Origin of the sequence: Limnothrix sp. FACHB-406, assembly GCF_014698235.1 — a bacterium.
Taxonomy (GTDB): Bacteria; Cyanobacteriota; Cyanobacteriia; order CACIAM-69d; family CACIAM-69d; genus CACIAM-69d.
Map to the genome: position 1 here is coordinate 1 of NZ_JACJSP010000020.1, position 57,671 is coordinate 57,671.

Below are 57,671 nucleotides of genomic sequence, written 5' to 3' on the forward strand. Positions count from 1 at the left end.
GCTACTAGATAAATTGCGATATTTGCAAGTTGTACTCGGTCGCTATGGCTCAATCAGTCATTGGAGCTATGATTTACTGCCAGAAACTCTTGTTGCCTAGAATATGAAGTTTTGTGTTTAGATTCAACACTTCTGGATCAAGACAGCAAGATAAAGATAGAATAAGTATAAGCTTCTGACGATTCATTGTAACCACTTCATCAGTGGCTTTTCTTTGCTTTTTTGCCCTTCAAGAATGCGCCTCAAAAGGTGGCATTGCCTTTTGCGTGGCTTTTTTCATGATTTTTTCAGGGCTGTTTGGATGGCTGCTGGGATGCCCTTGATGGGTGAGTCCTGAATTCCTGGTGTTGAGTAGTTTGGCAAACGTTGCTCAACACGATCGCCCACAAGCCACGACCAATACCCTGTTCAAAATCACTGCCCGATCGTTGCTCTGGTGACCCAATGGGGAATGGCGATCCGGCTCGAAATCAAGCTTCTTTCGCTCAATCTTCTCTCTAAAGTTAGGTTCATGACCAATTCCCAGGCAATTGCAGCCAATTCAGAACCCATTCGACGATTAGCGACGGGCAAGGCAGAATCGCCAGCCCGGCCGTTTGATCCCGGATCGTTTCTAGTTTTGGTGGTTGATGATGTCAGCCAAAATGTGCGCCTGTCGATCGAAATGCTAGATCAGGCGGGCTATGAAACCACATTTGCCATGACGGGAGCCGAAGCGTTGATGAGGGTGCGATCGGCCCAACCGGATTTGATTTTGCTGGATTTGATGATGCCGGGAATGAGCGGTTTGCAACTGTGCGATCGCCTGAAAGAAGATCCGATTCTGCGGGATATTCCCGTGTTGTTTGTCACGGCCAGCAACGAAGAAACCCACATGCTCGAAGCCTTCCAGCTTGGCGCTGTGGACTACATCACCAAGCCCTTTCGATCGGCGGAACTCCTGGCCCGGGTGCGGGTGCATTTGGAACTCAAGCAAGCACGAGATCGCCTCAGTCAGGCCCTGAATGCCCTGCAACGAACCCACGCCCAACTGCAAAGCGCCTACACCGAATTGGGCCGCTTGGCCACCACCGACCCCCTGACCGGTTTAGCCAATCGTCGGCATTGGATGACCCTGGCCAAAAAGGAATTTCAGCGCAGTTGTCGCTACCAACATCCCCTTTCGGTGTTGATGTTGGATTTGGATCACTTCAAGGCCGTGAACGATACCTATGGCCATGCCGTGGGCGATTTGGCCTTGGCCACGGCCACCCAAGCCGCCAGCAGCATTCTGCGAACTCAGGATTGTCTGGGGCGCTATGGGGGTGAGGAATTTGTGATGTTGTTGCCGGAGACCGATGCGGCGGCCGCGGCGATCGTGGCGGAACGGATTCGCAAGGCGATCGCCGATCCGACTATCACCAGTTTGCCCAGCGCCCCGGGCTTAACCCTCACGGTCAGCATTGGCGGCACAAGTTGCCAGTCCACTGACACCTCGATCGAGGCGGCCTTGAACCGGGCCGATCGGGCCCTCTACCAAGCCAAAAACCGGGGCCGCAATCGAGTGATGATGGTGTTGTAGCGGCCCGATTGTTTACGGTTGATTAACCTTCGGCAAGGGCCCACTGCTGGCCGAGGTGCGATAAACTGTTACGAAATGTAAAACTCAAAACGTAACAATTCAGGAACAAACCATGACTCAACCACAACCGACCACCACCCCCAACCTCGAAGAACCCAAATTTGGCTTCAATGACTATGCTGAGCGCCTGAATGGCCGCGCCGCCATGGTGGGTTTCCTGCTGGCTTTGGCGATCGAGGCGGTGACGGGTCAAGGGCTGTTGGCTTGGTTGGGCCTGCTGTAGGGGCCTGCTGTTGTCCGTTGCTTGGCAACCTGCTGCAACTGGTTGAGCTTGTTGAGCGGGATTTGCCAAGCCTCATCCTTTGCGAAATGCTTTGTGAAATTAAGGGCGCAGCCCCTGCCCGATCGCTCGGTTCAAGAGGCGGGTGGGTGTGGCTGTGTCCCTTCCGTGGGCTGCGCATGAGTCGATTCCACAACCGCAGACTCCACAGCCGCAAATGTGGAAGGTTGTTGAAGGTCTTTTTTGAAGGTCTATTGATAGCAGCAGAAAAAATTTCTAGCAGCAGAAAGGTTTATACAATCAGAATTAGGGGCGACATGGCTAGGAATTAGCCATCGTTTGGGGATCACCCTTGGGATCAAAAGCGCTGAGGACTAAACCGATGGGTAAGCGTTGGCCGCGGCTGTTGCAGCAACGATATCGACGAGAGCCGATCGCCGCCTTCGTGCTAACCATGGGCCTGGTGCAGGTGACGATCGGGGGAGCGGATAGCGATGCGGGTTTGGCCGCTTTGGGGCTAATCTTTTTGGGCACGGCCGCCGCTCTCTATTGGCTGAAATATTCCGCGCGTGTGATTGACGCGGCCCGATCGCCCCGCATGACCTACCGCAGTTCCTCCGCCAGTCGCTTGCCCGTTTTGCCCGCCGCTCCCCGGCTAACCTCGGTTTACGGAGACCCGGTTTACACAGATCGATCGCGATCACCCCTGCCGCCCTTGCGCCTCCGCGATCGCCCCAATTCTGCCGACTAGCCCTTGTCGCCAGCCTCCGCGATCCCCCAGCCCTCTTGCAAGGGCGAATCCAGAACTCTGAGCGAATCATCGTCCCGATCGAGCCGCATTGCATGAGCGATCTTTGCACCATCAGCCGTCGTGTCCAGTTTTCCGCAAGCTACCGTTACTGGTTGCCGGAACTGACGGAGGCGGAAAATCATCGGCGGTTCGGGATCGCCGCTCGATCGCCCGGCAGCACCTTCACGCTTTGGGTGCAAGTCCAGGGGCCGATCGATCCCTTTGGCATGGTGGCCAACCTATCCACCACCATCAAACGCGCCCTGCAACGGGAAGTGCTGGAACCCTTGCACGGAGCCAACCTCAACCAAATTTGGCCAGAATTTGCCAACACCCTGCCCACCAGCGAGTGGGTGGCCCAGGTGCTGTGGCAGCGTTTGAGCCAATGTTGGCAGCGGCAGGGCTTGCAACTGCGGCAAGTGCAACTGTCGCCCGATCCCGGTTTAGTTGTGGAATATCGAGGGCAAGCTATGGAAGCTCATCTAACGGTTCATACCCACTTCAGCGCCGCCCATCGTTTGGCTCTGCCAACCCTGACTTTGGCTCAAAATAGCGAAATTTATGGCAAATGTTCCCGCCCCAGTGGCCATGGCCACAACTATCAATTGTGGGTGACGGTGCGCGGTCAAATTGACCCTAGAACAGGGATGGTTGTTGAACTCAACCGGCTCCACGATCTCATTGAAATGCAAGTGGTGGAGCAGCTTGATCACACCTTTTTGAATCAGGATATTGCCTACTTTCAAGACATTGTGCCCACGGCGGAAAATATTGCCGTTTATATTCGCGATCAACTGCTAGAGCCATTGCGAGAATTGGGAGTGCAGTTGGTCAAAATTCGGCTGGATGAAACCGAAAATAATTCCTGTGAAGTGTATGTGCAAACGGAGGCTCCGTGGGTCGATCGCCCCGTTACCAGCGCGATCGACCAAGGAAAAACGGCGGGCGTGGGTGCAAACTAGGGCAGTCCGTGCCAGCTATTCAAACCGCATTATTCAAACCGCACCGCCGTGCCACTGACCGCCACCATCAACATGCCACCGCCGTTGGACAGGCTAATGGTTTCATAATCAATATCAATGCCAATGATGCCGTTCGCTCCCAATTCCGCAGCGGCGGCTTTCATTTCATTCATCGCGATGTCTTTGGCCTTGCGCAGTTCTTTTTCGTAGGAACCCGATCGCCCGCCAATCACGTCTCGGATGCCAGCGAAAAAGTCCTTGAAAATGTTCGCCCCCAAGATCGCTTCTCCACTGACCACGCCGTAATAGGAGATGATGCGCTTGCCTTCGAGGCTGGAGGTTGTGGTTAGCAACATAGTGTGATTAGGAATTCCGGTGATCGGTTCTTTTGTTGGGTTTTGCTTGATCTCATCCCTGTTGTAGCAAGATTGGTGGGTGATCGACCGAGGGGTTGTGGGGGACTGGTCACGGGTTTTGGTGACTTTCACAGAAAAAACCAAGCCGCTCGATCGGGTCAATGGCCACTTAATTGCCACGAATGGCGGAACATTTTGCTTGAATGGCCCGCAGATGTTGCACGGGGTCTCAACCATGCTGGTACGAAAGTTGGGCGATTGCGAAGAATTTGTGGCGGGCGACAATTCGATTTTGCGGGAGTTGTTGTACCCCGATAAGCAGCCGATCGACCTGCGCTATAGCTTGGCCCATGCGATTTTGCCCGTGGGCGAAACCTCGCTGCCCCACTCCCTGACTACCTCAGAGGTCTACTACATCATGGCGGGGCGGGGAGAAATGCACATCGATGGCGAGGTGCAAATCATTGAGCCAGGGGATGCGGTTTATATTCCGCCCAACGCTAAACAATTCGTGCGCAGCTTGGGGCCCGAGCCGCTGACCTTCATCTGTTTGGTGGATCCGGCCTGGCGCAAGGAAGATGAAACGGTTTACGGGAGCGAATCCTAGGGCTTGTTATCAAGTCGCCCACAACCCTGGCTCCACCGCTGACCGACCGAGAGGGACAAGGGGCTTAAGCCCCTTGTTACGCCGCTTGGGGCATGGAAAATCAACTGTTTTCGTTGAATCCCAGGAAATGAAGACAGACCCTGACGACCTGTGCCAGTTACAGGAGCGATCGGGAACAGGCGGGTTGCTATTTTTGGTAAAAATTACTATAAATAAATTGACCGGCCACCCGTCAACGGCCAGAGCGGTGTGACTGCCTCAAGATCCCTCCTGGCGATCGCCCGATCGATCGCTTCCCCAGTTATGTTGACCCTCACCACGCCCGACTTGGGGCCCGCAACCCTGGACGCTCAAGTGGGCAACAGCGCCCTGCTGACGGATTTGTATCAGTTAACAATGATCGCTTGCTATTGCGATCGGGCGGTGGAGCAACAAACCGCCAGTTTTGAGCTGTTTACGCGCCGGTTGCCCGATGGGTTTGGCTACTTGGTGGCCATGGGACTGGAACAGGCCCTGCAATACCTGGAGCAGTTTCAGGTCAGCGCGTCCCAACAGGCACAACTGCGGGCCACGGGGCTGTTTGACCATGCGCCCGATCGATTTTGGGACTTGTTGGCGACGGCTCGGTTTACGGGAGACTTGTGGGCCGTGCCCGAAGGAACCGTGGTGTTTGCCCATGAACCGCTGCTGCGAATTGAGGCTCCCCTCTGGCAAGCCCAGTGGGTGGAAACCTATTTGCTGAATGTGCTGAACTATCAAACCCTGGTGGCCACGCGATCGGCTCGGTTGCGGGATGTGGCGGGCGATCGGGCGCAAATTTTGGAATTTGGCACAAGGCGGGCCTTCAGTCCCCAGGCGGCCCTGTGGGCGGCGCGGGCGGCCTTGGCGGCCGGCTTGGATGCCACTTCTAATGTGGAGGCGGCGTTGCAATTGGGGCGACAACCGGCGGGCACGATGGCCCATGCCCTGGTGATGGCCCTGGGTGCTTCCATGGGGTCGGAGCTGGCGGCGTTTGAGGCTTTTCAGGGACTGTTTCCCCATGGGGCGCTGCTGGTGGATACTTTTGACCCGGTGCGGGCGATCGAACAGTTGGCGGAGCGAGTGCGGGCCGGCGGGGCCCCCGTGCCGGCCATCCGGTTGGATTCGGGAGACTTGGTGAGCCTGTCACAGCTAGCGCGCGATCGATTGCCGGGAACGCAAATTTTGGTCAGCGGTGATCTGGATGAAGCGGAAATCGATCGCCTACGGGCGGCCGGTGCTGAGATTGATGGCTATGGGGTAGGCACAAAGTTGGTGACTGGCCAGCCGGTGAATGGGGTTTATAAATTAGTGGAGTTGGCGGGGCAACCGGTGGCCAAAGGCTCCAGTGGCAAGGCCACCTATCCGGGCCGAAAACAGGTGCTGCGCGATCGGGACGAGGCGGGCCGTTGGTTGGGCGATCGGCTGGTGTTGGCCGATGAAGTGTCCCGATCAGAGCTGGGATTGTTGCGGCCCGTGATGCGTGCGGGACAACGGCTGACGGATCCAGAATCCCTGCTGACCATTGCCCAACGCACCCGATCGCAGGTTCAAAGCCTTCCGGAGGCGGTGCGATCGATCCATGACCCAACCCCAGTGCGGCCGGAACTGTCGCCTGCGCTACAATCGCTCACGACTCGGGTGCATCAGTCGCTCCAAGCTGCTTCCTAAGCTGCTTCTTAAGCTGCTTCCCAAACTGTTTCAAGGCCAGCACCCCAGTGGTTGCCAATTCCGCTCCATCAACCCGTCATTTTCTACAAACCTGTATTCCTGCCGTTGTTTTGGCGGCCAGAATCCCATGATGTCGATCGCGTTGTTTGGAACCAGTGCAGATCCCCCAACCTATGGCCATCAGGCGATTGTTGCTTGGTTGGCCCAACGGTTCGATCGGGTTGCGGTTTGGGCTGCGGACAATCCCTTCAAAAGTCATCGCGCTCCCCTCGACTGTCGCACGGCCATGTTGCGGGTGCTGATCGAGTCGATCGAACCACGGCCCGCCCATGTGCAGGTTTGTCCAGACCTGAGCCACCCGCGCACGGTGGTGGTGTTGGAACGGGCCCGGGAACGCTGGCCCCACGCCCAGTTCAGCCTAGTCATTGGGTCAGATTTGGTGGCCCAACTGCCCCGGTGGTATCGCTCGGCGGACATTCTGCAATTTGCCCAATTGCTGGTGATTCCTCGGCCGGGCTATCCCTTGGAAACGGCCGCGATCGAACATTTAGCCGACCTGGGAGCCAGGGTGCAGGTGGCTGACCTCAGCAGCCCCGCCAGTTCTTCCACCGCCTATCGGGAAGCGGGCGATCGCAACAGTATCCCCCCCGAAATTGAAGCCTATATTCGGGGTGAGCAGCTTTACCTATGGCAGAACGTCGGCTAGGTTCCCATCGCCTCAATGCAAAACTCAGTGCCAAGCTTAGTGCCCAACAGAGCACCAAACAGAGCGCCAAACAGAGTGCCAAACAATCGCCTGCTCCCCTGGCGGGCGATTCCCTTGCCGATTTCAAAGTAGGAGTTGATAACGTCATTTTTTCCGTGGACAGCGACAAGCGCCGACTATTGGTGTTGCTGGTGATGCGGCAACACGAACCCTTTGCCGGTTGTTGGAGCTTGCCCGGAACCTTGGTGCGCCAAGGCGAGGCCCTGGAAGCGGCGGCCTATCGCGTCTTGGCGGAAAAAATTCGCGTCCGGCATCTGTACCTAGAGCAGCTTTATACCTTTGGTGGGCCCGGCCGCGATCCCCGGGAAGCCGCCGACAGTTTTGGGGTGCGGTACTTGTCCGTCAGCTACTTTGCCCTGGTGCGCTATGCGGAGGTGGAGGCGATCGCGGATTTTGCCACCGATGGGGCGATCGGGATTGCTTGGTATCCGTTCGATCGCCTGCCGGAACTGGCTTTTGATCACGATCGAATTGTGCAATACGGCTATCAACGCTTGCGCAACAAATTGGAATACAGCCCGATCGCCTTTGATGTGTTGCCGGAATCCTTCACCCTCAGCGATCTTTATCAGCTTTACACCATTGTTTTAGGCGAAAACTTTTCAGACTATTCCAACTTCCGCAGCCGCTTGCTGAAGCTGGGAATTTTGTTGGACACGGGCGTGAAGGTGTCGCGCGGTGCTGGTCGTCCGGCTAGTCTTTATCAATTTGATGCGATCGCCTTTCAACAATTGGAAAATAAGCCCCTCGTTTTTGTCTAAATCTTGGGCGAAATCCTGGTCTAATAGTCAAAATCGCCTGCAAAGACCCTGCCAAAAACGCCGATGACTGCGCCCAGTAACTCCCCCGATCTTGACCAGTTGCCGGCCGATCAAGCCAAGCAACCGGCCCAGCCTTGGTTTTGGCTCCTGTGGGCCGGCTTCACGCTCTATGCTTTCCTGCTGGCCCCGCCCGATCGCCCGGACACCTTGGATTTGATCATTCGCCTTTCGACGGGTCAAGTATCCGGCGAAAATCCGCTCATTGTGGCTCTTTTTAACCTGATGGGCATTTGGCCGCTGGTTTACTGTTGCTTGCTGTTTGCCGATGGGCGGGGGCAACCGGTGCGTGCTTGGCCCTTTGCGATCGGGTCAATGGCATTGGGAGCCTTTGCCCTGTTGCCTTACCTGGCCCTGCGGCGATCGAACCCACAGTTCACGGGCGAGCGATCAGGTCTGATTCGAGTCTGGGATTCCCGTTGGCTGGCTTTGGGTCTCGCGGTTGGGGCGATCGGGCTGCTGGGTTGGGGCCTGTCCCAAGGCAACTGGTCAGATTTTGGACAACAGTGGCAAACCAGCCGATTTATCCATGTGATGAGCCTCGATTTTCTGATGCTTTCCCTGCTGTTTCCTGCCCTGGTGGGCGATGATTTGGCTCGGAGAGGTTGGTATCAGCAAACCATTTGGCAATGGCTAACATTTTTGCCTTTGGTGGGGCCTTTGGCTTACCTTAGCCTTCGCCCACCGATTCAGGTGACGAATGAGTAACTAGCAATTATGGTGGGGGTGAACCTGGTTGGCTTTCAGCAAATTTCTGAAGTCTCTTCAGGGCTTTTTCAGAATTTTTCAGAATTTTTTTGAATTTTATAAACTTTGCAAATTCCGTTGAAAGCTTCAATCCCTTTCGGGCTGTTTCAGCATCTTTTGGAAGAGTGTTTTAACCCATGAAACGTCGCCATTTAATGCAGTCGATCGGGCTAGGCTCCATGACGGCCACTGCTGCCGCCTGTGCCCCCAAACCCAGTGGTGGCCCGCCCGTTGCCGCCGACCTACCTAGAATTCAGTGGCGGGCGATCGCCAGTTGGCCCAAAGCCCTCGACACCATTTTTGGTGGCTTAGTCAGCATCTGCGATCGGGTCAAAGAACTCAGCGACGGCCGATTCATCATCACGCCCCACACCGCCGGAGAAATTGTGGGCGCACTGGAAGTGATGGACGCAGTACAGCTCGGGGCGGCTGAATGTGGTCACAGTTCCAGCTATTACTATTTGGGCAAGCATCGAGGACTCGCGTTTGGCACTTCAGTGCCCTTTGGCCTCACGGCTCAACAACAAAATGCTTGGCTCTATGCTGGCGGCGGCTTAACAGCTTTGCAAGCCATTTATCGCAGCTTCAATATTATTAACTTTCCCGCTGGCAACACGGGAACCCAAATGGGGGGCTGGTTTAAACGCGAAATTCAAACCCTCAGTGATTTACAAGGTTTGAAAATGCGAATTCCTGGTCTTGGTGGCGAGGTGATGTCGCGATTGGGGGTGAATGTGCAGGTGTTGCCCGGTAGCGAAGTGTTCTTGGCACTCGATCGGGGAACCATTGATGCGGCCGAGTGGGTTGGCCCCTATGACGATGCGAAATTGGGACTGAACCGCGCCGCCCGTTTCTATTACTATCCCGGTTGGTGGGAACCCGGCAGCACACTCGATTTCTTTGTCAACTTAGAAGCCTGGAACCGATTACCAAAAGCCTATCAACAGATGATTCAACTGGCAGCCCAAGAAGCCAACTATGCCATGTTGTCAAACTATGAAGCCCTCAACGCGGCAGGCCTCAAAACTCTCATTGCCAGTGGCACACAACTGCGGCCCTATTCCGCCGAAATTTTAAAACAAGCCAAAACGGAAACAGAAGCACTGTTTGCAGACTTAGCCCAGCGAGATGCAAACTTCAAGGCCATTTATGAACCTTGGAAAACCTTTCAACAATCGGTGATTGCTTGGAACAACACCAATGAATGGGTTTTTGCGGAAGCGGTTAAACCTTGAACGATCCAATCTTGCCTTTAAATCTTTCAAATCCTTTAAATTTTCCCCGTTTAAACCTATGCAAACTATGCAGAATTGGCAACGGTGGCTTCAACAGCAACTCCCTCCCTGGTTACGGCTGGCTCGCCAAATCGATCGCTGGAATTTTCGCTTGGGCCAAGCCATGGGCTGGTTGGTGGTGGCCATGCTGGCGATCGGGTCTTGGAATGTGATTGGTCGCTATTTGGGCCGGGCGATCGGGCAAAATCTCACCTCCAACACCAGCATTGAGTTGCAGTGGTATCTCTTTAGCGGTGTGTTTTTGCTCGGTGCTGCCTACACAATGCAGCGGAATGGCCATGTGCGGGTAGATGTGTTCTATAAAAATTGGTCGCCCCGCACCCAGGCGATCGCCAATTTAGTTGGAACCGTTCTGTTTCTAATGCCCTTTTCGGCTTTGGTTTTGATGGCTTCTTGGCAATGGACAGCCAATGCTTGGATGGTTCAGGAACTCTCGCCCGATCCCGGTGGTTTGCCGCGCTATCCCATCAAAGGATTGATTTTAATTAGTTTTGTGGTTTTGATGATTCAGGGCGTTTCAGAAATCATTAAAAACTTGGCAATCATTGCCGGTTTAGGCACAGATCTCTCGTCGCAGCCGATCGCCCACTCGATCGCCCCCCATCAACCTAGCCAACCATCGGCCAGCCAAGCATCGGAGAACCCCTCGGAAAACTCATCGGAGGGCGATCGCTAATGGAAACCCTTGGATTTGACTGGCTGGGGCCCCTCATGTTTTTGGGGGCGCTGCTCTTTTTATCCCTCGGCTATCCCGTCGCCTTTTCCTTAGGTGGGGTTGCCATCGTTTTCGCCCTGATTGGAATCAATGTCGATGCGTTTGAGCCAAGCTTTTTAGCTGCCTTGCCCAGCCGCATTTTTGACATTATGAAAAACTACACGTTGCTGGCCATTCCTTATTTTATTTTCCTAGGATCCGTTCTGGAAAAGTCAGGAATTGCCGAGCAACTTTTAGAAACCGTCGGTATTTTGTTCGGCCGCTTGCGGGGTGGCTTGGCCCTGGCGGTGGTGGTGGTGGGGGCGATGCTGGCGGCCACAACGGGAGTCGTGGCGGCAACGGTCGTGGCCATGGGTCTCATTTCCCTGCCCATCATGCTGCGCTATGGCTACAATCGCGAGCTGGCCACGGGGGTGATTGCCGCTTCTGGAACCTTGGGGCAAATCATTCCGCCCAGTGTGGTGCTGGTGGTGCTGGGCGACCAACTGGGGGTTTCGGTGGGCAATCTGTTCCTGGGGGCAGTGATTCCCGGCCTGATGATGGCGGGGGCCTTTGCCTTGCATGTGTTGCTGGTGGCCTTTTTGAAGCCGGAAGCCGCGCCGGCCCTGCCGCCGGAGGTTTGCCAAATGCCGCGCCGAGAATTGCGGCAACGGGTGGTGCAGTCCATGTTGCCCCCGTTGGTGCTGATTTTGTTGGTGTTGGGGAGCATTTTCTTTGGCATTGCCACCCCCACGGAGGCGGGCGCGGTGGGTTCCTTGGGGGCGATCGCCCTGGCCTTGTTGAATCGCCAATTCAGTTGGGTTGCCCTGCGGGACTCCTGCGAAGCCACCCTGCGCATTTCCAGCATGGCCCTATTTATTTTGATTGGCTCCACGGCCTTCAGTTTGGTTTTTCGGGGTCTCCACGGCGATCGGTTCATGTTCGAGGTTCTGTCGAACCTGCCGGGCGAGGGAGTGGGTTTCTTAGCCCTCAATATGTTGGTGGTTTTCCTGTTGGGGTTCTTTATCGACTTCTTTGAAATCGCCTTTATTGTGGTTCCGATTTTTGCCCCCGTTGCCAAAGCCCTTGGGTTTAATATGATTTGGTATGGGGTGATTTTAGGGGCGAACTTGCAAACTTCTTTCCTCACGCCACCCTTTGGATTTGCCCTGTTTTATCTACGGGGCGTTGCGCCTGCCATTGTCAAAACGGAGGAGCTATATCGGGGGGTAATTCCTTTTATTTGTCTGCAACTGCTGGTGTTGCTGATTATTATTCTGTTCCCGGATTTGGTGATGTGGTTACCATCTCTCAGCTTCGATTGATTAGACAGTAGGCCTCTTTCGCAAATCAGTAAAAAGCCTTCATCCTCTTCTCAAAATAGGCTGATCGACGCTCATTTCTTAGTATCGCGACTGCCTTAATTCTCTGGGTCAAAGCCGCAGAGCCAGTCGTCATATCATAACAAGGGGCTTAAGCCCCTTGCTGCCTAACGAGCTGGTAACCTTGCTGCCTAACGAGCTGGTAACCTTGCTGCCTAACGAGCTGGTAACCTTGCTGCCTAACGAGCTGGTAACGTTAATAGTCATTCGACGGGAAAACCAGGCAAAGAAATTTAGGAATTCAGGGCTGGGCGATCGCGCTGTTGATCCTGCCGAGAATACACTTGACCATCATCCCAAAGGCCAACCAAAGCCGTGATTAAAGCTTTAGCAAAACCCATGCAGTAGCAGCCAAACCGTACCAATACTTTTAGGGGTGAACCGCTCTTGTAGCAGGGGGGATGACCCAAAACATGGCAGTCAAACAGTTTGGCAAAAAAGCGAATCTGTTGCCCAAGGCTGAGGTGTTTAAATCCGAGCCAAAAATGGTTGTGATAAAAGGTGGTTTGGTAGCCGATCGAACGGGTGCTGATGTCATGGCAACCGCCGGTTTCTTCGCCTAAATGCACCAAATGGGCGGCGGGGTCATACCAAATTTTGAAGCCGGTTTTACGCAGGCTTAAGCAAAAGTCGGACTCTTCGCGAACAGCGCTGCCCCGATAGCGCTCATCAAACCGCAGGCCGTGCTGCACAAACAGGTTGCGGCGAAAGGACATGTTACAACCTCGGGCAGTGATCACCGGTTGGGGCTGGGTGGCCCGCACGAGGTCAATGTGATACCAGGCGATCGCGGGGTCAGAGGCTTCCGGCACTTGGTAATCAAATTCGCCCACATGTTTGGTGCATTCTTGCTCCAATTTCATGCGATCGAACACGCGCCCGGCCACCGCTCCAATCTGGGGATCGCCATAGTTCGCCACATGAGCCGCAATGAAACCTGGCTCCAGGCGCACATCGTCATCAATAAAAATCAGAATTTCACCGCTCGATCGCCGGGCCGCAAAGTTTCGGGCCCCTGGCAAGCTCGCCCACCGCAGGCGATGCCATTGGATTTTGCCCCCATCGGCCCATTGGGCCAGTTTCGCTTCGGTTTCGGGCAGGTGCTGCGGGGTTTGGTCAACGACGATCACTTCAAAATCAGGATAGTCCTGGGCTAGAACATCCTCGATCGAGGTGCAAAGCACTTGTTCGCGCCCGTAGGTGGGCACAATGACTGAAACCTTTGGCAACTGGGAAACCTGACTCATATCCGCAACCGTGGGGGGATGGCTAGGATGGCTGGAGCGATTCGATCGAACCGTAAATCTTAATCCAAGAGCATCCGAGCGTTGTCCGGTGAAGGGCCGCTAGGGGCGGGGGCGGTCAACATACCGCGCCGCGAGCGCCCCGCCGATGAACCCAAAAAGATGCATTTGCCAGGACACGCCCGAGCGCAACGGTAGCACCCCAAAAATCAAACTGCCATAGAGGCTGAAAATAAAAATCGAAAGCAAAATGCCGCTGGCGCTGCGTTCAAACCAACCCCGAAACAGCACATAGCTGAGATAGCCAAACACCAAACCACTTGCGCCGATGTGGATGGAGTTGCTGGGGCCAATCAGCCAGGTTCCCAGACCGCTAATTAGGGCGATCGCGCCGGTCACTTTCCAAAAGGTTTCGCGCCCACGCACCAACACCAACCAACCCAGCACCCCCAGGGGCACGGTGTTGGCCATCAAATGGGCCAGGTCGCCATGGAGCAAGGGGGCAAAGACAATCCCCCGCAGGCCGATGACATTGCGGGGAACAATGCCCAACACATCGAGATAGCCCCGGAAAACGAACTGATCAACAATTTCCAGCAGCCACAGGAGGCCAATCAGCGATGCCAAAAATCGCCCTTGGGATTTGAGTTCTTCGGTCACATGCTCAAGGAGTGATTACTGAAGTTGACGACTGGAAAGGATTCCCAGAGGAACGCCATTGGAAAGGAGCACGGTGCGCGTTTTCCACTATAGCCAGGATAGCGAACGGAACCGTCGGTAGGGGGCGCGATCGGGCGATTGTTGCGGTGTGCTGAATTCGAGGTGATGGCGATTGGGCGATCGACCGTTTTGGAAATCTGTCCCGCACAATCGCTAGTGAGATGGAAATGTTGGCTAGGCTGAAGACAGCCAGGCTTTTGATTCTCTGCATTCCAACGCCTTGGCCGTCCACTGCTGCTTTTCAACGACCAATCGCCCATGGGTTCCCGGACTCAGTTCAAAATTCCAGAACCTGGGTTCAGGGTCTGCGTTGAGTTTGCCAGTTCGGGCAAGTTTCCCCTGCGCTTACCTCCTGGCCAGTCGGCCTCCGTGACCAGGGAGGATGGCAAGCGATCGCTGAAGACTTATTCGGGCCCCGTCGCCATGTTTCCTAATTGTTCTCCTCGTTTGGCTGCCCAGTTGCCCCTTGCTGTTCGATCGGGCCCTGCTGCTGCGCGTCGGTGGCGGGGACTTTGGGGCGGGGCGATCGCCCTGTGGTTGGGTTGGCCCGGCGTTGCGTTGGCTTATCTCCAGTCGATCGACCCGGTTCCCAGCCCCAGTCCCAGCCGCCCTGTGACACCCACACCCACACCAACGCGCCCGCCGACTCCGACTCCCACCCTGACTCCCAGCCCAACTCCCACCCGTCCCCCAACTCCGACTCCGACCCCAACGCGCCCACCGACTCCAACTCCCACCCCAACGCGCCCGCCGACTCCGACCCCAACTCCCACCCGTCCCCCAACTCCGACTCCCACCCCAACACGCCCGCCCGATCGCGCGGCTCCCTGCCTGAACGAGGGCGATCGCTACCGGGCCCGCATGTGTGAGTTGCGAGCTTCAGACGAGCGCTGGATTGAAATTCACCTCAGCAATCAGCGATTGATCGCCTGGGAAGGGAATAAGCCCGTTTATGCGGTGATTGTGTCCACGGGCAAACCGGGCACGCCAACTTGGCCGGGAATTTTCCGAATTCAGCGCAAGCTCCCGATCGATCGAATGCGCGGGGCCGATTACGACGTGCCCAATGTTCCCCATGTGATGTACTACCACCGGGGCTATGCGATTCACGGGGCTTACTGGCATCAGCGCTTTGGCACGCCGGTCAGCCACGGTTGCACCAATGTGGCCCCAGATCATGCCCGCTGGCTGTTCAACTGGGCCGACGTGGGCACCCCGATCGTGATCCGCCCCTAGGGATTGTCATCAAATTCCCTGAAACCCCTACTCCACCCTGAATTGATCGCTAGGGACAAGGGGCTGAAGCCCCTTGTTGTGATGATTTGGGTATGGCAGATCAACTACCTTCACTGGATGCCAGGAAATCGCGACAGGCCCTAATTCTCCCGATCAGGATTGGCTAATCAGCCTACGGACGAGAATCCTTGGTTAAATGGTCTCGAACTGTTTGGCAGCGAGAACCAAGTCATGATCTTTGTCGGGTTGATTTTGGGTGTCGTGATCGGCGGTGCGATCGCCTGGTATTTGATGCAACAGCAGGTGGCCGACCTGGAACGCCAGCAAAAGCAATATCTCGATCGGCAACGGCAAACCCTGGAGCAAGATTTTGAGGTGCAAAAGCAGACGGCTCGCAAAAACTTCGATCGGGAATTGCAAGCCCTGCAAACGGAAATTGCCCAACTGAAAGCACAAACCGCCCCCACCGCCGCACCGCCCACTCCCGATCCTGCACGCTCTGCTCCGCGCCCGGCGGCAACCGGTCAACCGGCGGCCCAGCTCCCGGATCCTTGGGGTGGAGCCGGTGCGCCCGCGCCAACGCCTGCCCCGGAACCCGCACCAGAGCCAGTTGCAGAACCAGAGCCAACGGCGGCCCCAGGGGAACCCGTTGCAGAACCCACACCGGAACCCGTGGCCGAGCCGATCGCCGAGCCAGAACCCGCCTCGGAACCCACACCGGAACCCGCGGCCGAACCGATCGCGGAGCAAGCTGCGGAACCAGTCACTGAATCGGTCACTGAACCGGTCACTGAGCCAGTCACGACTCCTGAGCCGATCGCCCCAATCGCGCCCAGCAATCAACCCAGCCCGATCGAGCAAGTGACCCAACTCGCCACCAAGGTTCGGGCGATCGGCCAGCGAGCCGAGGGCCAAAAACTGATCAACGAGCTGTTGACCTTCACCAGCAGCCCCGATGCCACCGTACGCGCCGCCGCGATCGAGGCCCTCAGCGCCGTCCACAGCCCTGAAGTGGCGAGCTGCCTCGAAAAAGCCCTCCATGATGCGGCCCCGATCGTGGTGCGAGCGGCTGCCAAAGGGTTGGAGCGCTTCAAAAGCCAAGCCCCGATCGCCCAACCGATTGAAGAATCACCGCTGCCTCCCAACGGCGGCCCCAAACAGCCCTAGGTCTGGCGATCCGGAAGCCAGCGCATGATTTCCCTTCAGTGCGATTGCTCCTCATGGGTCAAACCCCTCAATAACTGAGGACTGAAAAATAGGGAAATCAATTGTAAAGAATTTCCCGAAAATCCGGATTCATTCCAGAACTAACTGAACTCACAGGGCGGAAAGTTTTTCCTTCTGCCCTGTGTTTTATTTCATACATCATTTTGAAATGAATGTTTGATTTCGCACTTCATCGCTTGAAAGCCTTAAAATTGCGTTCATTCGTGTCGCATTTTGCACATCTTTATCCATTGCTTCACCCATTATTAAAAAAGTTGTTGTAACTTAAATTTAATCTTGTCAATTTTATGCAGAATCCTTTAAACTAATTGTAAGGATTTCAAAAAGTCCTCTACAAAAAGTCTTAACGTCTTTTGGGGCTGCTCTAGTTAGACCGCTTCCATTGGCTCATTCAAACAATTTGATTAGCCTTAATTGAGCGCATAAGTTTCTTCACAGCACTGAAGAACAGCCCACAACGATCGACCCAAATTCAAAATTCATCAGATTCGTCAGAGCTAACTCGTCACAACCAAGACAGATTTACAAGATCTGCATGATCCAATCGCTCGGATCTATCGATTCAGATCTATTGATTCGGGTCTATCAATCTAGATCTATCCATCCAGATCCATCGATCCAAATCTATCCGTTTAACCGACTCAACAGGATCAACCCTGTCCTCCGCTGCACAGCGTTGCAGGACAATGCACTGAGGGAATGCTGAGGGAAGAACCACCACAGGCGTGACTCCTTTCAACGCCCCAACCAGTTTTACGTCTGCCGGGATCGCTCCAATCAATTGAGACTTGATTGCCACTCATCATTGAGCCTCCATTGATCGCCAGGTTGTCTTCGTTGGGAACGAAGAATAGCCTTCGCATCACTTTGCATTTTGTGCCCGATCACGCGGTTAAGTCTTGCGTGCTCATGGTGCATTCAAATTCTTGAATTCCAGTTGCATTTCGCAACGACGATTAAGGTCATTCACAAATCGTTGACCTCTCAAGTCTGGTGCTGAAAACCGTCGTAGCCGTCATGCAGGGTGGCTGCCTTTCTTTGACCTATCAGCGTTGGACAGAACTCCTATGGCTCTTCAGATGTCCCCGGCCGGGATCGACCAAAACAGCGCGATCGCTCCGGAAGTTTCCACTCTCCGTTGGCGCACTGCTGCCAACACCAAAGCCATTCCCCTCAGCGGCAACAACAACATTGATGCTTTGCTGACGGTGCATATTAATAATCCGACAATCACCCAAGCGTGGAATGTGCCCCCTGGCGGGGTGATTACCTACAGTTTTCCCAATGCCAACACAGTCAATAATTTGACATCGGTTGCCCAGGGAGCCATCACCAACCCGGCAGAAATTCCCGAACCGGTGAAACAGGCCGTGCGGCAAGTGTTGCAAAACTATTCCCAAGTGATTCCGGTTCAGTTTCAAGAAGTGCCGGACGAAGTGGGCGGAACACTGCGCGTTACCTTGGGCAAGAGTCCGCAATTGCCCGATGCCTTGGCCTGTGCCTATACCCCAGGAAGCACCTATGGGGGACAGGTGTTTTTGTCGGCCAATGGAATGTTTGACCCCAACTTTTTTACGAAGGGGCCCGGCAGCGCTGGCTATGGCACTTTAATTCATGAATTGGGCCATGCCATGGGGCTGAAACATCCTCGGGAATATGGCAGTGAAGCGGGGGATGTGCCCGGTAAAGCGCCTTCCAATGTGGCGGTTTTGGCTCCAGAATTGGATCATCGCCACAACACGGTGATGTCCTACAACGGGCGGGATTTTAGCAGTTTCCAGAATTCCCGCACCCTGATGAACTACGACATTCAGTCCCTGCAATATCTCTACGGGGCTAATACCAGTTGGCGATCGGGTAATGATTTGTACACCTGGAATGCCACTTCGTTTTTAGGGGTGGAAGCCATTTGGGATGGGGGCGGAACTGACACCTTGGAAATGGGATCGTTGCCAGCCTCCGATCGCTACTATTTCGATTTGAAACCCGGCGGTTTGTTAACCACCCAAACGGGGCGCAAGGGTCGCTTTTTTGATATCTATCCCAGCTACCAACCCCTCTATCCCATGTTCGATCGGGGCAAGTCGATCGCCTTTGGGGTCACCCTGGAAAATCTCAATGGCACTGATGGAGCCGACGAGGTACTTGGCAACGATGCCGACAACGTGATTTTGGGGCGCGGGGGTAACGACAGCCTCAGCGGCGGCCTCGGTCAAGACACCCTCTGGGGCGGGTTGGACGATGATTGGCTGAGCGGCGAGGCGGGCAACGACCAACTCCAGGGCAACGCGGGCCTCGATACCCTCATTGGCGGTTTGGGCAACGACCAGCTCAACGGCGGCCGCGATGCCGACTGGCTCCAAGGGGACGCGGGCGATGATGTGCTGTTTGGTGAATTTGGGGATGACCTGTTGCTTGGGGGCGACGGAGCCGATCGATTCGTGTTGGGCACGGGCATGGGCCAAGACACGATTCAGGACTTTCAGTCGGGCATTGATGGCATTTATCTGGTCAATGGGTTGACCCCCAGCGCGATCGCCCTGCGACCCCAGGGAACGAACACGTTGGTGCAAGTGGCCAGCAGCAATGAGACTTTGGCGATCGTCACCGGCGCACTCTCGATCGCTGACTTTCACCTAGCCTGAGCACTCTAGGGGAATGTCTGAGCAGTCGCTTGCGGCACTGGCCAAGCACCATCCGATCCCGACCCGGGGCCCATGCCACAGTTCCTCTGGCTGCCCGTGGTAAAATGGGAGGCTGAAATCTCGATTTCACGGCAATTTCGCCCAACCGAGGCCGTTCTAAATGAGGCTTGCCGTCGATCTGTCCTTTGGGGCTTTTGCGCCACCACGATGCGAACGATTTGCTAGCCCTTGATGTGTACTAGCCCTTGATGTGTATTTGATCCCGAACGAAAGCCGGGCCGATCGCCCGTTTGGCCTTTCGTTTGGGGTCGTGCCGTTTTTAGGCACTTGTTTTTAGGCCATAAATTTTCAGGCACTTTCTGCACCAGAGACCTATGAGTACTGCCGAAGACCGGATTGTCGCGACCGACCTACGCCAGGAAATGTCGCGATCGTACCTGGAATACGCCATGAGCGTGATCGTGGGGCGGGCGCTGCCGGATGCCCGCGACGGTCTGAAGCCGGTACACCGCCGGATTCTGTATGCCATGCATGAGTTGGGTTTGGCGGCCGATCGCCCCTTCCGGAAATGCGCCCGGGTGGTGGGGGAAGTGCTGGGGAAATATCACCCCCACGGCGACACGGCGGTCTATGACGCGCTGGTGCGGATGGCCCAAGATTTTTCGATGCGCCACCCGTTGATTAACGGTCACGGGAACTTCGGTTCGATCGACAACGACCCGCCCGCCGCCATGCGGTACACGGAATGTCGGCTGCAAGCCCTGACCAGCGAGTCGCTGCTGCAAGACATTGAGTCGGAAACCGTTGATTTCATCGACAACTTCGACGGCTCCCAGCAAGAACCGACGGTGATGCCCGCGCGGCTGCCACAACTGTTGCTGAATGGTTCTTCCGGGATCGCGGTCGGTATGGCCACCAACATTCCGCCCCACAACTTGGGTGAGCTGGTGGATGGTCTTTGTGCCCTGATCCAGAATCCCGAAATTACCAATCAGGAACTGATCCGTTGGATTCCGGGGCCGGACTTCCCCACGGGGGCACAGATTTTTGGTACGTCGGGGATTCGGGAAGCCTACCTCACCGGGCGTGGCTCGATCACCATGCGCGGTGTGGCCAGTGTGGAGACGATCGAACGGCGCGGCGCACCCGATCGCGAGGCGATCATCATCACGGAGCTGCCCTACCAAACCAACAAGGCAGCGCTGATTGAGCGGATTGCCGAGTTGGTGAACGACAAGAAATTAGAAGGCATTTCCGACATTCGCGACGAGAGCGATCGCGACGGGATGCGGATCGTAATTGAGCTGAAGCGCGATGCCCGGGCGCAGGTGGTGCTGAACAACCTCTACAAGCACACGCCGATTCAAGCGAACTTTGGCGCGAATATGTTGGCGCTGGTGAACGGCGAGCCGCGCACCCTGACCCTGAAGGACTTTTTGCAGGTCTTTTTGGATTTCCGGGTGGAGGCGATCGAACGGCGCACCCGCTACGAACTGCGGAAAGCCGAAGAGCGCGATCACATCCTGCAAGGCTACCTGATCGCCCTCAGCAACATGGACACGATCATCGCCCTGATTCGCCACGCGGCGGACACCCCCACCGCCAAACAGGGGCTAATGAGCGATTACAGCCTCTCGGAAGCCCAAGCCGACGCGATTTTGCAGATGCAACTGCGCCGTCTGACGGCCTTGGAAGCGGACAAGATCGAGCAAGAACACCAGGAATTGCAAGCCAAAATTACCGATTTGCAAGACATCCTGGCCCGGCGCGATCGGGTGCTGACGATCATTGAAGAGGAAGTGAGCCACCTGAAGGCTCGGTTTGCCACGCCGCGCCGCACCACCATTTCCCGCGACAGCGCCCAACTGGAAGAAATTGACCTGATCGCCAACGATCGCGCCACGATCGTGATTACGGAGCAGGGCTACATCAAGCGGATGCCCGTCAGTACCTTCGAGACCCAAAACCGCGCCACCCGGGGCAAAACCGGCGCGAAGATGAAAGACGACGACGAGGTGCAGCATTTCCTGACTTGCTGCGATCGCGATCGAGTCTTGTTCTTCAGCGATCGGGGCGTGGTCTACGCCCTCAGCGCCTACCAAATTCCCGCCAGCTCCCGCGCGGCCCGAGGCACGGCGATCGTTCAACTGCTGCCAATTCCCCACGACGAAAAAATCACCTCGGTGATCGCCGTTTCGGAATTCTCGGAAGATCTTTACCTGGTGATGTTGACCCAACAGGGCTACATCAAAAAAACCGTGCTCTCGGCCTTTGGCAACATCCGCGCCAACGGTCTAATCGCCATCTCCCTGGAGGAAGGCGACCAACTGCGCTGGGTGCGCCTGACCCGCGAGGAAGACAGTATTTTGATCGGCTCCCGATCGGGTATGGCGATTCACTTCCGAGCCGATCGCGATCAACTGCGGCCCCTGGGGCGGACGGCGCGGGGCGTGCGAGCCATGAGCCTTCGCAGCGGTGATGAGCTGGTGGCGCTTGATATTTTGCCCGCCGCGATCGCCTCGCGGGTCGGTCAGGCCGGCGATGATGCGGCCGACGACAACGAGCCGATCGAGGAAACCAGCGACGACAGCACCGAAACCAGCAGCCCCGGCCCCTGGGTGTTGGTGATCACCGCTCGGGGTTACGGCAAGCGCGTGCCCGTGGAGCAATTCAAGCTCTATAACCGGGCCACCAAGGGCAAAATTGCCACCAAGTTCAAATCCGCCAAGGGCATTGACGATTCTTTGGCGGGGCTGTTGGTGGTGAATGACTCCGACGAAATCACGATCGCCACGAAGCGTGCCACGATCGTCCGGCAGTCCGTGAACGCAATTCCGGTGCAATCGCGCGGGGCAACGGGCGTGATGGTGCAGCGGATTGTGGATGACACGATCGCCGCCGTGGCCCTCGTGCCGCCGGAAGACACCAGCGGCGACAGCCTCGATAGCAACACCGACTCTGAGGATCAAGTTGCTCAACCGGACGAAAATTCCTAGGCAATTGCTGATGGGCAAATGCGCCTAGGGCAACCTAGTCCAAAATTGATCCCCAGTCGATCCCATAAATCCCATCAACAAATCCCATCAACAAAATGGGGGGTATGGCCGAAAACCACACCCCCATTTCTCTTTGCCAAACCTTGGCTTAACGGCTAAACGCTGACCGTACAGGTTTGAGCTGGCGCTCCGGTTAATTAATTTGATCAACAAATTGATCAAAGCTGACACCAACCGGCGCATTAGGCTGGGCGATCGCCCGGAACCAAACCTAGTCGAGATAGCCCATCAGATTGGAATCTTCGCCCAAATCATTGGAAGCCATTGGCCGGTTGCTGGGCAGCCAATCACTGGTCGTAATGTCCAGCGTGTTAGCCGTCACTGGGCGATGGCCCGACAGAGTGATGGTTTCCACCACTTCCAAGTTGCTGGCCGACACCGGGCGCGCACCGTAGGCGGCCACCGTGCCCACTACCTTCAGCTCGCTCGTTTCCACGGGGCGATGCTTCGGTAGATTGCTTTGAACCAAAGACAGGTGGCTGACTTCAACGGGGCGATTGTTGGGCAGGTCGCTTTCGATGAACTTAACAGTATCTTCGCCGACGGGACGGTTGCCATAGGTGGGGGCGAGGGGGCGCTTGCGGACAACCGCAGGCAGGGCCCGTTGCTCGCGATCGTCGCGATCGTCGAGGCGCACTTCATCGCGATCGTCGCGGGCGCGGTTGTTGGTGTCGGTGACGTTGCGGTTGCTCATGAAAACGTACCTCAGATGCCGATACTAGTGCCGTTGGAAGGGGCTGATAGGAGCCGAAGCCCAGTTTGATAACCAGTTTTATAAATTGAACTGTCAAACCCAGGTCATCCTATCAAATGCGCGTGGATCGCGGTGGCTTCGATCGACAGGGGCGATCGAGCAAGGGAGACAGGGCTGGCGAACGGACGGCGCGAACTGGCCCAATGCGGAAATGCCGCGCTGCCAATTCGAGCGCGTTCGGGCGGGTAGATTGCGTTGTCTCTACAGTTATATTTTAGCGGAGCTATAAAAAGATTATTAAAAAAATCATTGCTCTTATAAGTAGCTTTAAAGCAAAGCACCACCCTCTCCCTGCAAAACCATGGCCATTCATGGGATTCAGCAGCTACCGTACGATTCAGCATCCTCTCAAATCTCCCCACCGACTCCAGACACTAGCGCCGGATCCCCTGTTGGCGAAGGACAAACCATGACCACCTTTGAACTGCAAGCACCGTTTGAACCCACGGGTGACCAACCGAAGGCGATCGCCCGTTTGGTGGAAGCCGCGCGATCGGGTCAGCGATACCAAACCCTGTTGGGAGCCACCGGCACCGGCAAAACCTTCACCATCGCCAGCACCATTGCCCAGCTCGATCGCCCGGCCCTGGTTTTGGCCCACAACAAAACCCTCGCAGCCCAGTTGTGTAACGAATTGCGGGAATTTTTCCCAAATAATGCCGTTGAATATTTCATTTCCTACTACGACTATTACCAACCGGAAGCCTATATTCCCGTCACCGATACTTACATTCAAAAAACGGCTTCCATTAACGAAGAAATTGATATGTTGCGGCACTCGGCCACTCGATCGCTCTTTGAACGACGGGACGTGATTGTGGTTGCCTCCATTAGCTGCATTTACGGGTTGGGAATCCCCACGGAATATTTAAATGCGGCGATTCCCTTTCGGGTGGGTCATGAATTAAATTTGCGGCAAACATTGCGAGATCTGGCCTCTGTGCAGTACGAGCGCAATGATGTGGAAATTGGCCGAGGAAAATTCCGCGTCAAGGGCGATGTGCTGGAAATTGGCCCCGCCTATGAAGATCGAATTATTCGGATTGAGTTCTTTGGCGATGAAGTGGAAGCGATTCGCTATGTGGATCCCTTGACCGGGGAAATTTTGCAGAGCCTAGAGGCGGTGAATCTTTACCCCGCTCGCCACTTTGTGACCCCGGAAGATCGCCTGGAGGAGGCAATTCAAGCCATCGCTCGGGAATTGGCTGCACAGAAAATCGCCTTAGAAGCGGAAGGAAAACTCCTGGAAGCCCAACGCATTGACCAACGCACTCGATACGATTTGGAAATGCTGGCCCAGGTGGGCTACTGCAACGGCGTAGAAAACTATTCGCGTCATTTGGCCGGACGACAAGCGGGCGAACCTCCGGAATGTCTAATTGATTATTTTCCGGAAGATTGGTTGCTGATTGTTGATGAGTCCCATGTGACTGTTCCCCAATTAAGGGGGATGTATAACGGTGACCAAGCTCGCAAAAAGGTGCTGATTGATCATGGATTCCGCTTGCCCAGTGCGGCCGACAATCGCCCGCTCAAGGCCGAAGAATTTTGGAACAAGGTGAATCAATGCATCTTTGTTTCGGCCACGCCGGGAGATTGGGAGTTGGAAATTTCCCAAGGGCAAATTGTGGAGCAAGTCATTCGGCCCACGGGCGTGATTGATCCGGAGATTTTTGTGCGTCCCACGGAAGGGCAGGTGGATGATTTGTTGGCGGAAATTGTCCAGCGGGTCGATCGCCAAGAACGCACCCTGATCACCACCTTAACAAAGCGGATGGCGGAGGATTTGGCGGATTATTTCCAAGAGCGCAAGGTGCGGGTGCAATATCTCCATTCGGAAATTCAGTCGATCGAACGCATTGAAATTTTGCAAGCTTTGCGAGCGGGCAAGTTTGATGTGTTGATCGGGGTGAATTTGTTGCGGGAAGGGTTGGACTTGCCGGAAGTTTCCCTAGTGGCCATTTTGGATGCGGACAAGGAAGGGTTTTTGCGGGCCGAGCGATCGCTGATTCAAACCATTGGCCGGGCGGCGCGTCATGTGCGAGGTCAAGCGATTCTTTATGCCGATCGGCTGACCGACAGCATGGACAAGGCGATTTCCGAAACGGAGCGGCGACGCAAAATCCAAATTGCCTACAACCAAAAACACGGCATTACGCCCCAACCGATCATCAAGAAATCCGGTAATTCAATTCTGGAATTCTTGGATTTGTCTCGGCGGCTCAGTGCCAAAGATTTGGAGCAAGCCTACGAACATGCGGCGGACTTATCCTTGGATGATGTGCCGATGTTGATTGAGAAGTTGGAGGCCCAAATGAAGGAGGCGGCCAAAAATTTGGAGTTTGAAGAGGCCGCCAAATATCGCGATCGAATCAAGCATTTGCGCGATCGACTGTTGGGACAACGGCATTAAGCGGGCTGCTTAATGGTCTGATCCATACCAAATTGATTCCAGGCGATCGATCGCCCGTTGCAGTTCCGCCAAGCTATCCGCCAACACGGTCACATGGCCAAGCTTGCGGCCCGGGGTGGCGCTGGTTTTGCCATACCAATGCACTCGGCTGCGGGGAACCGCGGCCAAGCGATCGCGCTGCTCCTGATAGTCACTGGTGGCCACCTCAAAGCCCAACAAATTCACCATCGCCGCACAGGCACAGTGCAAATCCACCGGACCAAGGGGCAACCCCGCCACGGCCCGCAAATGCTGCTCGAATTGGGAGGTATGGCAGGCATCGATCGAGAAGTGGCCGGAATTGTGCGTGCGGGGAGCCACTTCATTCACCGACACCTGACCCTCGGCGGTCACAAACAGCTCAATCCCAAAAATCCCGATCGCCCCAATTTGCGACAACAGGCGATGGGCGATTTCCTGGCAGTGGGTGGCCACGGTTGGCGGAATGGGGGCCGGCGCAATTACCCGCCGACAAACCTGGTTCACCTGCTGGGTTTCCACGATCGGGTAAATGGCCACCTCACCCGTCGCCGATCGGGCCGCCACCGCCGCCAATTCTCGCTCAAAGGGCACAAAGGCTTCCAAAATCAGCGGCTGCCATTGCCACTGATCCCCAACCGCCAGCAATGTCGCCCGATCAGCCACCACCCTTGTACCTTGGCCGTCATAGCCATGGCGACGGGTTTTCAGCACGGCCGGAAAGGTTAGGGGCTGACCGTTTTCCCACCGATCGATCTGCATCGCCTGCGCCCGATCGGTAATGGCCGCAAAGGCCGGAACCGGCAAGCCAATTTGCTGCAAAAAACAGCGCTGATCATACTTATCCAGCAGGGGTTCCAAGCTTTTGAGGCTGGGGCGAAAACAGGCTCCCGATCGGGCCAATTCCCCCAACGCCGCCAAATCCACAAACTCATTTTCAAAGGTGACCAAATCCACCCGATCGAGCAATTGGCGCGTCACGGCAGCATCCCCAACCGCCCCTTGCACCACCGCCGCCGATCCCACCCGCGCCACCGCCGGGTCATCCAATTTCGGAGTTTGCACCACCAACGACAAGCCCAATTTCGGGGCTGCTTCCGCCATCATCCAAGCCAATTGGCCACCGCCAATCACACCAATTGTCCGCACCGGCCGCTGGATGGGTTCCGCCGCCGCTGCAACCTCTACGAGGGTCATTTTTCTTACTCCCAAAGGAACATATCTCAATCAGCGCTTCAGCAATCCGTTGATGAACCTTCAAGGACAGCCGAGCGATTCTTTGGTGTCGATGCCCGTGCGAGGATTCGTCCCCCGGGCGATCGCGCAGAGCTGTTTGACCTGTGCCCCATCCAGAATGGCCAGCTCAAAATCAGCCCCTTGAATGTTCACATCCTGAAAACTGGATCCCAACAAAATAGCCTCAACCAAAATGGCATCGCTCAGATCGGTGCCAATGAACTTCACGGAATCCATGAATGCATTGGTTAAATCGGCTCCATGCAAATTCGTGTCTTTGAGGAAGGATCCACTAAAAGATGCACCGGGCATTTCCGTATTTTCAAAGGTCACATCCGTTAGGTTGGCGTTGGAAAATTCCGCCGATTGCAACCGTTGATTGGAAAAATCTTGCCCAGACAATTCCGCATTGCTGTAGGACACTGGCGGCGCATATTCCTTGAATTGGGCCCAGGCCGCTGACGGGGCGATCGCTAAACCTATCACCCACGTCCCAATCAACAACAACACCGCCCACAGGCCCAGACCCCGCTCGCCCAATTGCCTCCGACCGTCCGGTTGGATCGTCGCTGGGGAACCTGAGGCAGTGCCGATTTTGGCACGCAGCCCAACGGGAACCAACCGGGCGATCGACTGGCCGATCGAAAATTTCTTCTGAACAATCATGGCTTCCAGGCCCTGCCTATGGCGGGATTCTCCCTATCAGATTAGCGGTCTTTGCGACCAATCCCAACGCTCGCCAACTCCAGCCAAGCCACTAGGATGGAAGCACAAACGGCCGGCCCCGATCGCCCCGCCAGTGCTGCCATGGCCTCGCTCAGGGTCGCCCCGGAGACCGCAGAGGAGTTAGAACTCACATCATGCAACGCTTCATCATCACTTGGATCATTTCGGCCCTGGCCCTGGCCCTGACGGCGCAACTCGTCCCCGGCATTCATTTGGCAGGCTGGACCACCGCCGCGATCGCCGCTCTGATTTTTGGGCTAATCAACGCCACCGTGCGCCCCATTTTGTTCTTGTTCACCTTGCCGCTGAACATTCTGTCCTTGGGCCTCTTTTCCTTGGTGATTAATGCCTTTTGCCTAATGCTGGTGGCCTATTTCAGCCCCACTGGTTTTGCGATCGAGGGCTTCATTCCCGCCCTGATTGGTTCGATCGTCCTCGCGATCGCCTCCAGCGGCTTGCACAGCCTCTTTGGCATCTTGGGTCTGGAACCTGAATCCTAAAGCGGACATCAATTAGGTTGGGTCCTTCAGATTGCGCTTTCCAGACATACCCTGAAGGCCCAACAGCCAAAGAGCCGGTTATCTTAGAACTTCAGCGGATCGATTTTTGTCGATTCCTGATCAATCCCACCATTAATCCCGATGGATCAAGCCGTTGGGTGACTCATCGGGATTAATTGCTACTTTGAAGATCCGCCGGGCGATCACCCTTTCTCGGTTCATAGGCGCATCGCTTCAGCCCAGCATTTTTGGCATCTTCTCGGGAAATTCTCGGCGTTTACTCGAGATTTTCTTGGAGCTGGCTCAGGGTTTTCTCGGGGTTTTTTCGGCGTTTCATTCGTTTCTCGAGATTTTGCTTGAACTCAGGGGGCGGCTTGGCCCTGCTGAGTTTTCCCCGTATCTTGCGGCAATTTTCCGATCCTGCCTTCCTCAACCCACCGTTGTAATGAGCCAATGTCGTTTTGTTCTGGGCTATCGGCGGCAATTTGGATTGTTGATGAACATCCGGAGCCACTCCGGGAACTGTGCCAAACCCTGACCCACCGAGGATATCAGGTGCGGTTTCAGACTGGGCACTTGGCATTGTCCAGCGTCTTACACAACGGTTCGCAACATCCCCAGTTCCAACCCTTGGATCTGTTGGTGATTGGGCCCGGCCTTTGGCCCAACCTAACCACGGGAATTTGGGGCCCCGCGCTCCAACGATTGGGAAATCTGGGCTGTCCTTGGGTGGCGATCGGGCAAGTCAGCCAACCAGAGCAGCGAATTGCGCTCTTTCGGCTGGGCGGTGCGGACTATTTGGAATGTCCCCTCCACTTGCATGAGGCGATCGTTCGGCTAGAGCGGCAATTAATCCTTCAGCGGCAACGGGCAGAACTGCAAACGCAAATCCAACAGCTTCAGCGGGATATGCGAGACTACCATCGCGTTGAGATGGAGATGCAGCTTTTGCTGGCCCTGACCCAGGCCATTACGGAAGCCACGGAGATTGAAGGGGCGTTTCATGCGGTCTTGGACTGTGTTTATCACACGATCGGGTGGGACTATGGCGAAATTTGGATGCCCGACCCCAACCGCAACCACCTGGCGATGACGCGATCGCACTACGCCATCTCAGACCTAGCCCTCAGTGAATTTGATGACGCGAGCCAATCTTTCGTCTTTGAGCGCGATTGCGGCGTGGTGGGTCGTGTGTGGCAAACGGGCCGCCCCCTCTGGATTGAGGATGCCACCAAAATTCAAGATGCCTTTTTTGTGCGACAAGAACTCGTGCTGCGGGCGGGGCTGCGCACCAACTTGAGCGTGCCGATCATTGCCAATGGGCAAATTTTGGCGGTGCTCTGTTTGTTTCACCGCGTGGCCATGCCCTGCGATGGTCGCCTAATTAAGCTCATGGGAGCCGTGGCGGCCCAAATGGGGGTTTTGCTTCAGCGCAAAAAAGCGGAATTGGAATTACGACGGGCCAACCTGCAACTGGAAGTGTTGGCCAAACTGGATGGGCTGACGCAAATCCCCAACCGCCGCTGCTTTGATCACTACCTGTTGCGCGAGTGGCAACGCCTAGCCCAAAATCGCTGCCTGATTGGCGTAGGGCTGTGCGACGTGGATCACTTCAAGCAATATAACGATGCCTATGGCCACCAAGCGGGGGATGAATGTTTGGTGCAGGTGGCCCGAGCCTTGAGCCACGCGGTCTCCGAATCAGCCAACCTGGTGGCCCGCTATGGGGGCGAGGAGTTTGCGATCGTTTTTTCGGACACCAACTTGGAGCAGGTCAAGGCGATCGCCCACACAATCCAGCAGGCGATCGCCCAGTTAGCGCTGGCCCATGCCCAATCCTCCGTCAGCGAGCACATCACCCTGAGCATGGGTTTTGCGATCGCCTCGCCCCATTTGCCCGACAGCTCCCCAGATGAGCTATTGCGCTGGGCCGATCAAGCTCTCTATCAAGCAAAATATGCCGGTCGCAATCAGTTTCGGGTTGCGGCCCTGTCCCGGGCCGTCTGCGAAGGTTGCGAGGAAGTAGGCAGCGAAATCGATCCAGGCATCGGCCAACAATCAATAATTTATAGTTAGTTGAAATTGAGGTGAAGGTGCATAGGCAGGATTGGGATGATCAATATTACTGACATGGATATCCCTCCACCCTAGTCCAGCAAACGACAGGAGCCGAAAAAAGTTATCCTTCGTCATCCAATCTCCCTTGATATCATTACCAAACGGGCCGGCAGAATGGAACGGAAAGGAATATATTTCTGAGCCATGATCGGTTTCAATAGGGTGATCTTTATACTTAGTAGATACTGTAACGCCATCTACGAGTTTGAAGGCTTTGTACCCTCCCAAAGCCACGAATGTGCAAAAAACATCAATGCTATGAGATTCAGCAGAGATGTAAGGAGGATAGATTCTGTGCAAAAAAAGCTCTCTCAAGATGATGTTATCGTAATGTTCAATATCAATCTTGATATAGTAAGGGGTTCCGTAACACTCAAGGATATCAATAACATTCTTCGCTGGCAAATAGACTTCCTCAAAGTGATCAATGATGGAGGGAGCTGGTTGAGGAAATTGACTTAAAACATGATTAGACTTGTGAATATAGAAAGGGAGAGGCTTTGTAGAATGACCAACATTTAAAATACAGTTTTCTACAACGAGTCTTTCTTCAGAAATTTCTTTTTGAAAACGATCTTTAATTTGATCGCAGAGTAGAGGATTCGCTTCAATAGCCACCACAAGATCAGCTTTTAGGAGATAGTAAGGTAGGTCATCTCCGTTGTTTGATCCAAAGTCGTAGAGCACTTTTTTCATGAAGCCAACATCCTGAAAATCAGCCACGATTATTCAACAAATGCCATAGATCCACAAGATCCCTATGCCATCCGTTGCATAAATATATTAGAAATGGGCAAAGCTGAACTGGCTCAGAAATGAAGCCACTGGGCAGCACCGCACCCATCAATTAGACCACGATCACTCCAGAAGTTGATCGCGCCCACAGGCAACCGCTTGAAGTCAGTAGCAAAAAGCCGAAGCGTAGTAGCATAGCTGCCTTAATTCACTGGGTTAAATGACATGGCTGTTACTGTCACCTGATCGTTAAGCAGCAAGGGGCTTAAGCCCCTTGTTACCACGACTGGCTCCGCAACTTTGACCCAATATTTTAAGGATGTCGCGCTAGTAGTCCCACAGAAGAATCAGACCTTGGCCATAACCATTGCTTTAGCCTTAGGCCGAACACCCAACTAATCGCGCAGCACACGGGCCAACATTAGCCCGTGCAGTTGGGCCCGATCGCACAATTGCGCCACCTGGGCCGGGGCGATCGGGTTGGGTTGTTCATAGGCCGTTAGCCAAGCAGCGGCGATCGCTTCGGGATTCGTCGGCAAGGATGCAAGGGGCGCTGGCGGTGTTGCGCCAACTTGCTTGTTCACTTCAACGCCATCGATCGATTCGTCGCAGAGAGTCCACCCCGGCGCACCCACCGACTCCAGCAACACCCGCACCTTGGGGTCATAGCTGAGACCCCAACAGCGCGACCCCTCCGCCGCCGCCATGATCAGGGCATGGAGCCGCATCCCGATCGTCAGGTTCATTTGCCGAAATAGGCCCTTCAGTTGTCGGGGATCGCTGTAGCTAACAATGCGCGATCGATTGGGCCCGAGATGTTGGGCCAGGCGTTGGGCAATTGCGCCATCGGCGATCGGCTGGAAGGGCACAAACACAATCAGAGCACCGGTTTGGCTTTGGAAGCGATCAAGCGCCACGGCTAATTTTTCCAGGCGATCGGGCGTGAGGCTGGGGTGCGATCGCAAGGCCACCGCCACCTTGGGGCCCGGCGCAACCTCCGGAACCGGCATGCTGGCCAAGGCCCAAACAGGATCCGGGGCCAACTCAAACCCCTTGACTTGCCAGGTTTTGAGCAACTGGGCCGACTCCCGATCGCGCACCGTCACCCCATCGCAAGCCCGAAAGGTCGATCGCGCAATGCCCTTCACCCACCCGCGCCGCAACGGGCCAATTCCCTGGGCCCAAGCCACCCGCCGCAGTCCCCACTGACGCGCCGCCCCCATCAACCCTGCGTAGTAGAGCGGACTAGCCCAACTGGTGGCATCTTGCATCAGGCTGCCCCCGCCCCAAACCAAGGCCTGACTCGATCGCAACGCCCCCCACAGGGCCGATCGATCCATCCGATCCACCGCCATCACCCCATAGCGATCATGGGTTTCCACCGGGTTCCCCGACAGCACCAGCGGCTCCACCCCGATCGGCAGCAATTGCAACAGCGTCGCCAACAAGGCCTCATCGCCCCCATTCCCTTGACCGTAATAGCCACACAACACAACTCGCTGCACAGACCCCATCCCTTCGATCGCATCGAGCTTAAAATACCGAGATTTCAGTCCCCAGCGTCAAGACAAAACCACGGTTTTTCTATCTCCAGGCTCCACATCCGGCAAAAGCTATTTAAATTTAATGAAATCTAGTCGATTTTCCCTCTCGTCAACTTGCCAGAATAATGCAATAAGAATTCCGAGTCATTTCAAGAATAATTTCCCTTAAAAGCTTAAAATTACTCTAGGAAGATCTTTGCAATTTAGAGCAGTGATCTTAGCCAGAGCAATGATTTGAATCATTGATTGATTTTCATAATTCATCACAATAGTTTTATCCACTCCATATCAGCAATTTATTTCAATAAGCCCCTTTAAAGTCTATCCATCACCATTAAGCGAATTACTCTAGGATCATCCCAACCCTCGCTTTTCCAGAAGAGGTTACATTTTTTACACTGCTTCTTCAAATCTTTAACTATTTAGTGTAACACTGCCAAATTCCTTGCTTTTCAAGGGTTTGTAAGTTTTTACCTCAGCTTCATCAAGGACAGCCGCAATTCATTTAATCTTCAACGTCAAAGCAAGAGATTACCTCTTTAATAAAACTAGATTGATGAAAAAGTTACCCAGCCAGTAACCAGGGTGCAACCCCAATAAATCGACACCGTTTCATCAACTGCTTCTTAGGAGTGAGACCCCATGAAACCCCAACAACTTTTAGCCAGCCTCGCAACCGCCACCCTCTGCACCCTGGGTGTTGGTTTGCAAGCAGCCAACGCAGGCACGGTTTACAACGGCTGGAATTACGGCATTGATTCCTTCAAAGACGGCGTGAGCGGCTCTTTGGGTGGAATGTTTGAAATGTATGGTTTCGGAATTAAGCAAGACGGCGAAACCATCTACGTTGGTATCGATGCCCGATTGCCCATTACCGGCCAGCTTGATAACGGCGCACTCAACAAGTCCATCACCTGGGGCGACATGTTCTTTAACTTCAGTGGCAACCCGCTGCTGAATGCCCAAGGAAATCTGTTCGGCGTTCGCTTTGCCAGCACCAACGATTCAGTCGTGAAGCCCTTGGGCCTCTACAGCCAAGTGAGCGGCAAGAACGTTGCCAGCCAAAACCGTGGGTTTGCATCCTATGCGGATCAGTCGAAATACGTGACCGGTGCCAAGGGCATTGCTGGCATGGGCGAACTGACCGACGCAGAAGCCAAGGTTTATTTCAAAGATGCATCGCTGAACGTGATCAGCAAAGGACAGCAGGTAGTGGAATCGGTGTTTGAATCCCTCGACAGCGCCACCCTGTCGGCCTTGGGCTTCAACCTAAATGGCGCGTTGAACGGTGCTAAGCCCCCAGAAAGCAATGCCAATGGCGCAAAACGGCAAACCTTTGGCTTCAAGTTCACCCGGGGCGAAGGGATGGTGGGTGACTTTGTGGCCCACGTCTTCGCAGAATGCTTGAACGATGGGATGGCTGTGCGGGGCAACTTGGCTCCGAAGCCAGAACCCACGCCGGAACCTGTTTCCCTGTTAGGTCTGGCGGCTGTGGGCGCTGCGGTGGCCACTCGTCGCTACCGTGCGGCCAAAGTTGGTTAATTTAACTGACTGGTCGAAAGGGCCAATCTAATAGGCTGATATTGGCAACCTTGGCTTAGTTTGAGCCTGAGCCATGCCCGACAAAATCCAGCAATCCATCAACTCGGGGCGATCGAGCGGCAGTTTCCCAAGAGCCAGCTCATCGCCCCAGTTGTTTTGATCTCAGGACTTTGCATTCTTGAAAAATCATTAAAATTCCGATCCCATGGGAGATTGGAAAAATATCAGATAACTAAATTAATTTTTCATCGAAGCTTCATTAAGTAAAAGTCGAATTCACAGAATCTTTAAAATTCTTTCCGGAAGTTATGACTTTAATAAGCTTAACGAACACATCCGATGTTAAACATCCGGCAAGCGAAAAGCGGCCTCAACACTCAGTTGAGCAGGATGATTAGCCGTACTTCATTCCACTACAACGTCTTTTGGGAGCGTTAGAGACCATGAAAATTCAGCAGATTTTTGCCGGCGTTGCCACTGCAACCCTCTGCACCTTCGGAGTGGGACTACAAGCAGCCCATGCCGGCACGGTCTATAACGGCTGGAATTATGGGATTGACTCCTTCAAAGATGGCGTGAGCAACGGCAACGTCGGCGGCCTGTTTGAAATGTATGGTCTGGGGATCAAGCAAGATGGCGAGACCATCTATGTGGGAATTGATGCCCGCCTGCCGCTGACGGGTATGGCAACCGGGGGAGTCACCAACGGTTCGATCGCCTGGGGAGACCTGTTCTTTAACTTCACCGGCAGCCCGCTGCTGAATGCTCAAGGCAGCCTGTTCGGTGTGCGCTTTGCCAGCAACAATGATGCATCGGTGAAGCCCTTGGGTCTGTACAGTGGCGTTTCGGGCAAAAACGTTGGTACGAGCAACCAAGGGTTCAGTTCCTACGCCGAGCAGTCGAAGCATGTGAGCGATCGCGGTGGTTTGCCCGGTGCGGGTGAGCTGACCGATGCGGAAGCCAAGACCTACTTCAAAGATGCTTCTTTGGGTGTGATTACCCAAGGGCAACAGGTGGTGGGGTCAGTATTTGAGGCTCTTGATGGCGCGGCTTTGTCGGCTTTGGGCTTCAACCTGAATGGCGCGCTGGGTGGTGCAACGCCGCCCCAAAGCGATGCGGGTGGCGCAACTCGCCAGACATTCGGCTTTAAGTTCACCCGGGGCGAAGGGATGGTGGGTGACTTTGTGGCCCACGTTTTCGCAGAATGCCTGAATGACGGGATGGCTGTGCGCGGCAACTTGGCTCCGAAGAAGGAAGCATCCACGCCGGAACCGATTTCCCTGTTGGGCTTGGCGGCTGTGGGCGCTGCGGTGGCCAGCCGTCGGCAACGGGCTACGGTGAAAGTTGGCTAAAGGTTGTCTGTTGACTAAAGAACGGTTCAACGGTTCATCGGTTTGTTGATGGCGAATCCATAGCCAATCCATCGCTAAATCTTGCCTGCTGATTTGCCTGCTGACGGGGCTGAGTCGCGCGTTGGAGCTTTAGATTCAGGAGCTTTGGATTAGTTGATTCGGTGAGCTTAACCAACTCAGAACGGAGGGTTTCCCTGGAGGAATCCTCCGTTTTTGATTGGGCCAAGAGGGTTCGATCGGGGCGGATTCTGGGGCGATCGAGGCAGAGAGTCGCAGAAACTGGAGAATGGCGAGCCAAAAAATTGCCGAAAAGTATCGGTAAAGTCTTTCAAAATAGAGCGATTCCACAAAAATCGACAGGTATCAACTGGATGAACTCGGCGGCTTCAGTGATCGCAACGGTGAATTCTGGCTTGGCGAAATTAACGGCCCGGCCGTTGGCTCCCTGGCACTGGCGATCGCTCCCGCTGGCCGATCGCTCGGGGGCGGCGGTGTTTGCGGCCCTGTTTGCGGAAGAGCTGGCTCAGGGGGAAATTGCCGTTTTGTTGGAAAGTCCCCCTGCGCCGGAGCAGTGGTGTGCGGCGGCCCAGGAGTTGGCTCGCTATTCGATTTGTGCGGGTCGTCCCCGATCGGGACGGGTTTGGACTCCGGCAGTGGGGGACATTTTGCCCATGTTGGGAGATCGACTGGCGGAAGGCGGGGCGGCGGAGCGGTTGAATGCTGCTCAGGATGAACCGGGGCCAGCATTGCCGTTTCGAGGAGGTTGGCTGGGGTGGCTGGGCTATGACCTGGCTTGGGAGGTGGAGCAGTTACCCCAATTGCGATCGGATGAGTTGCCGTTTCCCGTGGCCTTTTGGTATGAGCCAGATTGCTTTGCGGTGTTGGATCACGGGGGCGATCGGCTGTGGCTGGCGGCAACGGTGGCGGCGGATCTCGATCGGCTCGTGGCCCAGCTAGACAAAGCTACCGCAGCGCCCCCGCTGGCGGAATCGTCGGGGGCGATCGAACCAACCAGCACCCTCATTCCTCAATTCACCAGCGACCAAGCCGCCTATACCGCCGCCGTTCGCCAAGCCCAAGAGCACATCCGCGCGGGGGATATTTTCCAGGCTAATTTGTCCCTGCGGTTTTCGGTTCCTTGCCCCGCCAGCGGTTGGACGCTTTATCAGGCCCTGCGCCAAATTAATCCCTCTCCCTTCGCCAGCTATTGGCAAACCCCTTGGGGCGAGGTGGTGAGCTGTTCGCCGGAACGGTTGGTGCAATTGCGCGATCGCCAGGCCAGCACTCGCCCGATCGCGGGAACCCGCCCCCGAGGGATTGATCGCCCCGCCGATTTGGCCAACGAGGTGGAATTGCTGAATCACCCCAAGGAACGGGCTGAACATGCCATGTTGGTAGACTTGGAGCGCAATGATCTGGGGCGGGTTTGCGATTGGGGCAGTGTGCAGGTGGATGAGTTCTTGACCGTGGAGCGCTACAGCCACGTGATGCACTTGGTGAGCAACGTGGTGGGACAACTTGCGCTCGATCGCACGGCGATCGACCTGATTCGGGCCACCTTCCCCGGCGGCACGATCACCGGTTGCCCGAAGGTGCGCTGCATGGAGATCATTGAAGCCCTGGAGCCGGTGCGCCGCAGTCTGTTCTATGGCTCCTGTGGTTACCTGGACGCAGGCGGTAATTTGGATTTGAATATTCTGATTCGGACGCTGTTGATTCCCCGCACGGCGCGATCGGGGGATTCGCAATTGGGCGATCGGCTGGTTTGGGGCCAGGTGGGCGCGGGGATTGTGGCCGACTCCGACCCCGATCGGGAGTGGTGGGAATCGCTCTCGAAGGCCCATGCCCAATTGGCAGCGCTGCGACGGGTGTTGGGGTTGGATGGGGCTGGCCGGGCCGAGCCGTTCCCGTTCCCTGATCCCAATCAGCCCAATTACTCAAATTAATGCAGGCTAAATCATGCAGGCTCACTGGGTTTAGTTCCAAATCCCGTTCAGCCAATCCCGTTCAGCCAATCCCGTTGGGCGAATTTAGCAGGCCCCAACAGGGCGGAGTTTTAGACCCAAATTCTTCCGTGATAGACTGAGGCAAGCGCTGCCTAGCTATTCCCCAAGTCCCCGGCTTTGAGCCTTGGCTTTCCGCTTCGGGCTTTGGGCAACAGTGCGGCAACCGCAAACGCTTGGGCCCCAGTCCCCACCACAGCAGCATCTCAACCTCCATTGCGTTCGGTTGCGGCTGCTGTGCGGGTGTCTAGACCCATCGCCTCCAGCCTTTGCCCACCAGCCTTTCCCGGCCAGCGGCAAGGAAAGGTCAATTGGCGCGTTGCAAGTCGGTACAGTGAACCGGCTTTTTTTATGGCCCAATGGGGATCAGCTCCCTCCGTGGGTCGTGATCAGCACTGCTTTGCACTTTGATTGCTTTTCGCTCTGTCTGACCACGCCCCATGCCCTCACTCAAGGGCAATTTCTCCAACGGTGATCTTGCCGGATTCATCTCAGAGCGTCGTTACTTAGGCACGATTCTTAGGCACGATTCTGGGGACAGATCCGCAAGCGCGATCGGCCCTGTTTCCCTTCGGGCCGGATCACTGATCACGCGGTTGGGGGCCATTGCCCGCTCTATCGTTTGGTTTCATGGCTCATCCCGCAATTCCCCGCATTTTGGAACTTGCCACCCCGATCGCCACCGATTTGGGACTGGAGATCGTGGGGGCAACCTTCCACACCAATGAAAGCCCCCCTGTTTTGCGCCTCGAACTCCGCAACCCGATCGCCGATACCAGTCTGGATGACTGCGAACGGTTGAGCCGGGCCTTGGAGCCGGTGCTCGATGAGGCGGATGCCATCCCCGGAGCCTACGTGCTGGAAGTGTCTAGCCCTGGCCTGTCGGAGTTTTTGGAGACCGATCGGGAGTTCACCTCCTTCAAGGGGTTTGAAGTCACCGTCACCACCCGCGAGCCACACAAGGGCAAATCCCTTTGGCAGGGCAGCTTGCTCGATCGCGACGCGGAAACCCTGCGCATCAACCAAAAAGGCCGAGTGATCAGCATTCCGCGCGATTTGGTGGAACGGGTGCGCCTAGCCGACGGAGCCGAGTAGCTCAGCGGCCGGCTATCCTGCGCGATCGCCCCATTGCCCATCCCCACACCCGCGATCGCGCCGAATGCTTCACCACTCCCCATTCACCTTTACGAATCTTTAGGAACCCCACACCCATGTCCATGGTTCGCCTAACCGGCCTGCAAGAAATGATCGACGGCATCAGCCGCGAACGCAACTTGCCGAAAACCGCCGTTGAAGCCGCCCTGCGTGAGGCCCTGCTCAAGGGCTATGAGCGTTATCGCCGCACCCAAAGCTTGGATGTGCGCAATATCTTTGACGAAACTTACTTCGACAACTTCGACGTGGAATTGGACACGGAAGAAGAAGGCTTCCGGGTTTTGGCCACCAAGAGCATTGTGGAAGAAGTGGCCGACCCAGACCACGAAATTGCCCTCAGCGATGTGCAAGAAGTGGCCGCCGAAGCCCAACTGGGCGACACGGTAATTTTGGATGTCACCCCCGATCGGGACGACTTTGGGCGCATGGCCGCCATCCAAACCAAGCAAGTGCTGGCCCAAAAGCTGCGCGACCAGCAGCGCAAGCTGATCCAAGAGGAATTCCAAGAGCTAGAAAGCACGGTGCTCCAAGGGCGCATCCTGCGGTTCGAGCGCCAATCGGTCATTGTGGCCGTCACCAGCGGCTACAGCCAACCGGAAGTGGAAGCGGAACTGCCCAAACGGGAACAGTTACCCAACGACACTTACCGCGCCAACGGAACCATCAAGGTCTACCTCAAGAAAGTTTGCGAAGGATCCCAGCGGGGGCCGCAACTCTTGGTTTCCCGGGCCGATGCGGGGTTGGTGGTTTACCTGTTCGCCAACGAAGTGCCGGAAATTGAAGATGACATTGTGCGAATTGTGGCCGTGGCTCGGGAAGCCAACCCGCCCTCGCGCCATGTGGGCCCGCGCACCAAGATTGCCGTTGACACGGTGGAGCGCGATGTGGATCCTGTGGGGGCTTGCATCGGGGCCCGGGGGTCGCGAATTCAAGTGGTTGTGAACGAACTGCGGGGCGAAAAAATCGATGTGATTCGCTGGTCTCCGGATCCGGCCACCTACATCGCCAACGCCCTCAGCCCGGCCCGGGTGGTGGAAGTGCGTCTGATGAATCCCGAGGAGCGCCAAGCCCATGTGCTGGTGGGTGATGATCAGCTCAGTTTGGCGATCGGGAAAGAGGGGCAAAATGTGCGCCTGGCTGCTCGACTCACGGGCTGGAAAATCGATATTCGCGATGTGGCTAAGTACGATCGCGACGAAGAAGATGCCAAGATGGCCAGCTATCTGGCGGAACGGGAGGCAGCCCTTGCCCTGGCAGCGGCCGAAGCGGCCGATGACTTTGCAGACGAGGAACCGGAAACCGACGATTTTGCCGACGAGGACGCTGAGTTCAGCCCTGGGGAGATTGACCCATCGGCAGCCGCAGACGATGAAACAGATGATGAGTTTGATGGCGATGATCTTGGCGATGATCTTGAGGACGACCAAGAGCAGGCTCCCCTGGACTCGGCGGCGGATGCTGACGACGATGATCAAGAGGAAGATGATCAAGACAGCGATGATTCAGACCCTGATGATCTAGCCGAGAACGACTCCGCAGACGAGGACTTCGACGGCGACGATCCGGATAGCGAGGCGCTGGATCAGGAGGCCAATTGATCCCTTGCCGCCCAACTATCGCCGTTGTTTGATTTGTCGTCGGGTGGCCCATCGATCGGAGTTTTGGCGCATCGTGCGGGTGGCCCACTCCGGTTCGGTGCAACTCGACCAAGGCATGGGGCGATCGGCCTATCTTTGCCCCTGTGCAGACTGCCTACGAGCAGCCCAGCGCAAGGATCGAATCGGGCGATCGCTCAAGGCCCCCGTCCCCGACCCTCTCTATGACCTGCTTTGGCAACGGCTGACCGCCCGGGTTCCCAACCCGGACTCTCTGGGAAATCCAACCCCACCAGAGTGAACCGCCCCCATCGCACGTCATAATAGGAAGGGACTAGACGGCTCGATCGAAATGTTTCAAATGACGGTGGGCTATGATGTCGTGACGCAATAGGATTCGAGGAAACTGGATGAGCACAGGCCGCGTGAGAATTTACGATTTAGCGAGAGAACTACATCTGGAAAATCGCGAGATCTTGGTGATCTGCGAGCAACTAAACATTCCCTTCAAAAGCCACAGCAGCACCATCACCGAATCTGAAGCCGCTCAAATCCGCGCAGCCGCTCGTCAACAGTTTGCGAATCGTCCTGCGCCCTCCAGTCCTGGCCAATCCTCTGCACCCTCGGTGAATCCAGCCTCCTCCAACCCTCCTGATTTGTCCCCCTCCGATACGCCCACAGAAGGGCGCGATTCAGCACCGGCTATGCAAAAAAAGCAGCAAATTCTCGAGATTCGCAAACCAAAGCTACGCCCCAACACCGAAGGAGCAGCCCCCGAAGCCACGCCCCCCGTCAGCCGTCCTGCACCCCCGAAACTCGTTTCGCCCAAGCGGGCCGAACCCGCTCGCCCCGAAGCGGCTAAGTCTGAGACGGCTAAGTCTGAGGCAGCTAAGTCTGAGGCGGTCAAGCCCGAAATCGTTGCTCCTGTGAATGTCCCCGCCCAGCCGTCCGATTCGCCCGCAGCGCCCCCCGCGGCCTCGGTTGACCTGGCCCCGGCTGAACCCAGCGCCCCCCGCCGCCCCGCCGCCTCGGGCGATCGCCCCGCCGCCTCGGCAACACCGGAACCCATTGCCGAAAAGAAAGCCGAACTGAAAACCCCGCCCCGTCCCGGCACAGCGCCGCGCCCGGTCAAAAAGCCCGAGCTGGTGGGGCCGCCATCGCGGCCGGCCAAGCCCGCCGAAAGCAAGCCTGCTGAACCCCGCGCGGGTGCGCCCAGTCGCCCATCCCGCCCCACCCGGCCCGGCGAGGCCAAAGGCCCCGCAGCCGGTGGCCCTGGCAAAGGGGCCCCGCCAACCATCGTGGAGTTGCGCCGGCCGAAACCCGTGCGCCCCACCGAAGCCACAGCCGACGGTAGCGCTGACGGCACGGCCGCAGCCCCCGCGGCCAAACTGCTGGAAAAACCCACACGTCCGGCCAGCAGCGGCGAAGATTATGAAAACAAGCTAAATCGACCGACCCTGAATCGCCCCACCAAGAAGGGCAAAGATTGGGAAGCGGAAGAGGAAGAGCGGGCCAGAATTGCCAAGGACAAGGCTGGCAAGAACAAGCGCCGTAACCAGGTGGAATTCGAAGACGAAGACGACTTCGAGGAAGATGATGAACTGATGATGGAAGGGGTGGACGGTCAGCCGGCTCCCTTCCAGGTCAGCCTATCGATCGCCCGGCCGCCGAAGCCCAAGGGTGTTACCCCGCCGAAGCCAGCTCCGCAGCCCAAACCGGTTACCAAGAAAGGGGCCTCGCGCCCGCCTCAACGGGAACGTCGGGAACAACAGGTCAAGAAGGAACGACCGGAGCTGATCACCCTCACGGAGGGTCTGACGGTGGCCGAGTTGGCCGAAAAGCTGGCCGTTCCAGAAACGGAAGTGGTGAAGCGCCTGTTCTTGAAAGGGATGGCCGTCAGCATTACCCAAACCCTCGATGTTCCGACAGCCACCATGGTGGCCGAGGAGTTGGGGGTGATGGTGGAAACCGCCGAGAAGGAATCGGAAGCCCGCAAGGTGACCGAAATGCTCGATGTGGCCGACCTGGAGAGCCTCCAGCGCCGCCCGCCGGTTGTCACGATCATGGGTCACGTAGACCACGGGAAAACCACCCTGCTCGACTCGATCCGCAAAACCAAGGTGGCCCAAGGGGAAGCCGGTGGCATTACCCAGCACATTGGGGCTTACCACGTGCAGGTGGATCAAGAGGGCGGCAGCAAGAAGGTGGTCTTCTTGGATACACCGGGTCACGAAGCCTTCACGGCCATGCGTGCTCGGGGGGCACGGGTCACGGACATTGCCATTTTGGTGGTGGCGGCCGATGACGGGGTGCAGCCCCAAACGATCGAGGCTCTCAGCCATGCCCGCGCGGCGGAAGTGCCGATCGTGGTGGCCATTAACAAGATTGACAAGGAAGGCGCAAATCCCGATCGGGTGAAACAGGAACTGGCCGAGCGCGGCCTTGTGCCGGAAGAGTGGGGCGGGGACACGATTATGGTTCCCGTGAGTGCCCTCAAGGGTCTCTATTTGGATGACCTGCTGGAGAACCTGCTGTTGGTGGCAGAAGTGGAAGACTTGATGGCTAATCCCGATCGCCTGGCGCGCGGGACGGTCATTGAAGCCCACCTTGATCGGGCCCGTGGTCCGGTGGCCACCCTGCTGGTGCAAAACGGAACCCTGCGAGTTGGCGACATCCTCCTCGCCGGCCCGGCTCTGGGCAAGGTGCGGGCGATGATTGACGATCGTGGTCATCGCGTTGATGCCGCCACTCCTTCCTTCGCTGTTGAGGTGTTGGGTCTGAGCGAAGTTCCGGCCGCTGGGGAAGAATTTGAAGTCTTCGCCAACGAAAAAGATGCCCGGGCGATCGCCTCTCAGCGCAGCGACCAACAGCGCCAAAGCCGTCTGCAACAGGCCATGGCTTCCCGTCGCGTCAGCCTCACCAGCATTTCTGGTCAGGCACAAGAGGGCGAGCTGAAGGAACTGAACCTCGTGCTCAAGGCCGATGTGCAAGGCTCCCTGGAAGCCATTCTGGGATCTTTGCAACAACTGCCCCAAAACGAAGTGCAAGTGCGCGTGTTGTTGGCTGCACCGGGCGAAATCTCCGAAACGGATATTGACTTGGCTGCCGCCAGTAGCGCCGTGGTTGTGGGCTTCAACACCACCCTCGCGCCTGGTGCTCGTCGCTCCGCCGATGAAGCGGGCATTGATGTCCGCGAATACAGCGTGATCTACAAACTGCTGGACGACATCCAAGCCGCCATGGAAGGGATGCTCGATCCGGAAGAGGTGGAAGAACCGCTGGGTCAAGCGGAAGTTCGGGGTGTGTTCCCGGTGGGTCGCGGCACGGTGGCCGGTTGCTATGTGCAGTCGGGCAAGCTGATTCGCGATTGTCTGCTGCGGGTGCGCCGAGGCAAGGAACTGGTGTTCCAAGGCCGCATGGATTCGCTGAAGCGGTTCAAGGAAGACACCAAGGAAGTGAACAGCGGCTACGAGTGCGGTGTGAACTCCTCGGGCTTCAACGACTGGCAAATGGGCGACATCATCGAGGCTTACCGCCTGGTGGCCAAGCGTCGCACCCTGTCCCTCTAGGACATTTTCGGAAGGTTAATCAGCGAATCAGCCCACTGCTTCGCTGAGGGCGATCGAGTTCATAGTCCGATCGATTCCGGTTCGATCGCCCCATCACCCTTGATCTGGGTTTTCATCAGCCCCGACTAGTCACTAACCACGTGCTAATCGGGGCTGATTCTTTTGTCTGGCATCACAGCCCGATCGCATCGGGTCTGTTAAAACTGACGGAATAGTCCAGCGGGGAAACCGAAACCCAAGGTGGCTCTGGATCGTCATTGAGCCATTCTGAGCCTGCTGATTATTTTTGCTGTTTTTGATTGCTTTGAATGATTACGCTCTACACTGCTCCGTCCCGTTGGGGGCTGGCTAGCGTCAGTCCGGCTTGCATGGAATTGGAAACTTGGTTGCGCATTGCCGAGTTACCCTACCAAACAGCCTTAGCCACCGCTCAGGATCTGGCTCAGGCCCCCTATGGCAAAATTCCTTTTATTGAAGAAGCAGGGCAAAAATGGGGCGACACCGCGTTAATTATTGAGCGCTTTCGCCAAACCCAAGGTGTTGATTTGGAAGCTGGTTTGAGCCAGGCTGATCGCGCGATCGCCCTGGCTTTCCGTCGCCTGATTAAGGAACATCTCTACTGGGGTGGAATTGCGATTCGCTACCGCGATGAAGAAAACTGGCAAGACTATCAAAACTTAGTCTTGACTCTGGTTCCCAGTCACTGGAGCAAGGCCCAGAGCGTGGCCTTTGCGGAGAAATTTCGCCAAAGCATTCTGCAACAGATGACGCAACAGGGCCTGGGCCGACTGAGTGACGCTGATTTATATCAACTCATTACGGCGGATTTGCAGGCCCTTTCGGATTTTCTGGCCGATAAGCCCTTTTTTATGGGCGATCGCCCAACCACGCTGGATGCCACAGCCTACGGTCACATCGGGAATTTCATTGAGCCACCCTATTCCAGCCCGATCGTGGACTTTGCCCGCCAAAAAACCAACCTCTGCGACCACTACCAGCGCATGTCAGCACGCTTTTTTGCCGACAGGGAGACCGAGCAGAAAGCGTCTATGCTGGTTACAAAGCTTGCCCAGCCGTTGGATAGCGCCTTCGCTGAAGAAGCAGGGCCGATCGGGTTGTCCATGAATGAACTTTGATCAATGAATTTTGATCAAACCAGCCGTCATTCAACTGGCCGTAGTCCAATCAGTTTGGTCTGGACTAGCCTTGATGAAACCGGTCTTGATTAAAACAGCCTTGATTCAACTGGCTTTCATTCAACCGGCTTTCATTCAACCGGCTGAGCAACTAACACACAGAACGAACCAAACAGAGAGGGAAGGAGGTCGATCGTGCAGGGGCCAAAACGCGATCCGTATCTTTGGGTGCATTTGGCGGGGTTGGCAGCGCTGCCCCTCTGTGCGGAGTTGTGTTTACTGGGGCTGGCGGCGGGGGATCCTCTGCTGCCGGGTGGCTGGGACTGGCTGTTGGTGGGGCTGTTGGGAACTGCTCCAATCGTGGCCATGCAGTGGTTACGCCCGTTTTATCCCTTTTCGGTTTTGCTGGTGAGCCTGCGGGCCGATCGCCTCAACGAAACGCAGCAACGAATTTTGCAACGCTGGGCCGGCTGGGAAACCAAGGCGATCGCGCTGGTTGCGTCCCTTTTGGTGCTTTGGGCTTTGCAACGGCTGGATCAACTCTCCCCCTTGGCGGCGGAAATTGCCCCCCTGGATCAACGGGCGATCGGGCTGTTGGTGGTGTGGTTGGGAGCGCTTTTGGGCAGCCTGCTGCTCACCGTTGCCCTCGTGTCTTTGTGGGTGTTGCTCACTCCGCAGACCGCCTTCAGCGCGATCGAGCCTTTTCCCGTTGGCAACGTTCCCGGCAGCTTCCTGCGCCTCAGTGTCCGGCTCACCAAAGTCTTACCGGATTTGGAAAATGCCCCAGTGGCCGCGCCCGCCAAGGTTCCTGAACCAGAGTCAGCAACGCCCCCAGCCCCTCCAGAAACCACCAATGCGCCCCAGGAAGAGGCCGCCGCGATCGCCCCGGAGAATCTCCCGAGTCCTGGTGATCCCGAGCCACTGGATGCCACTGAGCCAGCGAGCACGACTGAGCCACTGGATCCCCCTGAATTAGTGACGGATTCGGCGGCTGTTGAGGAGAGCGAGTCTCCTGAGGAGAGCGAGTCTACGGAATCTGGGCCGATCGCAAGCACTCCTAATGAGCCTGAGTCGATCGAGTCTACGGAACCTGAGCCGATCGAGTCTACGGAACCAGACTCCACCGAACCGGAACCCACCGAAGCGACCAGCAATCCCGAAACAGCAAACCAAGCCGCCGATGATGATGATTGGGGCGATATGGTCAGCGATAGTGACAACCACAGCGATGGCGGTAATGATGGCGATGGCCACTAGGTTCAGAGCATCGGCTTAAACAGTTTGGTTGAACAAAAAGTTGAACAAAAGCAAAACCCGACCTAGCGCAATGCCAAGTCGGGTTTTGAGCGAGTTAATGCGTTTTTCTGATTAGCAATCAGTGATTAACCGTAACGGAGTGGAGCTGGAGGGAGTCGAACCCATCGTCCGCACCAAGTAGTTATACCTTGTTCATTCACAGGCTTAGTCTCGTTGACCCTTGAGACAGGGACCGCTACTTAATCCCTAGCGGTAGGATGCCTCGATTAAAGTCTTTGCTAGCAGGCCAACCGAAGAAGACCGGACAGCGCATCCGTTGGGGTTAAACTCGGTGACCTTAACGGAGTCGGACAGCGAGTGCTCAACCGTCTAGTTAGAGGTGTTACAAAACTTAGGCAACAGCCACAGTCTTGCGAGCGAAAGGAACGATGTTGTTCGCATCTACTTTTTTGAGCCATTGATTTACGAGAGTTAGCCCGCTCTCGGCCTGCATCACTCAGTACCTGTTCCCAGCACGTCGAAACCGTGACAGCCCCGTGGTGTTAGCAGTGTTTTCCAGCGCTTTTAGGGTTGCGATCGCCCCAAGCTAGGTTTGGCAACGGCCATTCCAGGAGGGCAACAGCAGACTAAGTTGAGCTTTCAGGAATCAAGGCATTAATTAGTGCATCCCCAATTAATTTGTTCCTCGGTGCTCTTAAGCTGGCTGCTATGGGAGTAGATAACCATCGTTGAATGCTCCTGTATTCTATCGCGATTGGCGGGCGATCGGGCAAGGGCAATTGGGCGATCGGGGCGAAATTTCCCTACTGGTGGCTACGGTTTTACACCCTGGAAAGCTGCCAGCCCAAGCGCGAGCCAACTGACAATGAGACCCACACCCCCGATCGGGGTAATGACACCCAAAATTTTGGGCGCGCCGAAACTGAGGGCATAAAGGCTGCCACTGAACAGCACCATCCCCAACAGGGCAGACACCCCGGAGATCGGGAGGCTCGGGGCCACGGGTTTGGGCATCGCGCCCATCGCCACCGCAACCATCCCCAACAGCAGCGCATGGATGAGTTGATAGCGGGCAGCCGTTTCAAAAATCGCCAAGGCGCGATCGCTCAGTTTTTCCGCTAATACATGGCTGCCGAAGGCCCCAGCCGCCACCGCCATTGCTCCTAAAAATCCAGCCCCGCCTAAAAACCAACGTTCCATTTGATTCACACCAGATTTATTGATACCAGAATTATTAAAACCAGATTTTCTTGACACCGAATTTTAATGAATTCGGCCTTCCCTTAATTCCGAAAGCCATACTCAAGCACAAAGAAATCGGGATGAAAGCCAGCCAGAGGCTCTCGCAATTTAACCAATTCAGATTCAGGGCCGTGAATTGCTAGGCAGAACCTAGGCAGAAGCGTGATGAATTGCCATGATCTGATCCGCAGCCCGTTGACCCGATCGATAGGCTCCGTGAACCGTGGCCGCGTGATTGCGAGAGGTGGCTTCCCCGGCAAAAAACAGGCGATCGGCCACGGGTTTGGTCAGTTGACCGCGATCGCTCAAGGTCGCCCCCACTCGCAGGAAGGAATAGGAACCGCCCGCAAAGGGATCGCGCCCCCAGCGAGTCACCCAAACCGCCGTTGGGTCAGGAATTTTGGGGCCAAACATCCGTCGCAGAGCCTTGAGGGCACTGGCGGCCTGTTGCCCGTCGCTGAGAGCTTCCAGCTCGTGGCCCTGTTGCGCCGCATTAAACCCCAGCAAAATGGGGCGATCACTGACCCGCTGGAAATTCACCCACTCATTCCACAGACCCGGCGGATCGGAAACAAACCCGATCCAATCCGGCTCTGAGGGCCAAAAGGAGCGAGGGAATTCTAAATAGATTTTGTTCAGAATACCCATTCCCAGTCGATTGATGGCGCTTTGGTGGGTCTCGGGCAGGGCCGGGGCAAAGGTCACTTGACCCGACTGCAACACCCCGATCGGCAAGGTCACCACGGCCGCGATCCCAACCCATTCGCCGCGATTGGTGGTGATTTTGACTCCCTGTTGATCATGCTCAATTCGGCGCACCACCTGGTTGAGCTGCAATGTCAAACCACTGGATAAGCGACGGGCGATCGAGTCGTAGCCGGTGGGGAACAGCACATCTGCCCCCTCAAAACCGTCGCCCGCATCCCACTCATTGGCCGATAGCTCCGCCATCGATCCGGCATATTCATGCTCGATCGACCCCTTCAGTAATGTCCAAACCGCCCGTTCATCGTCGGCCGTGAGGTTAGCCCGCTGAACCAAGGCTTGCAAGTCCGCTAGCAGTGGGCGATCGGTGGAACGCTTTTCCCGCAACCGGTTCTGTTGAGCCAACACCTGCTCTAACACCTGCTCTAGGCGATCGTGCCGGGCATCATCAACTAACCGACCATCCCAGTCATAAAGCCACTGATTTTCGGCATCCGTGGCCACGGTGGGAATTTGCCACTGCTGAGCCAAGGCGGTGATCGGGTTGCCCTGGATGCCATGGATCCAACTGGCTCCCAAATCCAGCGCCACCCCCTTCAGGGCCGAGGGTCGCAAAGACCACAAACGCCCCCCGACCCGATCGCGCCCCTCCAGCACTACCGGATCCCATCCGCGCGATCGCAACTGACGGGCGGCGGCCAACCCGGCAATTCCCGCCCCAATAATCAAGACCCGGCGGGACGAGTCCGCCTGCGTTAACCCCGTCATTGGTGAGGATTGTGTTGATGGGGACTGTGTTGATGGGACTTGTTTGGATGACGATTGTTGAGCATTCAGCCCCCATCCCTGACCACAACTCACCAGACCAGCACCGGCCACACCACCCAGCATTAACCGCAAGAATCGATCGCGCTTCATGGCCAACGCGCCACCCTTTACCGCTCGTTTTTTCCAGGATAGGCCGCCAACTCCAGGCCTGGATTAGCCCTCTCCCAGTTGACCAGAGGCAATCAACGGCAGCTCCTAGCCATCTCCATTAATCTTCCTGAATTACCCACTGATTCCCATGATTCGGGCCCGGTAATTGGGTTACCATCGAAGACCCGCGCTTGCATTGGGTCCGCTCTGCCATGTATCGTCCCAATCCAGAAAAAAAGCCGCTACGTAGAGCGCTGTTACTGCAACGCCAGGTTATGCCGCAAAACAAATGGCACAACCTCAGCACGGCCCTGCGCGATCGGATCCAGTCTCTCCCAGAGTGGCAAACGGCACAGGTGATTTTTGCCTATGTGAGCCATCGTTTGGAGCCGGATATTTTGCCCTTGGCGCAAACGGAGTTGGGACGCAACAAAATTTGGGTGTTGCCCCGTTGCCAAGGGGAATTGCTGATTTGGCATCGCTGGCAACCGGGTGAACCGCTGGAACCGGGGGCCTATGGGGTTCAGGAACCCGCTAGCGATGCGCCCGTGGTGGAACCAACGGCGGCGGATTTAGTTTTGGCCCCCTGCGTTGGGGCCGATCGCCTGGGCTATCGGCTAGGCTACGGGGGAGGGTACTACGATCGACTGTTGGCGGAGGTGCGCTCCAATACCCACACGATCGGCGTATGTTTCGACTTTGCCCTATTGGACGCGCTACCCACGGATCCTTGGGATCGGCAATTTGAAGCCTTTTGCACCGAAAGCCAGGTGATTCACCCCCAATCCCACGGCCCCACCCAAATTCGGATCACGATCAAACTTTTTGCCGTCTATCAAGAAACATTCGGCAAATCAGAGCTAATTTGGGAATTGCCCGCTGGTATCACGGCCGGTGAAGTTTGTGATCTGATGATCCAAAAACATCCCAACCTGGAACATTGGCGAAACATGACCCGCTTCGGCATTAACTTTCAGTTTGTGCCCGATAGTACCCTGCTGCGGGATGGGGATGAACTGGTTTTAATTCCACCGGTCAGCGGCGGTTAATTGTTCCGTTGTGATTTCCAAGTTGGATCGCGCCTGACTCAGTCATGCTGGGTCAGGCGCAGTATTGATGCGATTAATGCGTCTGAAATCCTTTGTCTGCTTCCAGTCAGGGAATTTTGAATTCCATCCCTTCACGAGCCAGGAAAGAATCGGGCGATCGCTCCTTCAGTTGCCGTTCCACTTCATCCAGAAAATCATCGCTGTGGTTTGGCTCGTGGTGAAAGACCGCCAGATGCTTTACGCCCGCCACTTCCGCCAACTTGACTCCCTCTTGCCAAGTGGAGTGACCCCAACCCACCTTGGACGATCGGGGGTTGTTGTATTCCTCATCGGTGTACATGGCATCGTAAATCAGCACGTCTGCCTCACGAGACAGTTGCACCACGTGCTCATCCATTCGATCAGGCAAATGCTCTGTATCCGTGGCATAGACCACCGTTTTTCCGTTCCAGGTAATCCGGTAGCCCATGGCTCCGTTGGGATGATTGAGCAGCCCCGTCTCAATTTCAATATCCCCATCCACCACAAACTGATCCCCAGCCGTTAGGTCATAAAAATCGACCTCCGCCTTGATCTGTCCCACGGGAATTGGGGAATGGGGATTCAGAATTCGATCGCAAAAATGATGTTTCAGCGGCTCGCCCGTATTCGTTTGGCACCCATACACCGTCAGCCGATTGCCCGGCGTGAACAGGGGCGCGAAGAACGGCACACCCTGAATGTGATCCCAGTGGTAATGCGTGAAAAACAGAAAAGCATCCAGCGTTTCGCCAGGAGCCATTGACTCAGCCAAAGACCGCAGGCCCGTACCGCCATCAAAAATTAAGCGCCGCCCGCCAACACACAACTCCACGCAGGACGTGTTGCCGCCATACCGCACAGTGGACTTGCCCGGTGCAGGAATGCTGCCTCGCACGCCCCAGAAACGGACTAGAAAATCGGGTGAAAGCGCAATCTCCATATTGCCTACATCAAACAAGACCGGAGCAAGCAGATCCGGATTGGACGGGCTAGGTGATCGCAATTCTCTTAGTGAGTGCAGCACCAAGGCACTGACCCAATCGAGCAACTGAGTATTCTCTAGCCAGGGTTATCGAGCTGCGCGATCGGTTGAAAAGCCTAATCGCTGCGGATCTGAGTTGATCACTAACACTAAGTTGATCACTGAGCTGATCGTGACTGATCGTGCGGATCGAGGGTTTGCTGAGAATGCTTAACGCAAATTGCCCGATGCTATGAGGCAAACTTATGGCCCCAGAACACCTCCTGTTGAGCCTAGCATAGACCGCGAGGATGGGCACTAACTACCTAGTTCCATTCCCGATCGCGCTGTTCCGTGCAAATTATCGGGAGCCGGCCAAAATCTAGCGCATGTTTGCACCAAAGCTCAGATTTTGGCCATCCCACCCTAAACTTCAGCCCAAAATTGGCTCGATCGCCAGCGTCAAAAAATTCCAGCAACCGAAACAATTGAACCCCAACTTTCTGATCGGGCGCTGGTTCCGGGCTTCTTCTGGCGCTGCAACAGCCTACGGATTAGCCACCGGTTTGCTGGAGTTGGCTTCCTCCGATACTTCCTGGGTCACCAAAACCGCACAGGGACAATGGTGCAGCACATAGTTACTGACACTGCCCATGAATAGCTCACTCAGCGTCGATTGACGACGATGCCCCACCACCACCAAATCCGCTTCCCAGGTGTGGGCAAGCTGACAAATGACCTTACCGGGCGAACCATGGTTTTGCGACCACTCGGCAGGAATTTGGCGTTCTGCGGCCACGTCGGCCAAAACTTTGAGCTGTTGTAGATTTTGGTCAATATAGGATTGCCAAGCCTCGTGATAGCGCTGCAACAAAGCATCATCAGGCAGAAAAGCCGGCACAAAAAATAAATCGTCGCCGGGGGGCATAGGGGCATTGCCTTCGCCGGGAAACAGCACATGCAGCAACATGACCGACGCGCCTAGTTTTTCAGCCAGGTCAATCCCCTGACGAAAAGGAGCATGGTCAACGGAAGGATCTTCAATGGCAATCAAAATTTTGTGATACATGGCTAGGCTCCTTGAGGGCTGGCTGGGATCAAAAAAGCGGGCCGCGTCAGCCAGAGTTAACGAGGGATCGCTGCAAATCAAAACCGGGGCCGTCCCAGAATGATCAGCGATCGCCGAATTTAGTCATACCAAAAAATAGTTAAGTGCTTGTTAAGTTTCAGGCCGAATTAGAAACCATCTCTAGTGTCTCTGATTCTCAATTCAATGTCTAGAAGTTGCCATATTTATTGATAATTCCATGAGCAGCAAGTTCCATCATTTTGTATTCAATTAAATTCATCAATAAATTCACTATCTGGGTTATTGTCTATTTTTTGATTAATGAGATGCATTTTATTTTTTATCTTGGCTATTTTTGAATCCACATTCAAATCCAGATGCGAATCAATATTTTCTGCCAGGATATAATTTAAGGGTATAGTCTGGCGAGAATTTTTGACCCCATTGAATTTCTCCTTCAAGAAAAGCTCGGTCTTTTATGAAGATTGATGGCGATTAGAAGCCTCTAAAACAGTAGGAATCAGCAAGAATGACGGAAATTCTTGAGCTGTGAAATAGCCGATCGCCCTCGTGCTATGAGCGAGCTTCTAGGTCGGCTTCCGCTTCCAGGGCGATCGCTTGCAGTTGATCCAACCGTTGGGGATCGGCAGGGATCCATAAACCGCGCTGATGGGCTTCTAGCAAACGCTCTGCCATATCTCGCAGGGCCCAGGGATTTTTCTGGCGCACAAAGTCCTGAACGGTGCGATCGAGCAGATAAGCCTCTGCCACACCGTCATACATGAAGTCTTCGACACAGCGGGCCGTGGCATCGTAGGCAAACAAATAATCGAGGGTGGCGGCCATTTCAAAGGCTCCCTTGTAGCCGTGGCGCATGGCGGAGGCGATCCATTTGGGGTTCACAACGCGCGATCGATACACTCGGGCAATTTCTTCCGCAAGCGATCGGGTGCGGGGGCGATCGGGTTGCGCATGGTCTCCAAAATAGACGGTGGGTTGTTGTCCGGAAATGACGCGCACGGCGGCCGTTAAGCCCCCTTGAAATTGATAGTAATCATCGGAGTCTAAAAGGTCATGCTCGCGGTTATCTTGGTTCTGCAAAACCACTTGCATTTCCCGTAATCGCTGCTCAAAGGCTTCCGGGGCCGATCGCCCAATTGGGGCCGCCAGGCCATTGCTGGGTGCATCGCCGCTGACGGGGCCCGAACGACCCGCGCAACTGTAGGCATAGCTGCTCCAGTTCAGATAGGCCCGGGCCAAGTCCTGGTCGCTTTGCCAGTTTTGAGCCTCAATCAGGCCCTGAAGGCCTGCGCCGTAGGCTCCAGGCTTGGAACCAAAGATGCGGTAGTGGGCGCGGGTGCTGGCCTGCTCCTGGGTCAGGCCGCTGGCTTGCCATTGGGCGGTTTCCTGACGCACACGCTGGGCGATCGGGTTGTCGGCGGCGGCTTCATCCAACGCGGCAACCAGGTAAACCGCCCGATCGAACAGTTCAATTAGGTTGGGAAAGGCATCCCGAAAGAACCCAGAAATTCGCAGGGTCACATCCACCCTGGGCCGCCCGATCGCGGACAGGGGCAACACTTCCACCCCCACCACCCGCCGCGCCGCCCCATCCCAGCGGGGCCGCACCCCCAACAGCGCCAACGCTTCCGCTAAGTCATCGCCTCCGGTGCGCATGGTGGAAGTGCCCCAAACCGACAGCCCAAGGGTGGTTGGATAATCGCCATTTTCCTGAACATAGCGTTCGATCAGGGTGTCGGCGGCCTTGCGCCCCACTTCCCAAGCGCTTTCCGTGGGCAGAGATCGCAAATCCACCGAGTAGAAATTGCGGCCGGTGGGCAGCACGTCCGCGCGGCCGCGGCTGGGAGCCCCCGATGGCCCCGGCGGCACAAATTCGCCATTGAGTCCCTGCAAGAGCCGATCGATTTCCTGGGGGGTTTGGCGCAAGGCGGGCAGGAGCCGATCGCGCACCCAAGCCAAAGCCTGATCCGTGTGGGATCCCACGGACGGCCAGGGGCGATCGGCAATGAGGGCCGCCACGGCTTCGCTGGCCTGGGTTTCCAGAACGGCGATCGCGTCTCCCAAGGTGCGGCAGGTGGCTAGGTGGGGCCAGCGATCGACCTCCGGCAACGGATCGCCCCAATCGGCCGTGAGGGGATCGAAGCTCAGTTGCCAATCTTGGGCGATCGCCCGCGTCAGGCCCCCTTGGCCGCCTTGGGCAGAACGGGCGATCGCCACGGTCAAATCACGCAATTGATCGCCCGTGGGACAATGCCCAAAAATATGCAAGCCATCCCGAATTTGGGCTTCCTTCAGTTCGCAAAGATAGCCATCCAGAGCGGCGATCAGATCTTCAATGGCTGATTGGCTTTCGAGAACGATCTGAGCTGAGTTTGATCCCCGAGTTAAGGAATAATTAGCAGCTCCTAGTTTGGTTTTGAGGTCCCGATCGAGCTGATTATCTTCAATCAGTTTCAATAATTTAGGAGCGATCACCCGAGTTCTCTTGGGATCTAAACTTTGCGCTTCATAATATTCATCAATCAGGCCCTCAATTAAACTCAAATCGCCATACAGTTCTGCCCTAGTTAATGGTGGGGTTAGGTGATCTAAAATTACCGCTTGGGCCCGTCGTTTGGCTTGCGAGCCTTCACCGGGATCATTCACAATAAATGGATAAAAATGAGGAACTGGCCCAAGGGCAATTTCCGGGAAGCAATTCTCTGAGAGAGCAATGCCTTTTCCGGGCAACCATTCTAAATTGCCATGCTTCCCAAAATGGATGATCGCTTGAGCGGCAAATTGCGATCGCAGCCACTCATAAAACGCTAAATATTCATGGGTAGGTTCCAAGTCTGGCGCGTGATAGTTCAAACTAGGATCCCGATCGTATCCTCGGGCCGGTTGAATGCCCACAAAAACCTTGCCCCATTGCAACCCTGAAATGGGAATTACCGGCTCTTTTTCAATCACCGTTTGGGGAAACCACTGCTCATGATCCGGTTTCGGGTTGGTCAGGGATCCCCAGCGTTGATTGATGGCCCTTTGCACCTCGATCGGCAAGGTTTCAAACCAGGTTTGGTAGTTCGTGAATGATAGATATTGGCGAATGGATCGCCCTGTCCAGCCCTCAGGATCATTGGTCGTTCCTTGGGTCAGTTGCTGAATGAGTTGGTCACCAGTTTTTGGCAATTGTTCTAAATCACCCAAGTCATAGCCCGATCGCGCCAAAGCCCACAGAAAATCAACACAACTTTGGGGCGTATCCAAGCCAACACCATTGGCCAAGCGCCCATCTCGATTTGGATAATTGGCCAACACAATAGCGATCGGGCGATCGCCAGGAGCCGATCGCCGCAACTTCACCCAATTAGCCGCCAGTTTTGCCACAAAATCCAAGCGATCGGGAATGGGTTCAAGCGCGATCGTTTCTGTTTCTAAATCTCGATCGCGCTGTTGCACCGATTTGCAAGCCACCAGCCGAGTTGCCACCCGACCGTCCACCTCCGGCAGCGCCACCTGCATTGCCATATCTCGAGGGGATAACCCTTGCTGATTGGCGAGCCATTGATCTTGGGTTCCGCTGCTCAAAATAATTTGTAAAACAGGCACATTTAACCGCTGCCAAAGGGAATGGGGTTGCGCCTGGCCAAGGGTAGATTGGGCCTTGGTGATTGCAAATCCCGTTGAAGCCAATAACAGATCGATCGCCTGAGATTCCAGGGCAGAACCCACCTCTTCCTGAATATCCAAGTCTTGCAGCGAAGCCACGTAGATGGGCAATGGTTGTAAATTCACCGCCAACAGGGCATGGCATAGTTGATCGATCGCCGCCAAGTTTCCCGCTTGATAATAGGCTCGATAAAATAAAATTCCAACAATCCCAACGGTTCCAATCGATTTAGAAACTGATGAGCTTTCAAGAGCATTATTTTTAGGATATTGGTAAAGCCCCCAACGCTCGATCGGCTGAGGGTTGGGAGGCTGATATTGCGTTTGAAAATAGGTATCTGATAACTTCAAGAGTGCATTTTGAACATTCTCTACGCCACCTTCATTCAAATAGCGCCAAATCTGGTCACACAAACTCAAGGGAGCCGTTGAATGGGAAACCAAGTCAGGATCTGGGCGATCGTCTCCGGGCAAAACCAACAGCCCAATGCCCGATCGCTCAGCTAGATCTCGCACCACCTCTAGCCCATAGCTCCAATAGGCACGGCCCCCCAACAAGCGCAAAACAATTACCTGCGCTTGCGACAAAACGTCCTCAGCATAGGTATCGATCGTCAGTTGCTGTTGCAGTTGCAAGAGGTTAGTGGCGCGGATGGCTGGAAAATTTTCCGGCAACGATCGACGGGCGATCGACAGCGTTTGAATATCCGTATCTTTGGCCGTCAAAACAATGATCGGAGCCGGAGTTTGCTCAACAAAAATAACGCCTTCTGTATTCGGTTCCCAGCCACCGGGCAACGCAGCAATCCTATGCATTGGTCTTTTGATCGTCGTGAGCGCTAGTGGAACAATGAGCAGCGTTTAGACAAGAGCGTTTAGACAAGAGCGTTTAGAAAATTGGGCAACTTAATCCCGTTCGATCGCATCGGCCCTTAAAATTTCAAGGCGATCTTTGATTCGTCTTGCCAAAGACCGATCTTAGTCCTGGGTTCGTTCAATCTTTCATCGATTTAGTGGGAGCCATGGCCGGACATAGTAAATGGGCAAACATTAAGCGCCAAAAGGCCCGGGTGGATGCGGTGCGCGGCAGTGTCTTTACCAAACTGTCGCGGGAGATTATTGTGGCGGCCCGCAGTGGTGCGGATCCTACCGGTAATTTCCAACTGCGAACCGCGATCGACAAGGCCAAGGCGGCCGGCGTGCCCAATGCCAACATCGATCGGGCGATCGCCAAGGGAGCCGGTCGGCTGGCGGGGGAAGGGGCGGAACTGGAAGCCATTCGCTATGAGGGCTATGGCCCCGGTGGCGTGGCCGTGCTGATTGAAGCCCTCACGGACAATCGCAACCGCACCGCTGCTGACCTGCGCGTGGCCTTCAGCAAAAACGGCGGCAACCTGGGGGAAACCGGCTGCGTGGGCTGGATGTTTGAAAACAAGGGCGTGGTCACCATCGTGGGCGAGGCGATCGAGGAAGATGCGCTGCTGGAAGCCTCGATCGAGGGGGAAGGAGAATCCTATGATCCCTTCTCTGGCCAAGACCAAAAGGGATTTGACCTCGTGGGGTTTGAAGTCAAAACAGCCCCAGATAACTTGGAAAATTTGGAATCAGTGTTGAAGGCGCGTGGCTTTCGGGTGTGGCAATCGGAAACTCGTTGGTTTCCCACCAACACCGTCGCCGTAACCGATCGCGATCAAGCCAAAGCCCTCATCAAAATGATGGACACGATCGAAGACTTAGACGACGTGCAAAGCGTCGCCACCAACTTTGAAATGACCGACGATCTGATGGCGGAAGTGATGGCTTAGGCGATCGGCCCCACAATCGGGAGGATCGCAGGCGAGCATGGACGATCGCTTCGGGAGGATCGCAGGCGAGCATGGACGATCGCTCAGGAGTCAGACTAAACCCCATCGCTGACCCGATCAGACTGTTCGATCCACTAGCCTGTAGTCCACTGGCCTGTAGCCCTATAGCCTGTAGTCCTAGTTTTTGAGCCTGTAGTCCTAGTTTTTGGATTGGGACTCTTCCCGAGGGGGCAACGTCGCCAACAGCACCAGGCAGTTTTTGCCATCCACCTGCAACCGATATTCCACCCGATCCATCAGCCGGTTCAAAATCAACCAGCCATAGCCATTTTCCTGCTTGGCTTCCGGCACTGGCGGCAGGTAATTATCCAAACTGAAGCCCTGGCCGCGATCCCAAATCTCGATCGCCAGCTCCCGATCCTGCACCTCCACCGACATCTCCACCGGCAGGTGGGGGCGATCCTTGTGGGCATGGCGCACCACGTTGGAATAGGCCTCCGC

The 57,671-nt window shown here is 55.7% G+C and carries 44 protein-coding genes, 1 other RNA gene and 1 pseudogene (1 of these 46 running past the window's edge); 30 read left to right on the top strand and 16 right to left on the bottom strand.

The features are described from left to right. Positions 1 to 511: 511 nt before the first annotated feature. The 4 genes from H6G53_RS15745 to H6G53_RS15760 all read left to right on the top strand — a co-directional run bounded on the left by H6G53_RS15745 (position 512) and on the right by H6G53_RS15760 (position 3,593). Positions 512 to 1,561 (top strand): diguanylate cyclase, encoded by a 1,050-nt coding sequence (locus H6G53_RS15745; protein WP_099534943.1) that lies wholly within the window; start codon positions 512 to 514, stop codon positions 1,559 to 1,561. 112 nt (positions 1,562 to 1,673) lie between these two features. After that, on the top strand, positions 1,674 to 1,844 hold the full coding sequence (locus tag H6G53_RS15750) for a chlorophyll a/b-binding protein (protein WP_099534942.1): 171 nt from the start codon (positions 1,674 to 1,676) through the stop codon (positions 1,842 to 1,844). A gap of 379 nt (positions 1,845 to 2,223) precedes the next feature. Continuing rightward, positions 2,224 to 2,592, top strand: a complete 369-nt coding sequence (locus H6G53_RS15755; RefSeq protein ID WP_143473166.1) for a hypothetical protein — start codon at positions 2,224 to 2,226, stop codon at positions 2,590 to 2,592. A 92-nt stretch (positions 2,593 to 2,684) separates the two neighbouring features. Continuing rightward, positions 2,685 to 3,593: a 6-carboxytetrahydropterin synthase gene (locus H6G53_RS15760; protein ID WP_190534618.1), complete on the top strand. Its 909-nt coding sequence runs from the start codon at positions 2,685 to 2,687 to the stop codon at positions 3,591 to 3,593. A gap of 29 nt (positions 3,594 to 3,622) precedes the next feature. Here the strand turns inward: H6G53_RS15760 and H6G53_RS15765 are convergent, their stop codons facing one another. After that, positions 3,623 to 3,949, bottom strand: coding sequence for a heavy metal-binding domain-containing protein (locus tag H6G53_RS15765; protein WP_190534621.1), 327 nt, complete (start codon positions 3,947 to 3,949; stop codon positions 3,623 to 3,625). Between the two features lie 235 nt (positions 3,950 to 4,184). Between H6G53_RS15765 and H6G53_RS15770 the strand changes: the two genes are divergently transcribed. The 8 genes from H6G53_RS15770 to H6G53_RS15805 all read left to right on the top strand — a co-directional run bounded on the left by H6G53_RS15770 (position 4,185) and on the right by H6G53_RS15805 (position 11,890). Beyond that, a complete protein-coding gene (locus H6G53_RS15770; protein WP_190534711.1) occupies positions 4,185 to 4,556 on the top strand; it encodes a cupin domain-containing protein in 372 nt (123 codons plus the stop codon). 303 nt (positions 4,557 to 4,859) lie between these two features. Continuing rightward, positions 4,860 to 6,245, top strand: coding sequence for a nicotinate phosphoribosyltransferase (locus tag H6G53_RS15775; RefSeq protein ID WP_190534715.1), 1,386 nt, complete (start codon positions 4,860 to 4,862; stop codon positions 6,243 to 6,245). 127 nt (positions 6,246 to 6,372) lie between these two features. After that, a complete protein-coding gene (locus tag H6G53_RS15780; RefSeq protein WP_099534935.1) occupies positions 6,373 to 6,951 on the top strand; it encodes a nicotinate-nucleotide adenylyltransferase in 579 nt (192 codons plus the stop codon). Further along, positions 6,933 to 7,772 carry an NUDIX domain-containing protein gene (locus H6G53_RS15785; protein ID WP_099534934.1) on the top strand — a complete coding sequence of 280 codons (840 nt, stop codon included), beginning with the start codon at positions 6,933 to 6,935 and terminating at the stop codon, positions 7,770 to 7,772. Before H6G53_RS15780 ends, H6G53_RS15785 begins: the two co-directional genes overlap by 19 nt. Before the next feature lie 63 nt (positions 7,773 to 7,835). Then, a complete protein-coding gene (locus H6G53_RS15790) occupies positions 7,836 to 8,537 on the top strand; it encodes a DUF2834 domain-containing protein (RefSeq protein ID WP_242030817.1) in 702 nt (233 codons plus the stop codon). 176 nt (positions 8,538 to 8,713) lie between these two features. Next, positions 8,714 to 9,811, top strand: a complete 1,098-nt coding sequence (locus tag H6G53_RS15795; protein WP_190534624.1) for a TRAP transporter substrate-binding protein — start codon at positions 8,714 to 8,716, stop codon at positions 9,809 to 9,811. A gap of 58 nt (positions 9,812 to 9,869) precedes the next feature. Then, complete coding sequence (locus H6G53_RS15800) at positions 9,870 to 10,547, top strand: TRAP transporter small permease subunit (RefSeq protein WP_242030816.1); 678 nt, start codon at positions 9,870 to 9,872, stop codon at positions 10,545 to 10,547. Continuing rightward, a complete protein-coding gene (locus tag H6G53_RS15805; protein WP_190534626.1) occupies positions 10,547 to 11,890 on the top strand; it encodes a TRAP transporter large permease subunit in 1,344 nt (447 codons plus the stop codon). The genes H6G53_RS15800 and H6G53_RS15805 overlap by 1 nt, the downstream gene beginning before the upstream one ends. A gap of 290 nt (positions 11,891 to 12,180) precedes the next feature. Here H6G53_RS15805 and hpsN read toward each other — a convergent pair whose 3' ends face one another. Together hpsN and H6G53_RS15815 are read right to left on the bottom strand one after the other, a co-directional pair. Further along, positions 12,181 to 13,194 carry a hormogonium polysaccharide biosynthesis glycosyltransferase HpsN gene (hpsN, locus tag H6G53_RS15810; protein ID WP_099534931.1) on the bottom strand — a complete coding sequence of 338 codons (1,014 nt, stop codon included), beginning with the start codon at positions 13,192 to 13,194 and terminating at the stop codon, positions 12,181 to 12,183. A gap of 99 nt (positions 13,195 to 13,293) precedes the next feature. Then, positions 13,294 to 13,851 carry a rhomboid family intramembrane serine protease gene (locus tag H6G53_RS15815; RefSeq protein ID WP_190534629.1) on the bottom strand — a complete coding sequence of 186 codons (558 nt, stop codon included), beginning with the start codon at positions 13,849 to 13,851 and terminating at the stop codon, positions 13,294 to 13,296. Positions 13,852 to 14,781: 930 nt separating this feature from the next. On the opposite strand from H6G53_RS15815, the pseudogene H6G53_RS15820 reads away from it, so the two are divergent. The 4 genes and pseudogenes from H6G53_RS15820 to gyrA all read left to right on the top strand — a co-directional run. Then, positions 14,782 to 15,147 (top strand): annotated as a pseudogene (locus tag H6G53_RS15820) (L,D-transpeptidase); the annotation flags it as partial. A gap of 159 nt (positions 15,148 to 15,306) precedes the next feature. Next, the gene (locus H6G53_RS15825) at positions 15,307 to 16,314 is read left to right on the top strand and encodes a HEAT repeat domain-containing protein (protein ID WP_190534632.1); all 1,008 of its coding nucleotides are present in this window, start codon (positions 15,307 to 15,309) and stop codon (positions 16,312 to 16,314) included. A gap of 1,127 nt (positions 16,315 to 17,441) precedes the next feature. Further along, complete coding sequence (locus H6G53_RS15830) at positions 17,442 to 19,019, top strand: M10 family metallopeptidase (RefSeq protein WP_190534635.1); 1,578 nt, start codon at positions 17,442 to 17,444, stop codon at positions 19,017 to 19,019. Positions 19,020 to 19,393: 374 nt separating this feature from the next. Continuing rightward, positions 19,394 to 22,015: a DNA topoisomerase (ATP-hydrolyzing) subunit A gene (gyrA, locus tag H6G53_RS15835; RefSeq protein WP_190534637.1), complete on the top strand. Its 2,622-nt coding sequence runs from the start codon at positions 19,394 to 19,396 to the stop codon at positions 22,013 to 22,015. 271 nt (positions 22,016 to 22,286) lie between these two features. Here gyrA and H6G53_RS15840 read toward each other — a convergent pair whose 3' ends face one another. After that, complete coding sequence (locus H6G53_RS15840; RefSeq protein ID WP_190534639.1) at positions 22,287 to 22,769, bottom strand: hypothetical protein; 483 nt, start codon at positions 22,767 to 22,769, stop codon at positions 22,287 to 22,289. A 469-nt stretch (positions 22,770 to 23,238) separates the two neighbouring features. Here H6G53_RS15840 and uvrB point away from each other — a divergent pair, with 469 nt between their 5' ends. Next, entirely contained in the window at positions 23,239 to 25,242 is a 2,004-nt protein-coding gene (gene uvrB / locus H6G53_RS15845) for an excinuclease ABC subunit UvrB (RefSeq protein WP_190355652.1), read from the top strand. A gap of 9 nt (positions 25,243 to 25,251) precedes the next feature. Here uvrB and H6G53_RS15850 read toward each other — a convergent pair whose 3' ends face one another. From H6G53_RS15850 to H6G53_RS15860, 3 genes are read right to left on the bottom strand one after another with little or no spacing between them, the layout of a single operon-like run. Then, the gene (locus tag H6G53_RS15850; RefSeq protein ID WP_190534641.1) at positions 25,252 to 26,457 is read right to left on the bottom strand and encodes a 5-(carboxyamino)imidazole ribonucleotide synthase; all 1,206 of its coding nucleotides are present in this window, start codon (positions 26,455 to 26,457) and stop codon (positions 25,252 to 25,254) included. Positions 26,458 to 26,517: 60 nt separating this feature from the next. Beyond that, positions 26,518 to 27,162, bottom strand: a complete 645-nt coding sequence (locus tag H6G53_RS15855) for a pentapeptide repeat-containing protein (protein ID WP_190534643.1) — start codon at positions 27,160 to 27,162, stop codon at positions 26,518 to 26,520. Positions 27,163 to 27,203: 41 nt separating this feature from the next. Continuing rightward, on the bottom strand, positions 27,204 to 27,353 hold the full coding sequence (locus tag H6G53_RS15860) for a hypothetical protein (RefSeq protein WP_158234398.1): 150 nt from the start codon (positions 27,351 to 27,353) through the stop codon (positions 27,204 to 27,206). A gap of 3 nt (positions 27,354 to 27,356) precedes the next feature. Between H6G53_RS15860 and H6G53_RS15865 the strand changes: the two genes are divergently transcribed. Both H6G53_RS15865 and H6G53_RS15870 read left to right on the top strand, forming a co-directional pair. Continuing rightward, positions 27,357 to 27,722: a phage holin family protein gene (locus H6G53_RS15865; protein ID WP_099532886.1), complete on the top strand. Its 366-nt coding sequence runs from the start codon at positions 27,357 to 27,359 to the stop codon at positions 27,720 to 27,722. 453 nt (positions 27,723 to 28,175) lie between these two features. Continuing rightward, the gene (locus H6G53_RS15870; protein WP_190534646.1) at positions 28,176 to 29,798 is read left to right on the top strand and encodes a diguanylate cyclase; all 1,623 of its coding nucleotides are present in this window, start codon (positions 28,176 to 28,178) and stop codon (positions 29,796 to 29,798) included. Here H6G53_RS15870 and H6G53_RS15875 read toward each other — a convergent pair. Beyond that, positions 29,781 to 30,563 carry a hypothetical protein gene (locus H6G53_RS15875; protein ID WP_190534648.1) on the bottom strand — a complete coding sequence of 261 codons (783 nt, stop codon included), beginning with the start codon at positions 30,561 to 30,563 and terminating at the stop codon, positions 29,781 to 29,783. The two genes, H6G53_RS15870 and H6G53_RS15875, sit on opposite strands and share 18 nt — an antisense overlap. Positions 30,564 to 30,970: 407 nt before the next feature. Further along, positions 30,971 to 32,089 carry a polysaccharide pyruvyl transferase CsaB gene (gene csaB / locus H6G53_RS15880; protein ID WP_190534650.1) on the bottom strand — a complete coding sequence of 373 codons (1,119 nt, stop codon included), beginning with the start codon at positions 32,087 to 32,089 and terminating at the stop codon, positions 30,971 to 30,973. 672 nt (positions 32,090 to 32,761) lie between these two features. Here csaB and H6G53_RS15885 point away from each other — a divergent pair. The 9 genes from H6G53_RS15885 to H6G53_RS15925 all read left to right on the top strand — a co-directional run bounded on the left by H6G53_RS15885 (position 32,762) and on the right by H6G53_RS15925 (position 45,728). Then, positions 32,762 to 33,661 (top strand): XDD3 family exosortase-dependent surface protein, encoded by a 900-nt coding sequence (locus tag H6G53_RS15885; RefSeq protein WP_190534652.1) that lies wholly within the window; start codon positions 32,762 to 32,764, stop codon positions 33,659 to 33,661. A 443-nt stretch (positions 33,662 to 34,104) separates the two neighbouring features. After that, on the top strand, positions 34,105 to 35,013 hold the full coding sequence (locus H6G53_RS15890; RefSeq protein WP_190534655.1) for an XDD3 family exosortase-dependent surface protein: 909 nt from the start codon (positions 34,105 to 34,107) through the stop codon (positions 35,011 to 35,013). A 371-nt stretch (positions 35,014 to 35,384) separates the two neighbouring features. Beyond that, positions 35,385 to 36,959: an anthranilate synthase component I gene (locus H6G53_RS15895; RefSeq protein ID WP_190534656.1), complete on the top strand. Its 1,575-nt coding sequence runs from the start codon at positions 35,385 to 35,387 to the stop codon at positions 36,957 to 36,959. A 687-nt stretch (positions 36,960 to 37,646) separates the two neighbouring features. Continuing rightward, positions 37,647 to 38,111 (top strand): ribosome maturation factor RimP, encoded by a 465-nt coding sequence (gene rimP / locus H6G53_RS15900; RefSeq protein WP_099532892.1) that lies wholly within the window; start codon positions 37,647 to 37,649, stop codon positions 38,109 to 38,111. A 116-nt stretch (positions 38,112 to 38,227) separates the two neighbouring features. Next, a complete protein-coding gene (nusA, locus tag H6G53_RS15905) occupies positions 38,228 to 39,769 on the top strand; it encodes a transcription termination factor NusA (RefSeq protein ID WP_190355662.1) in 1,542 nt (513 codons plus the stop codon). Positions 39,770 to 39,773: 4 nt separating this feature from the next. Continuing rightward, positions 39,774 to 40,067 carry a YlxR family protein gene (locus H6G53_RS15910; RefSeq protein WP_190534658.1) on the top strand — a complete coding sequence of 98 codons (294 nt, stop codon included), beginning with the start codon at positions 39,774 to 39,776 and terminating at the stop codon, positions 40,065 to 40,067. A gap of 109 nt (positions 40,068 to 40,176) precedes the next feature. After that, positions 40,177 to 43,335: a translation initiation factor IF-2 gene (gene infB, locus H6G53_RS15915; protein ID WP_190534660.1), complete on the top strand. Its 3,159-nt coding sequence runs from the start codon at positions 40,177 to 40,179 to the stop codon at positions 43,333 to 43,335. 308 nt (positions 43,336 to 43,643) lie between these two features. Continuing rightward, complete coding sequence (locus tag H6G53_RS15920) at positions 43,644 to 44,471, top strand: glutathione S-transferase family protein (protein ID WP_190534663.1); 828 nt, start codon at positions 43,644 to 43,646, stop codon at positions 44,469 to 44,471. 195 nt (positions 44,472 to 44,666) lie between these two features. After that, complete coding sequence (locus tag H6G53_RS15925; RefSeq protein ID WP_190534666.1) at positions 44,667 to 45,728, top strand: low-complexity tail membrane protein; 1,062 nt, start codon at positions 44,667 to 44,669, stop codon at positions 45,726 to 45,728. 137 nt (positions 45,729 to 45,865) lie between these two features. On the opposite strand, the gene ssrA is transcribed toward H6G53_RS15925, so the two are convergent. The 3 genes from ssrA to H6G53_RS15940 form a co-directional block, all read right to left on the bottom strand. After that, positions 45,866 to 46,264, bottom strand: a transfer-messenger RNA (tmRNA) gene (ssrA, locus tag H6G53_RS15930). 277 nt (positions 46,265 to 46,541) lie between these two features. Continuing rightward, positions 46,542 to 46,928 (bottom strand): DUF423 domain-containing protein, encoded by a 387-nt coding sequence (locus H6G53_RS15935; protein ID WP_190534668.1) that lies wholly within the window; start codon positions 46,926 to 46,928, stop codon positions 46,542 to 46,544. 192 nt (positions 46,929 to 47,120) lie between these two features. Then, positions 47,121 to 48,443 (bottom strand): FAD-dependent oxidoreductase, encoded by a 1,323-nt coding sequence (locus H6G53_RS15940; RefSeq protein ID WP_190534671.1) that lies wholly within the window; start codon positions 48,441 to 48,443, stop codon positions 47,121 to 47,123. A 362-nt stretch (positions 48,444 to 48,805) separates the two neighbouring features. Here H6G53_RS15940 and H6G53_RS19350 point away from each other — a divergent pair, with 362 nt between their 5' ends. Beyond that, the gene (locus tag H6G53_RS19350) at positions 48,806 to 49,642 is read left to right on the top strand and encodes a 5-formyltetrahydrofolate cyclo-ligase (protein ID WP_190534674.1); all 837 of its coding nucleotides are present in this window, start codon (positions 48,806 to 48,808) and stop codon (positions 49,640 to 49,642) included. Between the two features lie 106 nt (positions 49,643 to 49,748). Here H6G53_RS19350 and H6G53_RS15950 read toward each other — a convergent pair whose 3' ends face one another. The 3 genes from H6G53_RS15950 to cobN all read right to left on the bottom strand — a co-directional run bounded on the left by H6G53_RS15950 (position 49,749) and on the right by cobN (position 56,181). Beyond that, positions 49,749 to 50,603, bottom strand: coding sequence for an MBL fold metallo-hydrolase (locus tag H6G53_RS15950; RefSeq protein ID WP_099532753.1), 855 nt, complete (start codon positions 50,601 to 50,603; stop codon positions 49,749 to 49,751). Between the two features lie 568 nt (positions 50,604 to 51,171). Next, on the bottom strand, positions 51,172 to 51,693 hold the full coding sequence (locus tag H6G53_RS15955; protein WP_190534677.1) for a universal stress protein: 522 nt from the start codon (positions 51,691 to 51,693) through the stop codon (positions 51,172 to 51,174). Positions 51,694 to 52,266: 573 nt separating this feature from the next. After that, positions 52,267 to 56,181: a cobaltochelatase subunit CobN gene (gene cobN, locus H6G53_RS15960; protein WP_190534680.1), complete on the bottom strand. Its 3,915-nt coding sequence runs from the start codon at positions 56,179 to 56,181 to the stop codon at positions 52,267 to 52,269. A 206-nt stretch (positions 56,182 to 56,387) separates the two neighbouring features. On the opposite strand from cobN, the gene H6G53_RS15965 reads away from it, so the two are divergent. After that, positions 56,388 to 57,170 (top strand): YebC/PmpR family DNA-binding transcriptional regulator, encoded by a 783-nt coding sequence (locus tag H6G53_RS15965; RefSeq protein ID WP_099534558.1) that lies wholly within the window; start codon positions 56,388 to 56,390, stop codon positions 57,168 to 57,170. A 198-nt stretch (positions 57,171 to 57,368) separates the two neighbouring features. On the opposite strand, the gene H6G53_RS15970 is transcribed toward H6G53_RS15965, so the two are convergent. Continuing rightward, positions 57,369 to 57,671, bottom strand: partial view of an anti-sigma regulatory factor gene (locus H6G53_RS15970; protein WP_099534557.1) — the 3' portion only. 138 nt of this gene lie beyond the right edge of the window; 303 of the gene's 441 nt are visible here — the last part of the coding sequence; the start codon falls outside the window, past its right edge — the gene reads right to left on this strand; the stop codon is at positions 57,369 to 57,371.

Coding starts and splice junctions, on each gene's coding strand:
- H6G53_RS15745 (WP_099534943.1), top strand. CDS start 512: ATGACCAATTCCCAGGCAATTGCAGCCAATTCAGAACCCATTCGACGA.
- H6G53_RS15750 (WP_099534942.1), top strand. CDS start 1,674: ATGACTCAACCACAACCGACCACCACCCCCAACCTCGAAGAACCCAAA.
- H6G53_RS15755 (WP_143473166.1), top strand. CDS start 2,224: ATGGGTAAGCGTTGGCCGCGGCTGTTGCAGCAACGATATCGACGAGAG.
- H6G53_RS15760 (WP_190534618.1), top strand. CDS start 2,685: ATGAGCGATCTTTGCACCATCAGCCGTCGTGTCCAGTTTTCCGCAAGC.
- H6G53_RS15765 (WP_190534621.1), bottom strand. CDS start 3,949: ATGTTGCTAACCACAACCTCCAGCCTCGAAGGCAAGCGCATCATCTCC.
- H6G53_RS15770 (WP_190534711.1), top strand. CDS start 4,185: ATGCTGGTACGAAAGTTGGGCGATTGCGAAGAATTTGTGGCGGGCGAC.
- H6G53_RS15775 (WP_190534715.1), top strand. CDS start 4,860: ATGTTGACCCTCACCACGCCCGACTTGGGGCCCGCAACCCTGGACGCT.
- H6G53_RS15780 (WP_099534935.1), top strand. CDS start 6,373: ATGATGTCGATCGCGTTGTTTGGAACCAGTGCAGATCCCCCAACCTAT.
- H6G53_RS15785 (WP_099534934.1), top strand. CDS start 6,933: ATGGCAGAACGTCGGCTAGGTTCCCATCGCCTCAATGCAAAACTCAGT.
- H6G53_RS15790 (WP_242030817.1), top strand. CDS start 7,836: ATGACTGCGCCCAGTAACTCCCCCGATCTTGACCAGTTGCCGGCCGAT.
- H6G53_RS15795 (WP_190534624.1), top strand. CDS start 8,714: ATGAAACGTCGCCATTTAATGCAGTCGATCGGGCTAGGCTCCATGACG.
- H6G53_RS15800 (WP_242030816.1), top strand. CDS start 9,870: ATGCAAACTATGCAGAATTGGCAACGGTGGCTTCAACAGCAACTCCCT.
- H6G53_RS15805 (WP_190534626.1), top strand. CDS start 10,547: ATGGAAACCCTTGGATTTGACTGGCTGGGGCCCCTCATGTTTTTGGGG.
- hpsN (WP_099534931.1), bottom strand. CDS start 13,194: ATGAGTCAGGTTTCCCAGTTGCCAAAGGTTTCAGTCATTGTGCCCACC.
- H6G53_RS15830 (WP_190534635.1), top strand. CDS start 17,442: ATGGCTCTTCAGATGTCCCCGGCCGGGATCGACCAAAACAGCGCGATC.
- gyrA (WP_190534637.1), top strand. CDS start 19,394: ATGAGTACTGCCGAAGACCGGATTGTCGCGACCGACCTACGCCAGGAA.
- H6G53_RS15840 (WP_190534639.1), bottom strand. CDS start 22,769: ATGAGCAACCGCAACGTCACCGACACCAACAACCGCGCCCGCGACGAT.
- uvrB (WP_190355652.1), top strand. CDS start 23,239: ATGACCACCTTTGAACTGCAAGCACCGTTTGAACCCACGGGTGACCAA.
- H6G53_RS15850 (WP_190534641.1), bottom strand. CDS start 26,457: ATGACCCTCGTAGAGGTTGCAGCGGCGGCGGAACCCATCCAGCGGCCG.
- H6G53_RS15855 (WP_190534643.1), bottom strand. CDS start 27,162: ATGATTGTTCAGAAGAAATTTTCGATCGGCCAGTCGATCGCCCGGTTG.
- H6G53_RS15865 (WP_099532886.1), top strand. CDS start 27,357: ATGCAACGCTTCATCATCACTTGGATCATTTCGGCCCTGGCCCTGGCC.
- H6G53_RS15870 (WP_190534646.1), top strand. CDS start 28,176: ATGTCGTTTTGTTCTGGGCTATCGGCGGCAATTTGGATTGTTGATGAA.
- csaB (WP_190534650.1), bottom strand. CDS start 32,089: ATGGGGTCTGTGCAGCGAGTTGTGTTGTGTGGCTATTACGGTCAAGGG.
- H6G53_RS15885 (WP_190534652.1), top strand. CDS start 32,762: ATGAAACCCCAACAACTTTTAGCCAGCCTCGCAACCGCCACCCTCTGC.
- H6G53_RS15890 (WP_190534655.1), top strand. CDS start 34,105: ATGAAAATTCAGCAGATTTTTGCCGGCGTTGCCACTGCAACCCTCTGC.
- H6G53_RS15895 (WP_190534656.1), top strand. CDS start 35,385: ATGAACTCGGCGGCTTCAGTGATCGCAACGGTGAATTCTGGCTTGGCG.
- rimP (WP_099532892.1), top strand. CDS start 37,647: ATGGCTCATCCCGCAATTCCCCGCATTTTGGAACTTGCCACCCCGATC.
- nusA (WP_190355662.1), top strand. CDS start 38,228: ATGTCCATGGTTCGCCTAACCGGCCTGCAAGAAATGATCGACGGCATC.
- infB (WP_190534660.1), top strand. CDS start 40,177: ATGAGCACAGGCCGCGTGAGAATTTACGATTTAGCGAGAGAACTACAT.
- H6G53_RS15920 (WP_190534663.1), top strand. CDS start 43,644: ATGATTACGCTCTACACTGCTCCGTCCCGTTGGGGGCTGGCTAGCGTC.
- H6G53_RS15935 (WP_190534668.1), bottom strand. CDS start 46,928: ATGGAACGTTGGTTTTTAGGCGGGGCTGGATTTTTAGGAGCAATGGCG.
- H6G53_RS15940 (WP_190534671.1), bottom strand. CDS start 48,443: ATGACGGGGTTAACGCAGGCGGACTCGTCCCGCCGGGTCTTGATTATT.
- H6G53_RS19350 (WP_190534674.1), top strand. CDS start 48,806: ATGTATCGTCCCAATCCAGAAAAAAAGCCGCTACGTAGAGCGCTGTTA.
- H6G53_RS15950 (WP_099532753.1), bottom strand. CDS start 50,603: ATGGAGATTGCGCTTTCACCCGATTTTCTAGTCCGTTTCTGGGGCGTG.
- H6G53_RS15955 (WP_190534677.1), bottom strand. CDS start 51,693: ATGTATCACAAAATTTTGATTGCCATTGAAGATCCTTCCGTTGACCAT.
- cobN (WP_190534680.1), bottom strand. CDS start 56,181: ATGCATAGGATTGCTGCGTTGCCCGGTGGCTGGGAACCGAATACAGAA.
- H6G53_RS15965 (WP_099534558.1), top strand. CDS start 56,388: ATGGCCGGACATAGTAAATGGGCAAACATTAAGCGCCAAAAGGCCCGG.